Below are 57,671 nucleotides of genomic sequence, written 5' to 3' on the forward strand. Positions count from 1 at the left end.
GCCGCAATAATGGAAGTAATCAGGTTGAAAAGAATGGTTGGGCTAAGCATGGGAACCGTCACGCTGAAGAACTGCCGGATTTTCCCCGCACCGTCAAGCGAAGCGGATTCATAAAGATCCTTCGGAATCCCCTTCAGCCCCGCTAGAAAGACAAGCATCATGGAGCCTTGTCCCCATAGGCTGGCCACAACCATCGCAACCAAAGACCATTTGGTATCATTCAACCAGTCCGGACCCTGTACGCCAATGATCGACAGGAAATAATTCAGGATGCCGTAATCGCCGCTGTATACCCAGGACCAGATCATCGCCAGAGCAACGCCGGAAATGACAGACGGCAGATAAAAGGCGGTTCGGAAAATCGCCGTGCCGCGCGTGTTCTGATTGAGCAGAATAGCAAGCCCCAGCGCGACGATAATGTTGAATGGAACAAAAAGCGCGGCAAACTTAAGAGTTACGCCTAGCGACTTCCAGAATAACGGATCATCCGTAAACATGGATTTGTAGTTTCCAAGACCGATGAAATGCACCTGGCCTACGATAGGCCAATCAAAAAACGAAATAATAAGCGAGAACAACAACGGGCCTAGCGTGAAAACGAGGAATCCGAAGATCCACGGGAAGATGAAGAGGTAGGGCGCAGCCCCACCCCATCTGCGTTTTCTTCTAGGCGTGAAGCTGGCCGCGTTGTTCCCTGCTGTCTGCGAGTAGGTCTGAGCCATCTCCTAACCTTCTTTCCAAAGCTGTAATGTTATTTCAAATACCGCTCGCTGTCCTTCACGGCTTGATTAAGCGCATCCTGCGCATTGCTGCCGTGCACGACCGCTTCAACCGCAGCGGACAGCTGGCGGTTCACTTCATTCCACTTGTCGTTAAGAAGGAATGCAGGGGTATTATCAGAGCGCTCGAGCATCGTATAGTAAGGCTTGTACAGAGGATCCTGGTCCTTCTTCAGCTCGCTTACTACGCTTACCCGTACCGGCAGGTCGGCTACGCGCATCTTGATGGCTTCGCTCGATACGTAATATTTGATAAATTCCCAAGCCAGCTCCTTCTGCTTGGAGTCCTTGGCAATGGATAGGGCAGATTCGGCGACGACGCCTTTTACCGGCTTGCCAGGGAAGGCCGGCATCTCAACTGTGCCTACGTCAATGCCTGCCTGCTTGAAGGATTCCAGTGGCCAGATGCCGCTTTCCCACATGGCGATTTTTCCGCCTTTGAAAATATCCTCTCCGCTTTGCTGCCCTTTACCGCCCGTCAGCACAGCCGATCCGTTCTTCAGCATGTCGCCAAACATTTGAATGGCACCGGCCGTTTCCTTGCTGTTCATATAACCGTCGATTGTTTTGCCGTCCTCCGAAATATAAGAGCCGCCGTTGCTCCATACAAAGCCTTGCAGATCATACGTATCGTTCTCGGCGCGTACGCCAAAGCCGTATTGCTTCTTCGATTTATCCGTCAGCTTCTGGGCAGCGGACTGGAAATCATCCCATGTCCAGCCATCCTTCGGATACGGGATGCCCGCATCGTCAAACATCTTTTTGTTGTAGTAGACCACTCGAGTCGTAAAACCTGCCGGAATGCCATAGAGATTGTTATCTATAGTCGCATAGTTGAACAAACCGCTGTAGAAATCATCCTTATTCAGATCCTTGTCGCCGTCCGCGTAGCTATTAAGAGGCTCAAGCGACCGGTGATACGTTGGAAAGTCCCACATGTACATCACATCCGGAGGATTGGTAGCGCCAAAGCCCGCTGCGAGCTTCTGGTCAAAACCATCCGCGTATGCTTCTACCTGCACCTGCGTTCCGGGATGATCGGCTTCAAATTTCTTAGCGATATCCTGCTCGATTTTAAGCGCGTCCCCTGTATCCCATGTCGCGAAGCGAAGCTTCTTCACATTCGCGGAACCGTTGCCGCCCGCGGACTGCCCCGAGTTGCTCCCCGAGTTTACATTATTGCCGCCGCATGCCGTTAGCGCAGTCATCGCCACTACTGTTGTCAGAAGAATAAAGGTAAGTTTCTTGTTCATTTCTGGCAGCTCCCTTTTGATAAATGAGATATATAATAATTGAACCGCTTTCATCATAACGAAAATGAAAGCGGTTCAAAACCGATAAGTATTCGATTGTTGGCGTGTTTTTGTTCGATTATGAAGGGAGGTGATCTTCTGTTAGATGCCTGTTGTCTTTTTGTTCGGAACGGTAGCGGCTTGGCGTTTCCCCCGTGCATCGCTTGAACCATTTGCTGAAATATTTGCTGTCGCCAAGCCCCGTGCGCTCGGCAATTTCCTGCATCGTAAGATTGGTATCTCTTAATAATCGCGTAGCCAGCTTAAGCTTCCGCTTATATTGAAAAGCAACAAAGCTGTCCCCGACCGCTTTCTTGAACAGAATCGAGAAATGGCTCCGGCTCAGACCTACTTGCCTTGCCACGTCGCTGACGGACCATTCGGCGGACGGATTGTCATGAAGCAGCTTGACGGCACGCCAAATGGCTTCCGGCCAATCCGCCTTGGACACGTTGTAAGCCTTCTCCAACTCGGCTTCTTTATGGAGCGAAAGCAAGGCTTCAAGTCTTTCTTCGGTATCCGAGAGCGGCCCTCTTCTGGCCCACTGCAGCCTCGCAAGCTCGCTTTTTTGCTCCACCAGCATGCTTTCCATAGCATTTACCTTAGATTTCGGCAGCATACAGTAACAGCGTTCTTCCCCATAAGGAATAAGCATGCCAGTGCAAAGCTGCTGGTCTTCGTAGGTGCCTTGCCTCAGCACCTCCGCCCATGAGCAATCGCAGCCCAAGGTTTTAATCAAATAGATATAGACAGGCTCCCCGTTAAAGGACCATTCCTCGCGGGAACGCTTCTCCATTTCGCCAATAAACTTATCATGATGTCCATTGAGCCAAGCATATAGAAGAGTGCCAAGAAGCTCTCCTTGATCGCTATCCTTGTCTTTTACAGCCGCCGATTCTGAAGCTGCCGCAAACTCTCTTTGGAACTTCACCAGCATTTCCTCCAGCTCTTCATCCTCGAAAGCCGTTTTAAGCAAATAACCGGATGCGCCAAGCTTCATGCCCTGCTGCGCGTATTCGAAGTCCCGATGGCAGCTAAGCAAAATGATTTTAGTATCGGGAGCCGCTTCTTTCACCTTCCGCGATAATTCAATGCCATCCATCTCGGGCATGACGATATCCGTGATGACAACCTGAGGCCGATGTTCCAGAAAGGCTTCCCAGGCTTTACGTCCGTTGGGGGCATCGGAGACCACTTCCATTCCGTATTTCTCCCAAGGTACGGTCGAACGAAGTCCTTTGCGGACAATACTCTCGTCGTCTGCAATCAATACTTTAATGGCTGTTTCCGTTTCCATGCGGATTCTCCTCCTTCTTGGGCCATTCCATGATGATGGTTGTCCCTTCCCCATAAATCGATTGTACGTTTAACCCAAACTGCGGTCCAAAATGCAGCTTGAATTTCTGGTTTGCATTTTGCACGCCGAGCCCTCCCCTGCCCTTACGCTTCTCCGCATTCGGCAAGAGCAGGCGTTCCAGCTTCGCTGCGGGAATTCCCGCTCCATTATCGGAAAGGATAAGCCGCAAGTGATTGCCAACTTCACGGATGGATAACCCAATCTCGCCTTGACCGTCCTCGAATCCGTGGAAAAAAATATTTTCAAATAACGGCTGCAGCGTCATCCGGGGAATCAAATAGCGCTTAAGCTGCTCGTCGCATTCCAATTTATACGTAAACACGGGGCCATAACGTATTTCCTGGACCTTGAGATAATGCTCAATGATTCTCAGCTCACTCCCCAGCGGGATCAGCTCCTGAGAAATATCCAGATTGCCTTCAAGCACCTTGGTCAGATGGTACAGCATCTGGCGGATGTCCTCCGCTCCCTGGAGTCTTGCTTTCCATTGAATCGAGTTCAGCGTGTTGAACAGCAGATGGGGATTGATCTGATAATGAAACGCTTTGAGTTCCGCTTCCTTCTTCAGTCTTTCGCTTTGTTCAATCTCGCCGACTAACGTCTGTATGCCGCTTACCATATTATTAAAGCTGATATCGAGAACCCCCAGCTCGTCCTTTGCTTCAACCTGCGTTCTCGTATGCAGTTTGCCAAAGCTGACCTTCTGCATCGCGTCTTTGAGCCGGCGGATCCGCACGGTAAAACGGGATGAGAACAAATAAGCTAGTCCAAATGCCAAAAGACAGGAAGCCGTTGCCACGATTATCGTATTGGACCTGATAATGCCCGAGGAACGATAGAACGACGCGGCCGGCAGCCTCGATTCCATGTTCCACCCGTTTACGCCAATGGTCTTGTTCCAGACAATATCGCTCGATTGCGGAGCAAAAGCGCCTGAAGTTTCGTATATGACCCTTCCGCCAGAATCCTTGATGCGAAGATGAGCCTTCGTATCGTTCTCGAACAGCTTGAACATATGAAGCAGCTCTTCGGCATTCTCTTCGATGAGAATTTTGCTGCCTTTAAGAGCTCCGTACGGGTTATTAATCGACACGGCCAATCCCAGAACAGGCAGCCCCGCACCAGCCGTCTCGTTCATTCCGTGATTCTGAGGGTAGAACCCCAGCCAATATTTGCCCGATTGGGAATCCGGCATCGTGTGCCAAGCGGGAATCGCTTGCAGCTTGGATACGTCAAGATTATTTTCCCCATAATAATAGCCGGTACGAGTAATAATGTAGATTCCGGTTGTCCGGTCGGTTTTAAGCGCTTTCAAAAGCGCTTCCAAATCATTTTTATCCATAATATCGCTATAGGTTGAAGGCGGTTGATCCCCTAAATCAGCCCACGCGGGATCAAGCAAATACGTATAAATCGTCTCCGTCGTCTGATTCATCCGGTTCAAATAGGAACTCGTCTGCTGCTCCAGCTGCGCTACGGCGTTCTCGCCATATTTGCCGAATTGGGAATTAATGACCTTCGCGGATTGGTAGTAAGACATGGCGCCAAGCGAAAGCAGCGGAATAATCGTAACAATAAGAAAGCTAAAGAGAAACTTGGTACGAATGCTTCGGTAAGAGCTTGGCTGAAGGCGAATGCGAAGCCGTTTCAGTAAATCATTCATAAGGATGCCCTCCGTGCTTCTTGCAAAAATCATTTGAATTGTAGCATGGACCATTCTTACAGACAATGTCATATGTCCCCAAACGTCAAAAGCACTTCCTCACAAGTCCAATTAAGACGGTGAAGAAGTGCGGCCAAGCCATTAAGTTGTATATTCATTTCCCAATATCAGAAATACGCTGGATGTCCAGGTGAATGCTCGATCGCGCAAGCCTTCCCCCGTAACGGCGTCGAAATTCTCTGCCATCCCGCTCCGGTCAAGCATGGCGCAGAACCGCTGCGAGACGGTTTGCGCAAGCTCGCGGTCTCCTGCCGCCGCAGCTCCTTCAACCAATAGCATGGTCGATGGCGCCCAGATTGGCCCCCGCCAATAGCCATCGGAATGATAGAAGGGACTATTCAGACTTTCCGTCGCCCAGCCGTTAGCCGTCAAAAATCTTCCTTCTTCCCTCAGTCCCTGCAGCAGCGCAGCCCGGATCTGTTCAGGCAGACGGCTGCCCAATAGAATCGGTACGAACAGGAGCAGACTGTCTCCTTCCGATCTCTCGTGAGTACCGGAACGGCAGGAGATAAATCGGCCGTTGTCCCAGAAATGGGCAATCATCTTCTCTAGTGTGTCCTCCGCAAGCTTCCGCCATCCGACCGCCTCTTCGGCTTTTCCAAGCCGCTCCGCAATATCGGCCAGCACTTCCGATTGGAGAATAAGAAAAGCGGCCAAATCCGGGCTCTCAACGGGAATGCCGTTGTTAAACGCCGTACTGTTATCCCATCCTGAATCATTGCCGTGATTGTATTGCGGAATGCCGTCGCCATCGTTATCGCGGTACCGGAACCACCAATTTGTCCATTTGGATAAAGGTCCGTATACCTCGTTCAATTGCTCTTCCCCGATAAAATCCGTACGCGCCATCATCCAAGCAAGCGTCCATCCGTGAATAGGCGGTTTGTTGCAATTCCATAGCGCATACTTATCATTGATGAAATCCGGGATGAGCCCGCTCTCATCCTGACGGTCAAAGAAAATCATGAATTGATCCCATGCCAGCTTCGGATCATGGCGTACCAGTGCCATGGCATTAAAGCAATGATCCCAGCTCCAAATATTCGTCATCCAGTTCTTCGACATATACATGGCGGGACGCGTCAGGCATCCTTCCGCCGGAACTAGGCAGGACCAAGTAATATAGGAAGCAAGGGCACGGCTTTCTTCCCATCGCTCCAGCATCGATAAGCTGTTATTCAGCCACTGGTTAAACTCTTCCTTCACTCCATTTACGATATCGTCGAACGGCTCCCAAACAACCCGCGGCTCCAGTACCGTCCGAAATTCTTCGATAGCGAATTCGGAATGGCCCGTTATCGGGTCAGGCAGGAAATCGGCGATCACGTAAGAGCTTTTGATTTTATCCCAAGGCACTTCCATCCGCAGTTCTCCAACTAGCGCCGTAAGCCTGAACCTGCATTCATGGGTGAAGCTGTTGACCTCCCACCTGCCAGGCGATTCTTGAAACGCGTAATCATAGGCGGATGTACGGAAGGTTAAGCGGATTCCGCAGCCGCTTGTCCGGACCCGGAACGTACGGCTGTCGGAAATACAAATCTCGGCCGATAATCCGCATTCCGATGTTAGTCTCACCCGTTCGGGTGAGGCAACTGAGCGGAACGGTACTGTACGGCCGCCTTCATCCAGCATCGCGACATGAAAAGCCTCGCCGAACTTATCATCGCCGCCGCGAACGGTGCGCAGGTACAGGCCTTGTTCTCTATCTTGGGCTCCGGGCAGAATCGAGACTGCCAGGAACGAGTCTCTCCGACTGAACGGCACAATATTTAAGTCAAAGTTCATAGTATTCTTCCTCTCGACTTCGTCGTATACGCTTTCATTTTATCGAAAGGAAGGTTCAGAGGTAACCGACAGTTGTTTTTAGAGGGGAGGGTAATTGTTTCGCGTGAATGCTTTGTTCGACGAGGAGGTGGGAATTTGTTCGGGGAATTTAGGGATTTTGTTCGATGCGGGCTTGCGGATAAACAACCCGGACTCTGCAAATACTTTGCAAGAGGTGATGGACTGTGGAAGCATCCAGAGCGAAGGAAATCGCCGAGTCTTCGGATATGATCATCGTATCGTACTTCGGCGTCCCGGTTTTTATCGAGCATGTTAATGTAGGAGCAGGCACCGCAAGAATTCATCCTACGGCCACGCCGGAAGAGGAGCAGACGGTACCGGTTGAGGTGCTGGAGGAAGAATTCAACGACGAATCCGATGTATCATTTGTGTAATAAGAAAGGGATAAGGTTCCTGTCATCCGCTAATGACAGGAACCTTATCCCTTAAATTGGCCTTTGCTACAACAATCCCATTTCCATTGCCCTCGAGATGGCCTGCACCCGATTTTTCACCTGCAGCTTCTCGTAAATATTATAGGCGTACTTCTTAACCGTCCCCGTGGATAGAAACAGCTGTTTGCCGATTTCTTCATTCGAAAGACCCTCGCCGATTTTCCGCAATACTTCACGTTCCCGCTCAGTCAATTTGATGGTGAGGCTATGTTTCATCCGTGCATACGAAGCAGATAAACCGCCCTCCGAAACTCTAGCTCGCAACAGATTCGCATAAGCAGCCATTTCTTCATCCAGCGAAGCTTCGCTTAACCACCGTTCGAATATGGGGGTTAACGTCTGTCCCTCGTCCATAAAAATGCGAATATATCCTTCCGGGCGCGCTAATTCGCATGCTTGTGCCAATGCCGCGACCGCGCCGGCATAATCCGCAAGCTCCTTGTAGCAAATAGACTGAAGCAGCAGCGCTTCAATACGGCTTGCAATCCGGTCCGCCTGTTTCGCTTCCATGCTAATTCGCGACAGCCAGCCCAAAGCCTTTCGCAGCTCCCCTTGCGACATCAAGACGCGCGCCAAAGTGAAGTTCTCATATTCACGGCTGACATCCGCCCGCTCCATGACCCGAATATGTCGGGCATTAATCCATGCGGCAGCTGCCTCCGTTTCCCCTGTGGCGAGCTGCAGTCTCGCAAGTCTTGCTTCAACGATCATCTGCCAGCGGGGAGAACGGCAATCCATCATCTCTTCTGCCGCGCGCAGGATGATTTCCCTTGCCTCATCCATTCGTCCTTCCGCCTGTAAAATTTTGGACATCAAAATATACCCGGGCGCCAAAGCCGCGGGATTGCGCGGAAATGCCCCGCCGTACAACGCCTTTTCGAGTGCCAGCCTCGACTCAGTGATTCGATTCAGTTCGTATAACAGATCCGCAAGCAAAATTACGCCCAAGCCTTCCAGGCTCCGGTGCAGCACGAGCGACAGCTTCTCATCGGCTGATACGTTTGAAGACAAATAAGCGATTTTACGCAGTCTGCCGCCAAAGCCGACTGGGCCGCGGTACAGCAGAGCCTCTCCCATGTTCACGACATTCGCAATCGATCCATGCCGCACCAATAAATCCAGATTGCTCTTCAGCTGTCCGATGAACCCGTCGATATCTCCTTCATAATAAGATAGGGAGTTGCTGTACATCCGAATATGCAATTGCATTTCCTTTATCCGTTCGCTTTCAAGCAGTTCGGGCTCCGTATTCAGCAATGCTTCAACTTGGTCCAAGTACCGGCGGGCTTCAGCCGCTCGCCCTTTCGCCGCTTGTACGCTTTCCTGGAAAAAGAACAGATTCGTAAAACGAACGATGCTTCTAAGCGGCATTTCACTGAGCCAACGAAGCAAATCAGACTCTTCTCCGCTACCGATCATTTCTGGCAAATGCCGTTCCATATACAAGCCGGCGGAATCAAAATCTTCTGCGGCTAACGCATGCTTGATTGCTTCCCGGTACAAGCCCCGTTCTCCGAACCATCGATGAGCACCCTGGTGAAGCTCTCTTCTTGTTGCTAGGTCGTAAGTCTCGTTCAGGCGGTTCCGGAGCGCCTCCGCAAATAGATGATGATATTTATACCAGGTACGCGTATCATCAAGCGGACTGACGAACAGATTTGCTTTTTCTAAATAGGAAATCGCGGAGGCAGAATGCGTCGAACCGGTCACCGCGTCGCAAAGCGATACGGAAAAACGCTCCAGAATGCTTGTCCGCAGCAAAAAGTTCTGCACATTCTGCGGCTGGCGATGAATGACCTCGTCAATCAAATAATCAAATACGTATCGGTTGTGACCGTCGAAGGAACGAAGAAAACTTTCGTTGCCGCCGGTTGCCGCCAGCGAATGAAAGGCCAGAATGAGTCCAACCGCCCAACCTTCGGTTTTGGCGTCGAGCTCCGTGATTTCATCGGGCGTCAGTCTTGACTCCGACGTCTTATTTTGAAGCTCCATCGCTTCATCCGCCGTGAACCTCAAGTCGCGTCCATCCAGCTCCAGCACTTGTCTTCGCGCGCGCATCCGCGACAGCGGAAGTGGCGGAACCGTGCGGCTAACCATAACAAGATGAAAAGATGCGGGCAAATGGTCCAGCAAAAAAGCGAGACCGTCATGAATGGCCGAATTGTCGATAAAATGATAATCGTCCACGACAAGTGTCGTCTCTTCGGCGATCCTGCCAATTAACTCATTCAGGAAAAAGGACATCGCCGACTCCGCGGACGTCTCGCCGAATGACAGGAAGATCGGCATCGCCGCTTCGTAAAAGCCCGGACTCGCCCGGTCAATCGCCGCTGCCGCACAGCTCCAAAACCGTACGAACGTGTTGTCCGCCGGTTCGAGCGACAGCCAGGCTGCTCGAACCGCGCGGCGGCCGATCCAGTTGCTGACCAGCGTTGTTTTGCCAAAGCCGGCTGGTGCCGCGACTAGCGTCAGCCGGAAGCTGCTCGACCGGTCCAGAATATCCGACAGCCTTGGCCGGTCAACATAATTTAGTGCAGCATTCGGAACAAACAGCTTGGATAAGGCAATCGGTCCCCGTTCGGCCCCGGGTAGCGCATTAGATTTCATTCCTTTTTTCCCTCCCCAATAGCGCAATCATTCGACATAAACTAACAAGAATTATACACTTTTTGGCACCGCACTACTTAAAAATAATAGAAAGACCAGTACGTAATCCCGGTAGATGAATAGAAGACTATAAATCGTCAATAAGAATTCGCCATTTTGCCATCAGAGTCTGATTGCGGCGCAAGAAAACCGTCTATAATGAAGCCATTACCATGTGGTAGGAAAGGAGAGCTTCGGTTCACATGAACGAAAAACACCAGGCATCGCGGCAAGCTACTAACAAAAATTACACGGCTGCCATTGTCACCATTTCTTTGGTCGCAAATATCGTTATTTTACTCTTGTTCTTCACCCCCATTGGCTACAAGGGACAGATCGATTTCGACCTTACCATCTTCCCGAGAATCAATGGGTTGTTAAACAGCTTCACCTTTATCTTCCTGCTAGCCGCGTTAATCGCGATCCTGCGCAAGAACGTTAAGCTTCACAAAGGCTTCATTCTCGCCGCCTTCTCTTCTACGTTGTTATTCCTCGTCTCCTATTTAACCTTCCATTACATGTCTACGGAGACGGCAAAGTTCGGCGGAGAAGGCATTATCCGGCCGATTTATTTCTTCATTCTGATCTCTCACAGCATTCTGGCGGCCATCATCGTACCGCTCGCCTTGTTCACTCTCGTATGGGGATGGACTAACCAATTGCATAAACATCGTAGAATCGCCCGCTGGACGATGCCGATCTGGCTGTATGTCAGCTTAACCGGGGTTGTCGTGTTCCTGATGATGGAACCGTATTATTAAGAGGAATCGAGAAAAAGAAAGGCAACTCCGCAAGGGGTTGCCTTTCTCGCTTGTAACTTAAATTTTTGTCCACCGGTAATACTTTTCCCCATCATTGCTCAAAACCGCAATATATTTCTGGTATTGATGTCCCTTTATTTTATAAAAGATACTCCCTGGAGGTGGTGCACATTCTGGTACACGGCAAGCTACGGGTACTTGACCAATTTGTTCGCCGATTTGTTCCTTGGGCACTTCCTCACCAGTAAGACCGTATGTTTTTTCTTCTATCGTCACCGTATATACGTAACGTTCATTAGCATTGGATTTCGAATGAATGGAACAGCCTGAAATATTGAAAAAGGCTAATACGATCAAAAATGTTTTATTCATCATTTCCCCCTATTTGTGCTCAATTGCTCAAGCAAATCGCACACCCATACTCCCCGTGACTAAACCGAAAATAACGCCGATTACGCAAGCGGCCAGCCACAATTTTCTACTGCGGGCGTTTTGCAAGAAATGCCACCCTACAATGCCGAATAAAATTCCTTCTATTAAAAACCATGGTTCAAAGAGTATGAGATCCCATAAAACATAGGCATCTTCATGGATGCGAAATGGTGCCGATTCCAAACCAACTACTCCGGTGATTTGAAGTATCCGATAGACAATTCCAAAAATACCGTGAGAAGCGGATAACGAACATCCTGCCCATGTTATCAATAGCAACATAAAATTAAAAACTCTGCCCTTATTCCCATAAATAAATGCAAGGCCAATGAGCCCTGCAACGGTTAGAAATATGGAGGCAATGCCATTAATGAATTCAAAATGGAGCGATTGTGCGATATCAGGTTTTAGTATTGCCCCCACTTTCTTGCCGCCTAAAGCCCAATACAGATGTGGAATCATATAGGCGATTGACCAAATAAACACGGCGTAACCCGACCATACAAGTGATTTTGTTTTCGATTGTTGAGTTTGCGAATACTTACCTATCGAAAAAACCTCCCTTGAAATTGATCTTGCGCCCCTCTTTTCATCCTTATTTTACCACATCTAGTTGAACTTCCACCTTCGGTACAGTGTCCACTCAAAATAAAAAGGTTGTTCTGAAAATCAGAACAACCCGAATTCAATCCCACACCTTTGGCCGCTTTAATCCGGCTAATCTTAAATAATCTAATAGTTGACCTGAATGGACTGCTTCATGGTAGGCAATTCCCATAAGCATGTCGCCTAATAAGGGGATTCATAAGCGGTCAAGCTTCCTTCATTCAACAAGGCAAGATGGTAATACGCTGGCCGCCGAACTTATCGGCAGCCTAGATGTTTGATTTAATCATGCGGTTTATTTTTTACCGATCCGATCAGAATTTTAAAGTCCATTGTGACCTGTTTCAGATTTAACTGAAGAACTTTTTCAATGCGTTCCTTGGAAGTCCCCCATGATAATGGAGTCATGCCGAGCAATGGCCCGATTAATGGCTTACTCAAGTTCACTTGATAACGGATACTCTTAACATCCAATAGATTAAATTGATTGTTGAAGTGGCTAATCGTAAGTGAATTTGAATACGTCTGTTTATCCGATCCCTTATAAAAAATTTCTCTTAATTCCTTTAAATAGTCCTGGCCAGGGACGACTTTAATGACCAATCCGTCATCGCTTATTAATCTCTCGAACTCTGAATAATTGGCTGGTGATAGAATATTCAAAATGAATTTGAACGGTTGGCTTGTAAACGGGCAGTTCGCAATGTCCGCCACACACCAGATAACATTTGAATACGCTGCGGCAGCAAAACTTATTCCCTCTTTAGAAATATCGATTCCTACAGCCAGGAGAGCCTTTGGTTCTTTCCGGTTTATTTCGATTTGTATGTTATTTAAATGAGACCCTTCTCCACAACCAGCGTCTAGTATGCTTATAGGTTCATTGCTTGAGTGTGCCGTTATAATCTGGCTTAGTGCCACATATAAGGGATTAAATAAACCGCCTTTGCTGATTAATCTTCTGTACTCGAAGATTTTTTTATCATATTTCGTACCAATACCTCGGGACAATAGGTTTATATATCCATGCTTGGCTATATCAAAACAGTGCTGATTGCCGCAAACTACACTCTGTAAATGGATGACTTGCATCGGTGTTTTGCATAAAGGGCATCTAAATATCTCTTGATGCTTCTCCATTATCTCAGCACTAATTAATCTTTTACTTTTTTGGAACACAAAAAGCACCCTCTCATTCGTAATAGGTGAATGAAAAAAGGCACAGTCAAATAAACCCTAGCCATTTTGTTAAAAATGCCGGGCTATGTGATCTGCACCTTACATTACCTAAAGCGAATGAATTGGATGATCATCGTCTAACTCTCCTTCATGAATGGCACTAAAGCCTTTTTAGTTTAACATGTTTCGCAAAAAAAAAAACGCCAGCTGTCCAAAACTCCGAACAGCCGGCATTTGAATCGATTATTTTCCGGGCAATAGGATCAAAATGAATTAAATGAGCCCTTTAAGGTTTTAGACTTTTAAGAATAGACGCTAATTTCTTGGCGAATACAATCGGGTTCTCAACCGATTCCACATGCACGTACATCAGTCGAGGTTTATCGAACAGCCAATGATTGTGTACCGCTGTTACTTTTAGCCCCAGTCTAACTGCATTCCGAACGAAATGCTGGACTTCCCGCTGCAACAAAGTAATTTCGGCAGTGTTAAGGGATTTGCCATTCTTTAAAGACTGGATCGTAATCTCATGCTCCGTATCATATTTTTTGCCTAAGATCTTTGCATTGAGACTACGTTTTACCATGATCGTGCACTCATCTTTCTCGTGCTGTCCCTTTCCTCCAAGAATCCGGGCCAGACGAAGACAAAGCGATTCAGTAACGGCCATTTATGCCCCCTCCTTTCCTATCGAATAAACTATTATTATTCAATAGAATTCAGAGAGATTGGACGATTCGAAAAAAAACGCCAACTACGGCGTCAAGCCGCTACTACGTCAGATCGGTTACTCGATTTCTTTGGCTTAGCATACTCAATAAGAATACAAATGATGAGAATGGCCAATAAAATTCCGGAGGCAATCTGTGTGCCATGCTGCAGACCAAGTCCGCCTTTGTCATGTGGCTTAATTAGGAAATCTCCGAATGTTGCCCCGAAAGGACGAGTTAATATGAAGGCCAACCAGAATAGAACGACTCGATTCATCTTTGTAAACCGATAGGCTAATAGGATTAATACAATGAGTCCGCCGGTTAGCATTGCGCCTTGAGCAATCGTGAGCCCTAAGCCTTCTTCCATAAAGCTTCCGCCTCCAGCCAGCTTGCCAATCCCTTCCTGCTTATGGGACAGAAAATCTCCCGCGGCTGTCCCTAATGTGTTAGAAACGAGAATGGCAATCCAATATAGAACTTCAACTTTTTTGGTCGCAATTTTTTTAACATTCAGGTTCGGCTCTATAAAATACCAAACGATAAAAATCACAACCAATAAACTTACTAAGAGACCGGCGCCTTTCATGTATCCTAATCCCAATGAGCGGTCCATATAGTCGGAAAAGGCCGTACCCGCAAGACTTGTTGACAAAATCACAATCCAGTAAACAGGGGGTACATATTTCTTAACAAACAATTGGATGGTCAAGAATACAACAAAAATGCCTATAAAGAATAAAAAAGGCGTCAAATAATTATCTTCGGATCCTGGTACAGTAATCAAATCGCTTCCGGTCTCCCCCAACGTTGTTGCAGCAATTTTCATGATCCAGAACAGAATGGCTAATTGAGGGAGCTTGTTAATCGACGAGCTTACTATTTTTTTAGTCTTTTCCATCGAGATGGATTTCCCCTTTCCGTTTGAAAGAATACTTAAGGCGTTGGCAAATGCAATCTAGCCTCTCTCTCCTTTTTAAGATGAGTTATGTAATCAAGAATGAATGTAGCATTAAAAAATAAACATGCTATTAACTAACTCTTAAAAAAATCTGTTCTACGTTTCCTGAATAATTGACACTTTTAATCGGTATGTCGAGTAATCGACGAATCAACCGATATTAACGATTGAACGAAACGGAATTTCAACTATTATGTACATATGTCGATTAAACGACTAATATCGATTATTTATTCTAGAGCCATTGATACAATGACAAACAAGGTAGCACGATAAATAAGGAGGCCTATGCATGAACCGAGTGGAAAAGAGCAAAGAAACGTACATGCAGCTGTTTGGCGAAACCGTACCGGCTGCTTACTCAACGGATCCGGATTTTCAGGACATTTTAAGCCGCTTTATTTTCGGAGAAGTTTTTCACCAAGGTCATCTTGACCATAAAACACGTGAGCTTATTACATTGGTTGTACTTGCAACGAACCAAACCTTGCCGCAGCTTAAAGCGCATGTTCACGCCGCTCTTAACGTAGGTCTTACGCCAGTGGAAATCAAAGAAGCCGTTTATCAATGCGCGCCATACCTGGGTTTTCCCAAAACTTTGAATGCCGTTGCCGAAATCAACGAGGTTTTTCATGCCCGAGACATTGCGCTGCCGCTCGAAGGCCAGTCGCGGGTTACGGAAGAAACGCGATTTGACAAGGGCCTTGCCGCGCAAACCGAGCTATTTGGCGATGTCATCGCCAAAATGCGCGAAAGCGCGCCGGCGGGACAGCAACATATTCAGGATTATCTGTCCTCATTCTGTTTTGGCGACTTCTATACGCGCGGCGGACTCGATTTAAAAACGCGGGAATTGCTGACGTTCTGTATTCTAAGCGCGCTTGGCGGAGCGGAAAGTCAAGTGAAGGCGCATGTACGAGGGAATGTAAATGTAGGCAACGATAAGGAAACCTTAATCGCCGCCGTTACACACTGTCTGCCCTATATGGGTTTCCCAAGGACCCTTAACGCATTGGCATGCATTAATGAAATTGTTCCTGAAAATTAAGGATGCTTTTATGCCGAATAAATCAAAGCATGATGCAAAGGAGACAAAAACATGTTTAACGAAACTTACAAATTATCTAATGGCTCAGCAATTCCAAAACTGGGGCTTGGTACCTGGCTGATTGACAACGAACAGGCAGAGCAAGCCGTGCGTGATGCGGTAGCTATTGGATATCGCCACATTGATACTGCTCAGGCTTATGGGAATGAATTTGGCGTAGGAAAGGGAATCCGCTCGTGCGGTGTCGCAAGAGCGGAACTTTTTATTACAACAAAGGTTGCAGCGGAAGCGAAGAACTATAATGCGGTCAAGATATCCATTGATGAGTCTTTAGCGAAATTAGGGCTCGATTACATTGACCTTCTCATTATCCATAGCCCGCAGCCTTGGAATGAGTTCCGTGAAGCGAACCGTTACTTTGAGGAAAACAAAGAAGTATGGAAAGCCTTGGAGGATGCTTATAAGACAGGCAAAGTAAAAGCAATCGGTCTGTCCAACTTCCTTCAGGACGATGCCGAGAATATTCTTGCTAGCTGCGAGATCAAGCCAATGGTAAATCAGATATTGGCACATGTGAGCAACACTCCGCTCGAGTTAATTGAATTCTGCCAGAAGAATGACATCCTGGTAGAGGCCTATTCACCCATTGCGCACGGTGCAATCCTTGATCATGCCGAAGTTAAAGCAATAGCGGATAAGTATGGTGTATCTGTCGCTCAGCTTAGCTTACGGTATGACATCCAGCTTGGTCTTGTGGTCATTCCGAAAACGGCAAATCCGGACCACATGCTAATCAATTCAAAGCTTGATTTTGTGATCAGCGATGCAGATATGGAGACTTTGAAGAATGTTGACGCTATTCAACACTATGGCGAGCATAGCTTCTTCCCGGTCTTTGGCGGAAAAATGAACAAATAATGGGAGGAACCAAAATGGCAAAACATGAAGAAGTAAAAAATGGCGTGATTTTCCCCGTCGGAGAGAAGAATGAAGCGTTTGCTAACTATTTTGTGGGACAGAGTTATCTAAAAACGCTGGTTGCCGATCCTAACGTTAATGTTGGAGTTGGGAATGTGACCTTTGAACCGGGTTGCAGAAATAACTGGCATATCCATCGAAATGGGTTTCAGCTTTTATTAGTTACAGGCGGTGAAGGCTGGTACCAAGAAGACGGAAAAGCAGCCCAATTCCTGAAACCCGGCGATGTTATTGTTACCCATGACGGTGTAAAGCACTGGCATGGTGCAACTAAAGACAGCTGGTTTGAACATATTGCAATCACTGCGGGTACGCCGGAATGGCTGGAGCCCGTATCCGATGAGGAATATAACAAACTCTAAATATTAAAACACAAGTAACGGCAGCCGTGGGGCTGCCGTTACTTGTGTTCCCGGTCGGATAATATTCGAATACTATGCGGGTACCGTTTATTGGATATTTTTTACTTATACAATGCATACTTACTTAAACTAAAAAATGAAATGAGGCCATCCCTGAAGAAGCCGCTTCGAGGTCCTCCCGCCCCCATCGTTGCTAACCGTAGGATGAGCTCGGCTGCCCGTTTCGTAATCATATCCGATTCCCCGGTTTGCGCCTGTATCAAGCGCTACTCACTTATCTTGCATCTGCATAAGCCATGGATGACGAGATCTCGCGGTAAGCATCGATCTGCGTCTGGAGGTCTGCAATTTTCTGCTCCGCAATGCCTATCGCATCCGCGCCTGCAATAAAGCGCCGAGGCGGCTGTGATTCGTTAGCCATTTGGAGAAGCGCATGGGCAAGCTTATTCGGATCACCGGCTTGTTGTCCATTCTGTTTCTTAAAAAATGCCATATAGCTTGCTCTGCGTTCCGCATAGTCCTCCAAGGACAGCTTAGCGTAAGTCGACGATGTCTCCGTAAGAAGTTCCGTCCGGAAAAAGCCCGGATTCACAATAGTCGTGTGAATGCCAAAGTGTGCTACCTCGGGAGCCAAAGACTCCATCCACCCCTCAAGCGCGAATTTCGAGGCAGAATAAGCAGAATTAAATTCGAATCCGGAAATGCCTGCACCCGAGGAGATCGAGATAATGTGATCGGAGCGCTGCTTGCGCATAAAAGGCAAGACCGAGCGGGTAACGTTCATAGGGCCGATCAATGCTACTTGCAACTGACGTTCAATCTGCTCTGGTGTCAATTCCTCGAAGAAGCCTCCGTAGAAGTATGCGGCATTATTGACCAGTACATCGATGGTTCCGAACCGTTCGACCGCGCTCTTAATTGCAGATTCTGCATCCTCCGTCCGGGTAACGTCCAATGGAACGACGAACCCATTCTCGTCTTCACCAATTACTTTGGCTATAGCCTCCGGATTCCGGCCGGTAGCCACTACTCTGTGCCCGGCGCTTAAAGCAGCTCTTGCGATACTAGCGCCCATACCTCGACCGGCACCAGTTATAAACCACACCTTTTTCTGATCCATAGCGATCAATCCCTTTCTTTTCTTATAATCAAATTGCATGTATGTATTTATTTTAACGGACTTATTCTACATAACAAATACCTATATCTTATATCAGAATATGCTTTATAGGCATATCTAGAGCAGGTATAGTCATTCACAGGCTTACTGCTTCAGCTTTCAAAATGATGCGCGAGCAGCATAATATTGTTGAATAATGACATAGCGGCAGCAGGCGATAATAGGTTGCTTTTTCTTATGTCCGCAAAAAAATGGGAATATTAACTAACAATAGAATATTAATGTACCGATGAAGTAATTAGGCTTAAAACTCCCAAAGGATACAAAATACCTAAGTGATATTATGATAATAAACCCCAAATCGCGTACTGGTTATTCCCAAATTGATCATATTGTCGTATCGCCGTACGGATTATTCGTTATTGAAACTAAAAACTACAACGGAGAAATAAAAGGAGGCCGATCTGATCGGTATTGGAGAGTAGATAATAGATTCAACATGTTCAACCCTTTAAAACAAAACTTTGGACATATTAAAGCACTTGAGCGAGTACTATCCGAAATCCCTGACTTATTGTATTTCTCAGTGATCTCATTTACTATGCGATGTCGCTTTAGTGTTGATTCAGAACTGAGGAAGATTGACTCCCATGAGTTAATTGTCTATGATACTGAACTTTCAGAGTTCAATAATCGTAAGATGAATAGGATAAGGGCTACTTCAAATAAAGCGATGCGGACTGTAGCGGAAGTACAAAATATTTACGATATAATTCAGAGCTCCAATATTACTGATACAGCACTTAGATCAGAGCATGTAGCTAAAATAAAAAAATGATTGTTGAGCTATTGGGGAACTATAGAAAGGGGTTTGGACAATGCTGACTGTGATCGTATGTTTGGTTGTAATCACGATCTTTGCAGGAATAGCGGCTAAAGCTGGTTCTAAGTATTACAATGGTGATTGGGCGAGAACTGATGCCTTGGTTATCCTTAATTTCTCAGCTGTTGTGATTGTTGTGGCTGTTGTACTTCTTTTGCGTGAAGCATTGAAGTCAGACGGAACTGGATGGATTCCATGACCTGAAATTGAGCTTGTTTATAGCAGTCGAAGCTGACGAGAAAAAGCAATTTGTGAGCTCTAAGTATTTAATTGAAGTTCTTGTCATCGGCCAATTTCAGCCCGAGATATGTTATACCATATACTGTAATTAAACGTACATCCTACCATTCTGACATAGAGTAAAAAGTAGATGCACGAAAAATAGGGAAGAGCCCTGTTTATTGGGCCCTTCCCTATCGAGTTACAGTTGTTTGCATCCCGCGTCTGCAGGTTAGCTTGTTGCGCTTCGCACTCTCCTGCGCGCTACGCCGGAGGCATAAGCCGCTTGAATGACTGCCTCCTTCACCCGTTCCGCAACATGCGGATTAAATACGCCCGGGATGATGTAATGCTCGCCTAATTCTTCTTCGCTCACGACGTCTGCGATTGCCTGGGCCGCCGCCAGCTTCATCGCTTCCGTAACGTGGGAAGCCCGGCAATCCAGCACGCCCCGGAATAGACCCGGGAAGCACAGCACGTTGTTAATCTGGTTCGGATAATCCGAGCGCCCGGTTGCCATAACGCGGACAAGGCCCTCGGCTTCCTCCGGCAAAATCTCCGGGGTCGGATTCGCCATCGCGAACACAATCGGATCGGCAGCCATCCGTTCAATATCCGTGCGCTTTAGTACGCCCGGGCCCGAAACACCGATGAAAATATCCGCGCCTTCGATAACATCGGACAACGCTCCGCTCTCCATCTCCGGATTCGTATGCTCCGCATACCAGCGCCATGCTTCATGCGGATAGCTGTTACCGCGAACAAGCGCGCCTTCCCGGTCAACGCCTACAATTCGTGTCACTCCCGCTGCCTGCAATATTTTCGTGCATGCAATGCCTGCCGCGCCGATACCGCACAGTACGATCTTGCAATCCGTGAGCTGCTTGCCGACTAGCTTCACGGCATTATACAATCCAGCCAGCAGAACAACGGCAGTTCCGTGCTGATCGTCGTGAAAAACCGGAATATCCAGCTCCTCAATCAGCCGCTCTTCGATCTCGAAGCAGCGCGGGGACGAGATATCCTCCAAATTGATGCCCCCAAAGGCCGGAGCGATCCGTTTGATCGTAGCGATGATTTCTTCCGTATCCTGCGTATCCAGACAGATTGGGAAAGCGTCAACGCCAGCCAGCTGCTTAAACAGCATCGCCTTGCCTTCCATGACCGGCATCGCAGCTAGCGGTCCGATGTTGCCAAGGCCCAGAACCGCGCTTCCGTCCGATACGACCGCAACCGTATTGCGTTTAATGGTCAGCTTGTGGGCACTGTTCGGATTGTCGTGAATAGCCATGCAGATGTTGGCGACACCGGGGGTATAGACACGGGAAAGATCGTCCCTTGTTTTGATGGTCATTTTGGGCGTCACCTCGATCTTACCGCCCAAATGCATCAGGAAGGTCTGATCGGACACTTGCAGTACCGTTACTCCTGGCAAATGGTCAAGCATACGAACGATGACATCCTTGCTCGCCGCATCCACAATATTAATCGTCAAATCCCGAACGGTCGACGTTCTGCCGTTGCCGCTTACGTCGATGGCGACAATATCGCCGCCCGCTTTGCCAATTGCCGTAGCAATCAAGCCAAAAGTTGCCGCCTCCTTGTCCATCTCCAGCCGGATGACGATGTTGCTGCTCCCTGTTTTCGGCATAGCCATTTCTCTCAGCTTCCTTTCCAGTTCAACTTTGGTATCCGCTAACGGGTCAATGTAACCGGCAGGCCGTGCTTTTCAAACAACCGGGCCATAACCGCCCTCGCTTCCAGCTCGTCCGGACCGTGAATTTCCAGCTCGTATTGCGAATCGTGCAGCAGGGACAGGCTCAGTCCAAGAATGCTCTTCACATCGATCAACCGGTTGTCTACCTTCATCACAATGCTCGATTGAAACGTGTTAGCCGTTTGATTGATTTCGACAATCGTTCTAGTCCCTAAGCCATCCATAAGAGCGCCTCCATTTGTTTTCTAGGACTATACATCCTGCCTAATAACCGCGTGCTGTTTGCGCTGCATCAGCTTGCCAGCTGTGACGATGGCAACGGCAAGCAGCACCGGGAGCAAGCTGTGAACGATTGGCGGCAATGTATCCACTGTATACGCGACCCTCTCATCGCCAATGATCATTTCGCCAGCGGTATATCCAAGCAAGGCGACGCCCAGCACGATAATGATCGGGAATTTCTTCATTAATCGCATGATTAGCGTGCTTCCCCAAATAATGAGTGGAATGCTTATCGCAAGTGCCAGGCCAATGAGCGCATAGTTGCCATCCGCCGCGCCGGCAACGGCCAGCACATTATCCAGACTCATAACCAGGTCGGCGATTAGAATCGTTTTAATAGCCGCGCCGAGTTCACTGCTGGATGCCAGCTCCCCCTCTTCGTCGCCCCCCTTCATTAGCTTCAAAGCGATCCATACGAGCAGCAGCCCGCCGGCTAGCTGGACGAAAGGGATATGCAGCAGCCAAACAGCGGCAAACGTTAGCACGATTCGCAGCGCAATAGCGCCGAAGCTTCCGAGGAAGATCGCTTTCTTCTGCTGCTCCTCGGGTAAATTGCGGCAAGCCAGGGCAATAACGACAGCATTATCGCCGCTGAGCACGATATTGATCAGCATAATTTTGAGCAGGCCGAGAAGAAGCCACTGCAGATCCACCTTAAAAAACCTCCTATCCGTTTAGCCTTCTTCGTTAATGATGACCTTCTTGCCGCGCAGTTTCAGTAGAAGCGGAATGCTAATCCACAACACGCCGATTATAAGGAATGCGAGGGATACCGGCTTTTGCAGGAAAATCATGAAGTCGCCGTTCGAAATCGTCAAAGCCCGCCGCATATTGTTCTCCATCATCGGTCCAAGAATAAGGCCAAGGACGAGCGGAGCGAGCGGAAAATCATTCTTGGACAATACATAGCCGATGATCCCGCAAGCCATAATGAGCAGCAAATCGAAGGTTGAATACTGCACCGCGTATACCCCGAATACAGAAAAAACAATAATAAGCGGAATTAAATATTTGGCCGGCGTCTCGATGACCTTGGCGAACAGCTTGACGAGCGGCATGTTCAGAATCAGGAGCATCAGGTTGCCGACGAACATGCTTGCGATAACGCCCCACGCGAGCTGCGGGTGATCCTGGAATAGCAAAGGACCCGGCTGAACGTTGTACATAATGAACGCGCCCATAAGTATGGCCGTCGTGCCCGACGAAGGAATGCCCATTGTAAGAAGCGGAATCATTGCGCCGCCGGAAGCGGCGTTGTTCGCTGATTCCGGTGCGGCTACGCCAGCGATAGCGCCTTTACCGAACTTCTCCGGATTTTTGCTTATCTTCTTCTCCATAACGTAGGAAAAGAAGGAGGCCAGAATCGCGCCGGCGCCAGGAAGCAGGCCGATAAAGAAGCCAAGCACGGAGCCGCGGGCGATCGGCCCCGCGCTGTCTTTCATATCCTGCTTGGTCGGGAGGATACGATTGATCTTGGCAATTTCGCCATCGTTACTCTCACGCTCCAGAATCGTCTTGAACACTTCGCCAACGGCGAACATGCCGACGGCGATGGTCAAAAACTCAAGTCCTTGATAAAGCTCAGGCATGCCGAAAGTAAACCGCTCGACGCCCGATACGCTGTCGATGCCTATCGTCGCCAGCAGCAGGCCAAACGCCGTCATCATCAGCGCCTTCACCATCGATTTGCCCGCCAGGCCACTGATCGCCAACAAGCCGAGCACCATCAGGGAGAAATATTCGGCAGGACCGAACTTGATTGCGACAGCCGACAGCGGCTGCGCAAGAAAAATGAGGCCGATGAGCGAAATAATGCCTGCAGCGAACGAGCCGATTGCCGAAATCGCGAGCGCGGCGCCCGCCCTGCCCTGCTTCGCCATTTGATAACCGTCAAGCGTAGTGACGACCGACGAAGACTCGCCTGGCGTATTTAACAGGATCGAGGTGGTAGAGCCGCCATACATCGCCCCGTAATAAACCCCTGCAAGCAATATGATCGAACTGGTGGCTGCTTCCTCGGGTCCGAGCCCTCCGGTCATGGTAGCCGTAATGGGTATAAGGAGTGCAACACCGCTCATCGGGCCGATGCCGGGCAGCACGCCAACGACGGTGCCGATCAGCACGCCAAGGAAGACGAAAACAACGTTATGCCACTGCATGGCCGTAGCCAGTCCATGCGCCAAAAAATCGATTGTGCTCATCTAGTAGCCTCCTAGGAGATGCCAAGCCAAGCTGGGAAACCTGGCAGAGAGCCGTCCAGCACGTTGACAAAAAGATAATAAACGCCATACGAGAAGCAAGCGGCAATAAGAACCGATTTCCAAAGCTTGCCTCTTTCCATCGTCTGAAAGCCGATCACTAGGAACAGAAACGTCGAGATAACAAAGCCAATGTCCTCAAGGAAGAAGGCATATAAGACGGCTGCGGTGAAAATAATGCCGAACCGTTTGTAGTCAAGGTTGGATTTGCTTTTTTGCTGCTGCTGTTTGCGGAATGTCTCGTAGATCAATCTTGCGCTCATCAAGGACAGAAAACCGCCAAGAAACATGGGGAAAATGTTCGCGCCAACATTGCTGCCGTAGGAGCTTGCCGTAATGGATCTGCTGCCGATCATAAATGCGATTCCGATCGCACAGAAAACGATGCCTGCATAGCGGTCGAAAGAAAGGTTCATCCAGGTCACTCTCCTTTGTAAGCATTAGGGGAATTCTCCCCTAATGCTGCGTTATTTCTCTATTTTTGCATGCCAAGCGCCGTCAGCATTTCCTTAAGCTGCGCTTCCTGCTGTCCAAGGAATGCTTTGAAATCGTCCGCGTTTTTGTATTCGGTCTGCCAATTGTTGGCCGTCATTTCGGCTTTCCATTGCTCCGAATCAACCATCGCTTTCAGCTTTGTATCCCAGAAGGACTTAGCATCCGCACTCATCTCCTTTGGACCGAAGATGCCGCGCCAAATGAGAAACTCTGCGTCAATGCCCTGCTCCTTCAGCGTTGGCACATCCGCCAGACTGCCGCCGGTCAGTCGCTCCGGGGACTCAACCGCGAGAACCTTAATCTTGCCAGCCTTTAAGTACTGGTCGAGCGAGGACGCATCCGTGCCCAGCACATCGGCGTTGCCGCCAAGCAGGGCGGTAATCGCTTCGCCGCCGCCGTCATAGGAAACGTACTTGACGCTCTTCGGATCAATTCCGTATTTGAATGCAGGGAGGATCGAGACCAGATGATCCATCGAGCCCGGCGCGGAGCCGCCGGCTACCGTAAATTTAGACGGATCCGCCTTCATGTCGTCCAAGAGCGATTTCAGGTCGTTGTATTTGGAATCCGCAGCAACGGCGATGGCGCCGTAATCCTTCGTCAATTGCGCCAGCGGCGTCGTATCGTTATAGCCGTAAGGCGAGTTTCCTTCCTTCTTCAAATGGTTGATCAGAATCGGAGGAGAGCTGACGAACAGCTTATGGTTGTCCTTGACGTCTTTCGTAGCATACTCGGCCATGAACACCGAGCCGCCGCCGCCCGGCTTGTTCTCGACGGTGATGGCCTTATCGGTCGCTTTAGTTTCCGTGAGCACCTTCGTAATCGCGCGCGCCGTCATGTCCCAGCCGCCGCCTGCGCCCGATGGCGCTACGAGCGTCAGCGATTTGCTCGGATAGTTCGAGGAGCCGGAACCCGATTTGTTCGATGCGCTGCCGCATGCAGCAAGGCTGAGAGCAAGTACGACGATTGGAGCGGTTTTCCAGGATTTCATAAGTATTTTTTTCATGTATGAAGACCTCCCGCATGATTTTTTTGTATGCGCTTTCTTTGAAGCGCTTTCAGAATAACATCCGATTTATCAAATGAAAATGTTAAGGACATAAACGATAATAAAGCGATTGTGGTCATTTTGTTCATTTTGTTCACGGACGTCATTTAAGATAGCGGTTACAAGTTGTGCTACAATAGGAGGAAAAAATCGGAGGCGACCTGCATGCGGCTGCAAACGAAGCTCATTCTTATCATCTGTTCCCTGCTCGCTTTCGTCATTATTAGTTTGGGCGGCATTTTCTACGTTGTCATCACTACCCTGCTGGAGAAGCAAATCGGAGAGCAGGCGCTCAAGGTTGCGGAGACGCTTGCCGTCATGCCCGAAATCCGCAACGCCTTCGACGATGAGAACCCCGCGCTTGTCATTCAGCCTCTGGCCGAATCGGTTCGGCTCGAAACCGGCGCGCAATACATCGTCGTCGGGAATCGGGATGGCGTACGGTACTCCCATCCGATTCCGGAACGAATTGGCGGGCTCATGGTCGGCGGGGACAACGGTCCTGTACTTGAAGGAAAACCCATAATTTCTGAGGCTACCGGCTCAATGGGCCCTTCCCTGCGCGGCAAAGCTCCGATCTTTGACAAAAGCGGCCGCGTTATCGGCATCGTTTCCGTCGGATTTTTGACCGGCGATGTTAATTCCATCACCGATGCGTATCAAATTGAAGTGCTGCTCGTTTCCTTCGTCGTCCTTGTGGTAGGCACGATTGGCTCCATCCTCATTGCCCGCAGCGTAAGGCGGTCCATCCACGGCCTTGAACCGAAGGAGATAGGCGAACTTTATATGGAGAAACAGGCTATTCTGGAATCGATTCGCGAAGGCATCATTGCGATTAACCGAGCCGGACGCATAACACTGGCCAACCGCTATGCGCACCAGCTTCTTGCCATACCCGAGCACGAGAGCATTATCGGCAAGCAGGTGGAGGAGATCATTCCGAATACAGGTCTGATGGATGTTGTTCGCTCCGGACTTGGCCAATCGGATCGGGAGATGCTGATTGGCGAGGAAGAGGTCATTGTGAATCGCGTACCAATCAAAGATTTTCAGAATCGGGTGAGCGGCGCCGTATCCAGCTTCCGCAGCAAATCCGAGCTGTACCGGCTTGCCGAGGAGCTGTCGCAGGTCAAGAGGTTCGCCGATTCGCTCCGCGCCCAGACCCATGAGTTTTCCAACAAGCTTTACGTTATTTCGGGACTTATCCAGCTCGAATCCTATCAGGAAGCGATTGACCTTATTTCGAAAGAAGCGAGCGTTCATCAAAATCTCGTCCAATTCATCATGCGCGAAGTTCCAGACCCGGTAATCGCCGGGCTGCTCATTGGCAAATACAATCACGCCAAGGAGCTGAAGATCAACTTCCGCCTTGACGAGGAAAGCTCCTTCCGCGACATACCGCCTCATATGGACCGAAGTCTTCTCGTTACCATTATCGGCAATCTGGTTGATAATGCGATGGAAGCGGTGCTTGCCCGCAATGATTTGGACGGGGACAACAAGCTTACCTCGTTGTTTCTGACCGATCTAGGCGATGATTTAATTATTGAATGCGAGGATAACGGTGTTGGCATACCCGAGGATTTCAGCGAGGCCATATTCAAGAAGGGCTTCTCCACCAAGCAAGGTGAACATAGAGGCATCGGTCTGTCTCTAGTTGAGCATGCCATTCATAAACTGAACGGCTACTTGACCTTCAGCCGCAGCCCGCAGGGAGGTACGATTTTTACGGTAGCCATACCAAAACATGCGGATTTAAGCCGGAAGGAGCAATCGAAATGATGAGGGAGAAGCCAACTATAGAAGTGTTGATTGTGGAAGACGATGTAAAAATTGCCGAAATAAACAGACGCTTTGTGGAACAAATCGAAGGTTTTCATGTCGTCGGCATTGCTACCGACGAAACGCAAGCCCGGACGCAACTGGAAGTGTTAAATCCCCAGCTCGTGCTGCTCGACATCTACTTTCCCGATACGAACGGATTAAGCATGCTGCACTACATCCGTCAGCATTATAGGGATACGGACCTCATTATGATTACCGCCGCAAGAGAAAGCGAAGCGGTGCGTGAAGCGATCCGCGGCGGTGCGTTCGATTATATTATGAAACCGCTCGTCTTTAACCGCCTCAGGGAAACACTCCTTCGCTATGTTGCATTCCAGGCTGAGCTGCGCCGTTTAGCGCATTCGCATACCGTTAACCAGAACGATATCGACCGCGTGCTTGCCGGTTCGAGCAAGATCGAGATTGCGGCCGATTCAACGCTGCTGCCCAAAGGAATCGACAGGCTCACGCTGGAGAAGGTCGTGCAAGCGCTCGCCTCCGAGAGCAAGGGCTTGTCCGCTGAGCAGGTTGCGAAGCTGATCGGCACGAGCCGCTCGACGAGCAGGCGGTATTTGGAGCACCTGGTCGGATTAGGCAACGTTTATGCCGATCTGTCCTACGGTGTCGTCGGCAGGCCGGAGCGTGTCTACCGAACGAAGAAATAGAAGTGTTGCAATATAAAAAAGGAGACATCTCCTGAGTCATTGTCGCAATGACTCAGGAGATGTCTCCTTGAACCTGAGCACTCGAGAATTCTGATTACTTTGCAATAACAACTAGCTCTGTGGAAGCTCCACGATTTCGACCGCATATGGTTCCATTGTTAAGGTTTGGTCAATATCACTATCGTTAAAGATGCTTCTATACATCCCATCAAGCTGTACGGTCTGTGGCTTACGCGTAAGGTTCATTAGGAACAAATATCGTGATGACTCATTTGCACGCAATGAGATTTGAACACCTTCCGGTAATCCAGGGAATAAGCGCAGGCCTGATTCGTCTGCAGCCTCTTTAAAGAAATCCACATAAAAAGCTTCCTCAGGAAACGTTCCCAAGTAGTACACTTTGCCTTCACCCAAAGCGTGAACGGTTGCGGCGGTCTGGCCGGCGTAGAAATCATCTTCGTACCAAGCTACTGGTTCCGCACTTTGAGGCGATAAGATGTCGCACCATTGACTGCAGGAGTAAGACTTGTTTTGCCAACGAATAGTGTGAACATCTTTGCCGATTGGATCGTACTCCGCAACAGTGACTCCCGCAGCATCGGAAAGCGGTCCGGGCAAAGGTTGAATCCAACATATGTTATTTTGATTCTTCACGCCTGTTCGAGGCATCAATACAAGCGTCGCCCCATTCTTGACGCATTCCTCCAAACGTGACGCTAGCTCCGGGTCGAGCAAGAATAGCGAAGGAGCCACAATGAGCTTATATCTGCTCAGGTCTTCATTCTCGCTCAGCACATCTGTCATCATGCCTAGTTTAGTGAAGGCGCGATGAATCGTTTTTATATTATCGAAATAATCCATTCCTTCTACTTGCGGCTGCATCTGAAAGGCGTTAAATTGATCGTGCGAATGAAGGATAACCGCTTCGCTCTGTACTTTTGTCCTTTCTAAGAGAGGAGCAAGTTTCTGTACTTCTTGGCAGAGTCCACGGTATTCTTCAAACCTCCTGCCGGGTACATTACTATGGTCAATCAGCCCGTGCCAGAATTGTTCTGCTCCCGACGGAGCGCTGCGCCACCGGAAATGCACAAGCGCATCCGCTCCACGTGCAATGCATTGCCAAGCAAAGGCTCGTATAAATCCAGGATGCGGTGTACGCCACATCGGCATCCAGCAGCCTGGGGGACCGCTAATTGTCTCCATGATCCAGAAATTCTGCCGTTTGATTCCGCGCGTCAAATCCAAGGTCAATGCTCCGCTATATCCACTTGAAACATCCTTTTCCGGACTCGTGCTCGGATAATAATCAAGGGAGACAAAGTCCAGATTCTCACAAAGTTTGTAGTAATCCAGGCTCATCGGATAGCTCCAGATGTTGTGTGTAACGAAATGATTCGGACAATGCTTCTTCAAGATGTTCAATTGCAGTTGTTGGAACTCGACTACCGAATCGGTTTCAAAACGTTTGTAATCCAGTAAATACGATGGATTTTTATGCTTGGTGCCTCCTAGCGGGGTAGTGATTTGTGACCAATTGCTGTATTCCCCGCTCCAAACGACAGTCCCCCATTCTGAGTTGACGGCTTCGATAGAACCATACTTATTTTGCAACCAATCCCGGAACCGCGAATTGCAATGATCGCAGTTGCACTCATGCAGACCGAACTCATTATCAATCTGCCATCCTACGACAGCTGGGTTATCCGCATAGTGAAGCGCAAGTTTTTCCACTATTAAGGTCGAGTAGTGTCTCATTGAAAGGCTATTATAACATCGGTGTCCCCGAACTCCGGGATAGTGCGGATGCAACTGTGCATCACGCGGCAGTACATCTGGATACTCATGGACAAGCCAATTCGGAGGTGTACAGGTCGGTGTTCCGATGACAACCTGAATACCGTGTTTTGCAAATGTATCGATTGCATCATCAAGCCACGTAAAATCGTAACAGCCTTCCGTGGGCTCTAGTCTAGACCAAGCGAATTCAGCAACACGAATCAGGTTAACGCCTGTATCCTGCATGAGCTTCGCATCTTTTTCCCACATGGAACGATCCCAATGCTCCGGATAGTAATCCATCCCCATTCTCATCTGATAATTCTCCATTTCCAATATCATTATTTTGCTTGCATTTTATCCAATAGGCTAATTATATTATTTATAAAAAGAGCATTAAATCACATTTTTTTGATATGCATATCACAATTATGCTATTTGGAGTGAGATCTTTGCGCATTAATCACTTTGTTCCTGAGCCACGATTCGAACGCTTTCTCTGTTACCCGGAATCATTTGGCCACTACGCAAACGAGACAGAGCACTACGAGAACCGACCTAATGGACTCACCACTTACAACTGGCATATCGTTCGGTCTGGCAAGGGATATGTTCGGATTGGAGAGAAAACTATGGAACTGAACGGTGGTACCGGTTTTCTTTACGGTCCAGGTGTGCCACAGCAATACTACGCTGACAGCTTTGAGCCATGGGATATCAGGTGGGTTCATTTTACGGCTCGCGGTTTAGGCACACTACTGCAAGGACGGGGGGATCGAGAGCCTTGGCTCTTCTCGTGGGAAGGGGTAGAACGGCTGGACCTTTTGTGGTCAGAATTGTTAGATTTCCGCATGCCTCCAATGCAGGAAGGAGCAGCTAGATTATCTGCCATTACTTATGAAATGATCGCTTTAATTGTCCAGCATGCTGAGACTCTTGAAGGCATCCCTAAACCTGGAATGCGGGACAGGCTAACTGAGGCAGCGGAGTGGATACGCTCACACTGCCGTGAGCCGCTCACGCTCGAGCAAATGTCATCGCAAGCTTGCTGTAGTCCTTCGCATTTCAGCAGGCAGTTCCACAGCTTAATTGGGAAAACTCCGATTGAGTATTTAACGGAATGCCGTATTCTCCAATCCAAGAACCTGCTGGTATCGACGAGCATGACCATAAAGAATATTGCGGAGCTTGTCGGTTTTGCAAACAGTACATACTTCATTCAGCGGTTCCGAAAGTTAGAGGGGATGACCCCGGAACAATTCAACAACTAACAACTTTTTGAAGTGGGTAAGACCAGACCGCTTTAAAACCAATTTAGCAACTTAGTAAAAACAAAGAAAAACCCTTGATTCACAAGGGTTTTGAGTGATTTTGTTATAGTGGAGCCAAGGGGGATCGACACTTCAAATATGGTCTGGAAATGGACTCTACAACACTGTTACTGAGCTTAGACGACTGATTTCCAATTGCCCTTCAATTTGCTGAGGGTTGCGAAGCAGGTTAAAGATCGGGCAAACCTGTTCGATCGCTTGATGGAGCGCCTGCAATGTTTCCTCTGACTCTTCGGAACCTATTATCAATTTGTAGCGAATGTTATGAGGGTAAATCGGGATATGCTCGTAGCCCGGACGACCCGCTAGCGGGTGCATCTCCCCGGTTACTTCAACTTCAAGCGAGTGAAGGGACACTTGTCTTTCAGCAGCTTGAATTAATGCGATGTGCGTCAAGCAGCTTCCCAGCACCCCAAGCTGAAGCTCTGGCGAAGAGGGACCAAGATTATAGCCCGCGAAATCCGGTGGACTGTCGCTTATGACTTGGAAATCACGAATTCGGATTTCCCGAACACCGCTTCTTCCTGACGCTCTTACCTTAGCACTGATAGAATTAACTTGATCCGGCTGTTTTTCGGCTTGAACTCTACGCGCTAGAAGGGCTTCCCTTTTCTGTTTCAAGTATTCATTTAAGGTTCCCATGCTTCTACTAACCCCTTTCCTATATAACAAATTCAGTTTGAACTGAAGCTTAGAACGCAGGAACAACCGCTACTCCGTATTTATCTTCAATAAATTTCTTAACTTCCGGTGTTGTTAACGCGGCGTCTAACTTCTTAATCTCATCTCGGTTCTCGTCCCCTCTTCTTACAACGATGACATTCGCGTACGGCGAATTTGAGTCTTCCCTAAATAGTGCGCTCTGCGGATCGATTTTGGCCTCGAGAACCAAGTTTGTATTAATGATCGCTCCGTCCAGATCCGGGAGAGATCTTGGCAATGTAGCGGAATCAGCTTCTACGAATTTGAGTTTTTTCGGATTGTCGATGATATCCTTCGGAGTTGCCTCGTAAGTCGTCAGCCCGTCTTTGAGCTTGATCAGACCCTGCTGCTGCAGGAGAACGAGAGCACGATATTCATTGGATGGATTGTTCGGAATGCCGATTTTGGCTCCTTCTTTGATTTCGTCCTTGGATTTGAGCTTGCTCGAGTAGAAGCCGATCGGTTCCACATGCACTTTCGTCGTTACGACGAAGTCGTAGCCCTTCTCGTCTTTGACAGAATCCAGATAAGGAACGTGCTGGAAGTAGTTGGCATCGATCTGCTTTTCCTGCAAAGCCGGATTCAATTGCCCTTCATCGTCGAGGACTTCGATCTCCAGATTAATGCCTTCCTCTTTTAGCTTAGGCTTGATGAACTCCAAAATTTCGGCATGAGGCACGGCTGCCGCTCCGACTTTTAACGTGACTTCTTTAACCGGCTCGGAGGCGGACGGAGACGGGCTGTCGCTTGGACTTTGATTAGCGGAGGCTTGCGGAGAACTATTGCCGGAGGACCCGTTGTTATTCGAACCGCAAGCAGCGGCGATCAAGCTCACAACAAACAGGAAGGCAAATAGGACGACCAATCTTTTCTTAGACATTTTCTCTCCTACTTTCTATTTATAAATTTGTGATCTTATTGAAACTTCAAATCGCTCTTTCCAGGCAAACCAGGATTATTCGAGCTTATAACGCCTGTTGTGAATAGACTTTGCAATCCCGTCGCCGGTCCACTGAATCGCTTGAATCAGAAGGATGATGACCAAGACGGTGGCGAACATGATATCCTCCCGGAATCGTTGGTAGCCGAAGCGAATCGCTAGACTTCCGAGTCCGCCAGCCCCAATAGCTCCGGCAACCGCCGTTAATTCGGTGATCCCGATGATGGCAATCGTTACGCCTCGTACTAGCGCAGGCAGCGCTTCGGGAATGAGAACCCGGAAGATGATCGTAACCGGCGAAGCGCCAACTGCGATTGCAGCTTCAATCTTCCCTGCACCCACTTCCTTCAACGAATTTTCCACAATTCGTCCCAGGAAAGGAGCAGCACCGATCGATAACGCAACGATAGCCGCTGTTGGACCAAGCGACGTTCCTACGATCAAACGCGCTAAGGGAAGCAGCAGCACGATCAGGATAATAAACGGAATCGATCGGATGCCGTTTATTAGGAAGCTAATCACCTTGTTGATAGGTACGGACTGTAGGACATGTCCCTTGTCTGTTACAACAAGCAGAATACCAAGGGCCAACCCTAATAGAAGGCCGAAGAAGGATGACCAGACCACCATATAAAGTGTCTCTCGAAGAGCTTCCCATAGGAGTCCGAATAAATCGTTTTTCATATACCCTCTCCCAATCCTTCAATTAAGCCTCTTCTACTACGATAATGCTCCAGAACGCCTACGAATCTTCGCGCGGTATCGCTCTCCGGATTCAAGAACAATTTGGCGACCGGACCGGTCTCTACGATTCTCCCATTCTCGATGACGGCCATACTATCGCATATATGCTGGAGCACTTCCAATTCGTGAGTAATAAGCACGATCGTCAGCTTCAACTGGCGGTTAATGTCCTTTAGCAGTTCCAAAATGGAATAGGTCGTCTCTGGATCAAGAGCCGAAGTCGCCTCATCGCTTAGAAGTACATCTGGATCATTCGCGAGCGCGCGGGCAATACCAACCCTCTGCTTCTGACCCCCGCTAAGCTGAGCCGGATATGTATCTTCCTTGTCGGTCAGCTTAACCAAGTCAAGTATTTCCCGGACACGCTGCCGAATTCGCTCCCTTGGATGACCTGCTACTACGAGCGGAAACGCAACATTCTGATACACGGTTTTACCGTCTAGCAGATTGAAATGTTGAAAGATCATGCCGATCTTCTGCCGTGCCTTGCGTAGTTTACGACCTTTCAACTGCGTAATATCGTCGCCTCCGATCCAGATGCGCCCCGAATCCGGTTCCTCCAGTCGGTTCATACACCGGATCAACGTGGATTTGCCAGCTCCGCTAACTCCGATAACGCCGAAGATTTCCCCTGTGGCTATCTGTAAATCGATGCGGTCCAGCGCTGAGACACTTCCTTTTGTCGTCAGATAGGTCTTGCTCAGTTGCTCCACGAGAATCAAATCGTCACCTCCTCATACAAAATAAAAAAACTAAGCCCTTCCCCCTTCTTCGAAGGGAGAGTACTTAGTTTCCAGACATCTGGTCAACTTAATGATCCGTATTAAATTCACATTATTCCGATATGCTTTTATTAACTTAATCCATTTTTCATAAGGTGTCAATATCTTCCCAAAAAGGAAACTTATAATTATACTATTCACATAAAAATACTTATATTTGGGAGGCTTATCATGAGTACTGCAACACGCCAAATGAAACTGTCGGCTTATCTAGTCGGCACCGGAATGCATGTCGCCTCATGGAGATTACCGCAGGCTATCGCCGGTGCCAGCATTGACATCGATTACTACAAGAAGCTTGTAAGAACTGCCGAAAAGGGTAAATTCGATATCGCATTTCTAGCAGACAGCCTAGCGATCAACGAAGTTTCTCATCCCAACATTCTTAACCGTTACGAGCCGATTACCCTTATCGCCGCTTTGGCGGCCAGCACAGAGCAAATCGGCATTGTCGCCACAGCATCCACCTCCTACATCGAGCCTTTCAACCTTGCTCGTCTGTTGATGTCCGTCGATCATATTAGCAAGGGTCGTGCTGGCTGGAACATCGTCACGACCCGCGATTTATCAGGCAACACTGCGAGAAATTTCGGTGCCGAAGAACATCTTGAGCATGGATTCCGCTATCGAAGGGCCAGTGAGTTCCTGGAAGTGGTGCTGGGATTGTGGGATAGCTGGGAGGACGATGCTTTTATTTACGACAAGGAGAGAGGAGTGTTCTTTGATCGCAACAAGCTTCATCGGCTCCAGCACAAGGGAGAGTTCTTCTCTGTAGAAGGTCCTCTGAATATCAGCCGTTCCCCGCAAGCACGCCCCGTACTCGTTCAAGCCGGTGTCTCCAATTCCGGGCAAGAACTCTCTTCCCGGATAGGAGAAGTCATCTTCTCTATCAAGTACGATTTCGATGAAGCGAAGGCATATTATGATGCCTTCAAGAACAAAGTGGCTGCTGCCGGACGGAATCCAGATCAAGTTTATATTCTGCAAGGCATCTCTCCTATTATCGGCTCTACGGAAGAAGAAGCGAGAGAGAAGAGAAGCCGGCTAGAGTCCCTCATTCCCGAAGAGACAGGCATCGGTTTTCTATCCGATTATTTCCAAGGCTTCGTCGATTTCAACGGCTTTTCACTAGACGACCGTGCCAAAGATGCCGGACTAGATCGCTTACCGATGACCAAAACCGATTATTTGAAGCATCAGCCGATTATTTCCCGGATAAATCCGACACTTCGCGAGGTTTACTCCCTGCTCACCGGATCGTTCAGCAGCGACCATCTGGTCGGTACCCCGGAGAAGATTGCCGACACTTTAGAATATTGGTTCCGAAACCGCGCTGCTGACGGCTTTATGCTGATGGCGCCTTCGTTACCTGACGGATTGGAGGATTTCGTCGAGCAGGTCGTCCCCATTTTGCAGAAGCGAGGCTTGTTCCGATTGGAGTACACCGGCTCTACCTTGAGAGAGCATCTTGGCCTACCGTTTCCGGCAAACCGTTATGCTTGATTTCGCACTATCGTCGCTGACATTTAAGTTAACTGGTGGCTGAAAAATTAACATCAAAGACCAACAAAAAACAGCTCGTTCCTAATCGGAGAGTGAGCTGTTTTCGTTCTTTAAAATAGTCCGAAGTATATGCTTCTATGACAACTCAAGATCCAATACTTGACGAAGCCACTCAGCCACCTGATGCGGAGCTTCCAAAGGGTATTGATGACCATAGGGGATGAAGGTTGTATCGATGTGCTTGAATCGTTCCGGAATATGATGTGCTGCATCCCGGTCACCCCAATGGATTCGTACTTTTTGGGAGTTCCATAATTCAGGTTTTAGCTGGAAAGACTGGACTTGCGTTAACGCTGACATGACCATTGCGTTGGTAGAACGAATTCGGGCCGACTGCAGATCATGAATGACGTAGTCCGAGTAATGATCCAATCGTTCGCTATCCGCGATAAAATCATTGGCTTTCAGCAGTGTTTTTTTGAACGCGGAGCGAGATATAAGTTTCATAATCGACCTGGTAACACCAGCATATTTATATTTGGGATGAATGGGATGCAGTACGGGCTGCAATAGCAAGAGTTGCCTGATCTGCTGCTCAATTCTTTCCATGACCTTAGCAGCGATTAGTCCGCCGAAGGAATGACCAATCAAAATAACAGGGCGATTCAGCTCGTGAATCATTTCGATCACAGCCTCTACATAGCCGTCCATCAGAGAAGGATGATGATGACGCGGTGAATGACCGAATCCGGGAAGGTCCACCAGCCAAGTATTGACATCATTCAATTGTTTCGCTATTGGAACGAAACAATCGGCCCCGCTGAATGTTCCGTGCAGAAAAATAACCGGTGTACCGTGATTCTCTTTTTCCAACGAAATCAGTTTGGATCTTCTGCGTTGCACGAACCCTTCGTGGTGCTCGGATGAGGGGTGGCTTAACCGGAAATCAAGATCGGCGATTACGTAGGGAAGCGTGGTCGGAACAACGGATGTCCGTACCCCATTCTTGCGCTCAAGTTCAAACTTCGAGGTAACCGGGAATTCCGATTTCACGAGAAAATCCATCGATTCTTTGGGAATTCCCAATCGCTTGCCGATGCCAAGTCTTAATAAAGACTTCAACAAAGCAAGCGGAATTGTGCCGAAAGGCGGCGCCGCTCGCATCTCTATCGCAATTTGCCTGATCAATGAACGGATCGACGGACTATCCTGCTTGGGATCCAATAAAAAATACGTATTACTGGCAAGCTCCTTTGTTTGCACTAAGTTAACAATGAATGATGCGACATGATCAATATGTACCATCGGTAGCCAGTAGTCCTTGCCTCCTGGAACGAGTGGCATAAGATTCCTTCTCACAGAATCTACCAGTATACTAAGACCTCCAATCTGCTCCGTAATTCCCGAGTAAGAATGGCCGATGACGGTACTGGGATTAACCGTGGACAGCGGAATGCCTAACGGTTTTAGTGCTTTTCGTATATAGGAGTCCGCTTGAAATTTCATCTTCTCATACGGGGGAGATTTCTCAAGAACGGCATCCAGATTGTGAATAGCATTTTGCTCGTTATATGGACTCATATAGCCAACAACATGAATGAATTGCTTCAATCCTTTCTTCATATGGATTTTTTCGGAAAGTTCGGCCAATTCGATGGCAGGATTAAGAAAAGCTTGCTCTGCCTCAGTCTGGCTTAACTCAATATTCATGGGACCGCCCGCATGAATTATAATATCGGAATTTTGTATTCGTTTGTAATCGTTCGCGGATAGCCCTAATTTCGGTTTCGACAAATCTCCTATTACTGCAGTAACGTGTTGCGCCTCAAGCAAATGTAACCGCCCGAGGGTATGTTGAAAGCGATCAAGACTTCGCACGAGTACAATAATGTCGTGATGTTTGGATATTAACTCGGCAAGAATATGGCTGCCGATATAACCCGTCCCGCCAGTCAGGAATATTTTCAATTGAATCATCTGCCTTTCGATTCATTTAATAGTACTGAGTAGTGCTAGTTAGTGCAAAAAAAATGACTTAAGTAACTAATCACTTAAGCATCGAAGCAAAAGCTTGAATAAGATTCTGAGCTACCGATATAACCCGTCCCGCCAGTCAGAAATATTTTCAATTGAATCATCTGCCTTTCGATTCTTTAATAGTACTGATCAGTGCTAGTTAGTGCAAAAAAATGACTTAAGTAACTAATCACTTAAGTATCGAAGTAAAAGCTTGAATAAGATTCTGAGCTAGCATTGGATTGTTGGTGGCCTTGGTTAGGAATAGAGCTCCTTCGATGGAGGTGACAATCAATGCCGCTGTCTCATGGACGGGCAGATTCCGGCTCAATTCTTTCTTTTCTATGCCTTCTTCCAGCAGCTTCTCAACAACTTGTAGTTGTTTATCGAAGAATGCTTTTATTTTAGCTCTCGCTTCCGAAGAGGAATGGGAAGTCTGCGTATAAAGTGTCAGGAACGGACATCCACCAACATAATCGATTTGTTCATTATCCTCCGTGAGGATTCGAAATAATCGCTCCATTTTTGCAGGAATGGACATGTCTTGCGTCAAGGTACGGGATATTCGTTCTTCATATCGCGAGATCAATTGGTCGACAATTGCTAACAGTAGTTCCTCCTTACTTTTATAGTGGTAATAAATGTTGGTTTTTGAAACTTTGCTGAGGGCAACAATTTCGTCCATGCTTGTCACTTGAAAGCCTTTTGTTAGAAATAAGGTCGATGCGGTCTGCAGGACGATATCTTTGTTTGAAATGCTTGATCTTTTGTTTGTCATATTGCTACTATATAGTACTATAATATACATGTCAAACACTGGATGTTATTGGAAATGATGCTCGAACATTATGGGGTTCGCTCTTTCGCCAACAACATTGCCAAAACAAAAAACACGCCGGATTCGCGTGTTTGAAGTTTATGTATGGTGGAGCCAAGGGGGATTCCGACTGCGCAATACTTGTCTGCTCATCACGGGATGTCCGAATCTCTTACTGAATAGCTGACGATGCTTACTCAAACGAAGACTCTTAGCGGTAGATTCAGACACCGTGCTCCTGCATTGGATGTTTTAGCTCCGTAGTTAATCATTCATTCCGTCCGCGCGGACTGAACCCGGGTTCGCCCCCTTGGAAAGCACCACCGTAATAAACAGAAAACCACGTCCAATGACGTGGTTTGATTGTTTATTATGGTGGAGCCAAGGGGGATTCCGACTGCGCAATGCTTGTCTGCTCATCACGGGATGTCCGAATCTCTTATTGAATGGCTGACGATGCTTACTCAAACGAAGACTCTTAGCGGTAGATTCAAACGCCGTGCTCCTGCATTGGATGTTTTAGCTCCGTAGTTAATCATTCATTCCGTCCGCGCGGACTGAACCCGGGTTCGCCCCCTTGGAAAGCTCCACCATAATAAACAGAAAACCACGTCCAATGACGTGGTTTGATTGTTTATTATGGTGGAGCCAAGGGGGATCGAACCCCTGACCTCATCGCTGCCAGCGATGCGCTCTCCCAGCTGAGCTATGGCCCCGGACAAGCAAAATGATAGCACAGTCATTTCCACGCTGTCAATCATTTTGCTCGCCTTTTTTACAATCGCTTCATTTAGCCGAATCCCTGTATCGTAAATCTCTTGTTTTCGACAATGCGCTTTCTTGTCTCCTGCTCGTTTCGTTGTACAATAAACGCATTGCAATTCGTCCAATTTTTCGCATGAGGATCGGCAGTCTTCACAAGCTGATCGTGTACCCTGACGTCAGCGCTGCCGAATTCCTTACTGCCCAGATCCTTAAACTTAGTATGAGGCGCTTGCTGGCGATGATCATTCTGAAGCGGCTGTTACCCACATAGCCGTATGCAAGAAATTATGTATAATTCGATACTTCCACCAGATTATCATCCGGATCGCGAAAATACACCGAGACTATGGTTCCTGCAGCCCCTGTCCGGGGGACCGGCCCTTCTTCGATTGGCACATCGCAAGCAGCCAAATGGCGAATAACCTCATCCAGCGGCGTCTTCGTAATGAGGCAGAAATCCGCTGAGCCCGGACGCGGATTCCTTGCCTTCGGTTCAAATTCTTTGCCCGCTTCATGCAGGTTGAACTTCTGCCGGCCGAATAGCAACGCCTTTCGGTTATCGCCAAAGACGATGACCTCCATATTCAGCACCTTTTCGTAAAAAGCCGCCGTCTTCTCAATACTGGCCACGGTCAACACAAGATGATCCAAGGCTTCAATTTTTAACATGTTCCCACTCCTCACTTGTTATAGATGCAAAAATAGCCCTTCCCATAAAGGGAGGACTATTCGCGCACAAAATTAATTGTTCATTGGATGTTTGGATAACAAGCTGTTCAGTTCTTTCATGAACATGTCGATGTCCTTGAACTGTCTGTATACGGAGGCAAAGCGAACATACGCCACCTCGTCAACCGGATACAGCTGGCTCATCACGATCTCGCCGATCTCGCGGCTTTCGACTTCCGCGAGCGCTGTTGTCCGGAGCTCCTTCTCCACTTCGGAGACGATGACCTCGAGCCGTTCGACCGAGACAGGACGTTTCTCGCATGCACGGATTAAACCGCGCAAAATTTTATCGCGGCTGAACTCCTCCCGGCTGCCGTCTTTCTTAATCACAATAAGCGGAGTTTCCTCAATCATCTCGAAGGTCGTAAAACGGCGGCTGCATTTTTCGCATTCACGCCGTCTGCGGATGGACTTGTTCTCGTTAGCTGGCCTGGAATCAAGCACTTTCGTACCGGCAAAATCGCAGTAAGGGCATTTCATTTTTTTCACTCCTTCCGAATCCTGTTTTTATTTCAAAAGAAATTTCCAGTCGTTACCTGAATGAAGTTGCGAATTCCGCACATAATACATTTACCAACCGCAAGGAGGTGAACATCAATGAGCTCGAACAACAACAGCAACAGCAACCAACTGCTTGTACCACAAGCTAACGCAGCACTGGACCAAATGAAATATGAGGTCGCTCAAGAGCTGGGTATTACGTTGTCGCAAGACGGTTACTACGGCAACCTTCTTACTAAAGACGCAGGTTACATCGGTGGTAACATTACTCGCCGCCTGGTGCAAATTGCAGAACAATCCCTTGCTGGCCGCCAACAATAATTTCATTAGTCATGTATAACAAAGGCTTTGGTTGTTCGTCCTGAAGCGGCGGACAGCCAAAGCTTCTTCTTGTCCAAGTTAAATAACAGGATAAAGATCTTTGTACTTATTATAATAATAAATAACGCGTTGTACATAGTGGCGGGTTTCCCCATAAGGTATTTGATCCGTTGTCTCCAGTTTTCCATCCCATTTGCCCGAATCCAGCCATTTTCTGACATTGCCGGGACCAGCGTTGTAAGCTGCGATAACGGCTACCGTATTCTGCTTGAACTGTTTGTGCAACGACTGCAGATACCATGCCCCAACTTCAATACTGACATCCGGCCGGTTCTGCAGCATATCTCTTGTGACATTCTTGAAATCTGCCTGCTGCACGATCCAGTCAGCCGTATCTGGCATAATCTGCATGAGACCTAGCGCTCCTTTTTTGGAGACTTGTCCGGTTGAATAATTCGTCTCCGTCCGGATAATTGCCGCAATGAGATGCGGGTCAACACCATAATTCGATGCGCTTGCGCGTATGTCTTCCTTGTACTGAATCGGATACATCATCCGGGCAAGCCAAGTGGAATTAAGAAATAAGACGCCAATGAAGCCGATGAGCAGAAGAAGCAGCACTCTTTTTCGAATCAGCCACTTCATGGCAAACCCTTGATATTCCAAAAATCGTCCACCTGCCGCCTTGTTTCGTCAAGTGAACCGCTATTATCAATAATCCAGTCCGCACGGCTTCTCTTCTGCTCAATATCCATTTGAAGTCCAATGCGTCTTTCCGCTTCTTCCTCCGCAAGTCCATTTCGTTCCATCAGCCGTTTCAACTGAAGCTCCCGGGGAACATACGCGACCATAATCCCGTCATACAGCATTTCTTGGCCCGTCTCAAACAAAAGAGGGATATCCGCAACAACCAATTGCCGTGGATTCTGCTCTTCATATTGTCTGATCCTATGCTGCATGCGGTTTCGTATTGCCGGATGCAGGATATTCTCAAGCTTCGCCAGCAAATCGCGGTTGTTAAACACGATGCCGCCTAATGCCTTCCTATCCAAAGTTCCATCCGTATGTATAACAGCTTGTCCAAACGCAGAGGCGACCGCCTCTAAAGCCGGTTCGCCGGGCATAACAACTTCTCTCGCAACCTGATCAGCATCGACCAGCATCGCACCGCGTTCTACCAGCATGGCAGCAACGGTGGTTTTGCCGGTAGCGATTCCGCCGGTTAAACCGATCTTCATTAGCTTTCACCCCATTCAAGTAAATCCTGCGTATTGCCAGTGTAATTCTATAACAGCTTTAATATGCCGATTATGATTAATAAAATGCCCGGAAGCACCGACACCGCCTGCATGCCTTTCCAGTTCGAGAACCGGAAGCCGAACCGCATTCCGCCAAGCAGGAATAAAGCACTCGCCGCAGCAATCATAATGGGTGTCAATAAAGGAGATAATCCGATCATTGCCGCTCCGATTCCGGCGCCAAATGCGTCAAACGACAAGGCTACGCCAAGCATTAACGCTTCTGCCGCGGAGATCGTTCCCGACTTATCCACGTCGGCGGCTTGAGGAGTCCGCAATATTTGTATAACCAATCCCAAGCGCTTCAATTCAACGATCACGACAAGAACAGGATGTGTTCGGTCAACCTGCTCCTGATCGGCCACCGCCGGACGATCCGCATCACCTTCGGCCTGACCCTCGGCAGCTTCCGCTTCACGGCCGCTCCGCCTTAGCTGCAACAGCGCCCATGTACCAATGCCCACAAGCACAACCGCTCCAATCAGCTTAGCCACAAAAGGCGACAAATACCCCGTAATCCATGAACCAACCATCATCGATAAAAAAATGACCAAACCTGAGCAACAAGCGATAATGACAACCGACAAGAGCGGTATTCTTATTCGCCGCAATCCGTATGTCACGCCTACTCCGAAGCCGTCCACGCTGACGGCAAAAGCAAGCACCAGCAAAGAAGCAAAATGCGCGAACACCCCGCAGCCCTCCCCGCAAACCGGATGTCTCTAGCTGCGCCGACGCGCTTTTCTAGACATCCGCCTATTGTTCGTAACAACAATAGCATATGCGGGGAAATCGTTACGGTGCATTAAACCTGCGGGACAGCCTTTTTGCGTGCCTTCGGCAAAGGCTGACAGCTGGCGCAGGTATGCGTCCCTCTACCGCCTACAACCGATTTCTCGATTAATCTGCCGCAGCTTGTGCAAGGCTCGTCTTTTCTGCCGTACACGAGCAGCTGGTGCTGGAACATCCCCATTTCACCTTGCCCGTTCACGTAGGATTTGATGGATGAGCCTCCTGCCGCGACAGCCTTCGCGAGAGTCGATACGATCGCCTCATGGAGACGTATCCATTCCGCCTTTTTCAAGGAATCGGCCGTCCGTTCCGGATGAATGCCTGCAAGGAACAAAGCCTCATCCACATAAATATTGCCAAGCCCGACGACATATTCCTGATTTAGAAGAAGCGGCTTGATTAGGCCTGATTTTTTTCCAAGCAAACCTCTCAAGACATCCGCTGTAAAAGCTTCATTCTCCAGCGGCTCGAGACCAAGCTTGCTTAGCGGCTTCATCTCGAATTCCGTTCCCGGCTCGAACAGATGCATGGTGCCGAATTGGCGTACATCCTTATATCTCAGATCCGTTCCGTCATCGAAGTGGAACAGAACATGCGTATGAAGCTCGACTGGCTCGTCGCTTGGGAATACGCCATAGCGTCCTTCCATCCGAAGATGGGAGACAAGCACGAGACCGTCCATGACAATTCTCAAAAACTTCCCGCGACGCTCAACCGTTTGGATCGTCCGGCCGGCAAGCGCCATTTCGAACGCCTCCGGTTCCGCCGGGCGTTGTATGATACGAGGCAGCTTCACTTCTACCGAAGCAATTCGCTTGCCTGCGACTAATTCGATTAATGTTCTTCTGACCGTTTCAACCTCTGGCAATTCGGGCATCGTTATTCACCTCAAACCCATTATACCTGATTCGGCTGGGCTGCGGGACGGGATAGTTTTGTCAATCCCGTTGCTCAGGCGAAACTTTCGCGCCTCACTTGGCATGGCATTAGCCATCCCAAGCTTAATCATCGCGAAACTTCGCTTTGGACGGATAGTTGACAATCCCGTTGCTCAGGCGAAACTTTCGCGCCTCACTTGGGATAGCATTAGCCATCCCAAGCCCAATCATCGCGAAACTTCGCTTGGGACAGGATAGTTGACAATCCCGTTGCTTAGGCGAAACTTTCGCCAGCCTATTACTTCGCCTCGTACCAGTTGACCCCGTAGTTTACGTCAGCCTTCAGAGGCACGTCCAGCTTCAAGGCGCCAGCCATCACGCTTGGGACAAGCTCCTTCATGAGCTCAAGCTCCTCCTCCGGAACTTCGAATACCAATTCGTCATGTACCTGCAGAAGCATACGGCTTTTCAGCCCGCGCTCGCGAAGCGTCTCATCCATGCGCACCATAGCCAGCTTGATAATATCGGCTGCCGTGCCCTGAATCGGCGTATTCATCGCCGTACGCTCCGCGAACGAACGGAGATTGAAGTTGGAGGCCTTAATATCCGGCAGATAACGGCGGCGTTCCAGCAAGGTTGTCACAAATCCATCGCGGCGGGCTTGCATAACAATATCGTCCATGTACTTGCGAACGCCTTGGAACACCTCGAAATACTGTTCGATAAACCTAGCGGCTTCCTTACGCGTAATATTCAAGTTCTGGGATAAGCCAAAATCGCTTATGCCGTATACGATACCGAAGTTAACCGCCTTCGCCGAGCGGCGCATATTCGCATCCACTTGATCAGCCGATACGCCAAACACGTCCATCGCCGTCTTTGTATGAATATCCATGTCGTGGATAAAAGCTTCCTTTAACCGCTCATCGCCCGAAATATGGGCAAGAACGCGCAGCTCGATCTGCGAGTAGTCCGCCGCAAGAATGTACCAGCCGGGCTCGGACGGCACAAACGCCTTGCGGATCTGCCGGCCTTCCTCCAGCCGGATCGGAATGTTCTGCAGATTCGGGAATTGGCTGCTGAGACGCCCGGTTGCCGCGATTGTCTGACGGTAATACGTATGGATTTTGCCCGTTTCGGGACGAACCTCTTTCAGGAGACCTTCAATATACGTTGACTGCAGCTTGGACAAAGTACGGTAATGCAGAATCAACGGAACGATCTCATGATAAGGAGCCAGCTTCTCCAATACTTCCGCGTCTGTCGAATAGCCGGTTTTCGTCTTCTTCTGGACGGGAAGTCCCAGCTTCTCAAACAATACCTCGCCAAGCTGCTTAGGAGAGCCGATATTGAACTCCGTTTCGGCCAAGCGGTAAATTTCGCTAACGGCTGCCGACAGCTTGCTCTCAAGCTCGCTTCCGAGACGCTCCAGCTCTGCCTTTTCCACCTTAATGCCTTGGCGCTCCATTCCGGCCAGCACAACGGACAACGGCTGCTCCAGCTCGAAATACAGCTCGTTCATGCCTCGTTTCTCGAGATCCGCGCGCATCAGGGACGTAAGCTTGCGGACGGCATCCGCCTTGACGGACAGATGGCGGTATAACGTCTCGTTGTCCGGCACTTTGAATTTGGCGCCTTTACCGTACACAGCTTCGTCATGAGGCACCGAAGACTGACCATAACGGTCGCACAACGCGTTTAGCGTCAAGTTCGTATCGGTCGGATCGAGCAGATAAGCGGCTAACTGCACGTCAAAAGCAACGCCGCGCCATTCGATTCCTCTCCAGCCAAGCGCCAGCTCCGTCTTATGCGTATCGAAACCGTTTTTAGGCTTGTCCGCATCCTCCAGCCATTGCCGCAGCTCCGCCGCGAACGGTTGTTGAAGCGCCGTTACAGGCACCACATAAGCCGTATCCCCTACCGCTGCAGCAAGTCCCAGCACATCTGCCTGATGAGGATTCTCGCCGATGGCTTCCACATACAAGCCATGCTCCGCGCTTTGCAGCGCCGACAGCATGTCCTTCAATGCTTCACCGTTATTATCGGATTCAATAACGACGATGTTCAGCTCTACAGCGGGAGCTGCCGACTCGCCGCCTTCCGCGCCTGCGCCATTCAGATCGAGCCGCTCAATAAGCGATTTGAATTCCAGCTTGCGGAACGCATCGGCAAGCGTAGCCGGCTGGTAGCCTTCGTAACGGATATCTTCCGCGCTATGCTCAAGCGGTACCTCGCGGAAGATCGTCGCAAGCTTTTTGCTCATGACCGCATCGTCTTTATGCGTTTCCACCTTTTCCTTCATCTTGCCTTTGAGGCTGTCCGTATTCGCCAGTACTTCCTCTACCGAGCCGAACTCATGCAGCATCTTCAGCGCCGTTTTCTCGCCTACGCCTGGGATGCCCGGAATATTATCCGATGCGTCGCCCATCAGCCCCTTCAGGTCGATGATCTGCATGGGCTTCAGCCCGTATTTCTCTTCAATGGCAGCCGGGGAGAAGTGTTCAACTTCGCTGATCCCTTTGCGGGTAATCGCAATCGTAACGTTATCCGAAGCCAGCTGCAGCATATCCTTATCGCCCGTCACAACAAGCGTCTCAACGTTCTGCTCATCGGCGAGACGCGTCAGCGTGCCGATAATATCGTCGGCTTCGTAACCGGTCAGCTCGAATTGCGAAATGCCGAATGCCTTCAGCAAATCCTTCATAACCGGGAATTGCTCAGACAGCTCCGGCGGCGTTTTCGCGCGGCCGCCTTTATATTCTGTATAGCCTTCATGGCGGAACACCACTTTACCCGCGTCGAATGCAACCAGCACATGGGTCGGCTTCTCGTCTTCCAGCAATTTAAGCAGCATGGTCGTAAATCCAAACACCGCATTTGTATGTAAGCCTGCTGAATTCGTAAGCGGCGGCATCGCATAAAAGGCACGGTTTGCGATACTATTGCCATCAATTAATATCCACTTGTCCATTCCGGCACCTCACCTAATCGTTCTACCCTCTATCATACCATATTTATGAAGCAATCTCCTCGCCGGCGCCCGGCAAAAATAAAAAGCCTGTACCCGAGAAACTCGGATAACAGGCTTCTTCTAACTTCTTAAATACTGTGCTGAGTGTTCAAATCAGGACGCTTGTTCGTCACCAGGTATACGACGCTTTCGCCGATGTTGGTCGCATGGTCGCCGATCCGCTCGATATTGCGGGCAACAAAGTTCAGAACTGTCGCCTGCGAGATGTTGCGCGGGTTTTCCATCATAAGAGACAGCAGCTCCCGCGAGATTTGCGCGCAAAGCGCGTCAACCTGGTCGTCTTCCGCCGCCAGCTTGTAAGCCAGATCCACGTTTTCTTGTACAAAGGATTGAATGGACTCGTATGTCATCGTCTGCACGATTTCCGCCATCCGAGGCAGGTCAATCAAAGGCTTGATTAACGGCTGGCCCTCAAGACGGATAACAAACTTCGCAATGTTTACGCAAAGATCGCCCATTCTCTCCAGATCGGATGCGATCTTGAACGCGGCCAGAATCCGGCGCAGATCCTTTGCAACCGGCTGCTGCGTCGCAATCAATTTAGAGCCCAGATCTGTAATCTGATCCTCCAGATGGTTAAGGTGCTGGTCATTGTTAATGATCGCTCTTGCTTTCTCGATATCCGTACCGCTCAGCGCCTTCATCGAATCAACAAGCGCTTCCTCTACGAATGTTCCCATCTCAACGAGCAGGTTATGAAGCTGCTCCAAGCCATGGTCAAACTCTTTTCTTGTGGTCATCATTTATACATTTCCCCCTTGTGTTAGCCGAAACGTCCACTAATGTAATCTTCCGTGCGCTGGTCGCTAGGATTGGAGAACAGCTTCTCCGTTTCCGAGAACTCCACAACCTCGCCGTTTAAGAAAAATACCGTTTGATTCGAAACGCGAGCCGCTTGATGCATGTTATGCGTAACCATAACTATCGTATACCGGTCCTTCAGCTCTTGCGCCAGCTCTTCGATCTTCAGCGTGGAGATCGGGTCAAGCGCCGAAGTCGCTTCGTCCATGAGCAGAACGTCCGGGTTTACCGCAATAGCGCGTGCAATGCAAAGACGCTGCTGCTGGCCGCCCGAGAGACTGAGCGCGGAGCGCTTCAAATAATCCTTCACTTCATCCCACAGTACAGCCGCCTTCAGACTTGTCTCGACAATCTCGTCCAGCTGCTTCTTGTTTGTAATCCCATGGAGGCGCGGACCGTACGCTACATTGTCGTAGATCGATTTCGGGAAAGGATTGGGCTGCTGGAACACCATGCCAACCTTCTTGCGAAGAGTCTCGACATCTACGTCGCTTGAGTAGATTTCCGTTCCGCCAATAGCGATGCTGCCTTCAATTCTTGTGCCAGGGATCATGTCGTTCATCCGGTTAAGCGTCCGGAGAAGAGTCGATTTGCCGCAGCCGGAAGGTCCGATAAAAGCCGTGATCGCTTTCTCGGGAATCGTAAGGGATACATCCTTCAAGGCATGGAAAGCTCCGTAATACAAATTCAGTTTGTTAATGTTGATTAAGGGCTGCGTCTGCAATAAAGTCGTTTGCATGATCGTTCTCCTCCGTATATACATGGATAATGAACAGCAGCCCCAGATGAACGAGTTTCATACTGAGGCTTGGCCATCCATTTCGAATCATAACCGTAGTAAAAATGGGTAACCTATTGAATAACCATACATTGCGTTTTTAGCTCTGACGTATCTATCCTACTAGCCTTTTGTAAATCGGGTATTGCCGTTTTGTAAATTCCGTGTTAAAAATAGGACCCCAGAAGCTTATCGATCTCCTTGGAGACGTGCACCGTCTGCTGATAAGCCTGCTCTGACAGCTTGCCAATTTGCTCGGTACTATTCTTGCTGTTTGCCGATGCTTGGAACAGGTGACTGAACACGCTGCCTGCTTCTTGAACGCAGGATTCGCTGACAACAGCCTCTTCCCTGCCTTCACGCGCAAGCAAAGCCGTCTGCGCAATCGCTTCAACAATCGTCTTCGTCAGCGTCGTAATCGCCTCGGCGGAACGCTTCGTTTCGCTGGCCAGCTTCATAACCTCACCGGCTACTACCGCAAAACCTCTGCCATGCTCGCCTGCGCGCGCCGCTTCGATGGAAGCGTTAATGGCAAGCAGGTTGCTCTGATCCGCCAGCTCTTTGATCAGCTTGGAGACATGGCTGATGGAGCCCGCTTCGGCCTGCAGCTCATTCATCCGATGCTCCTGCTGCATCGAATTCGCGGCAAGCTTGCCAAAGGCCGCAGTCACCTTGTCCAACTGATTCTTGCCGCTTAACGTCAAGTCCACCATATCTGCGGAAATCTGTTTCCCTTGCAGCGCCGACTGACGCACCGAGCTTACGGCCTCATCGATTTCTTTCACCCGGCTTCCAACGCTGTTGATTGTTTTTACCTGTGCGTCCACCGCTTCCTGCTGAAGCTTTCTGGACATCCGGAGCAGATCCGAAACGGTCAGAATGCCGATAATCCGCTCGTCTTTGGTTACAATAACGCAGTTATACAGAACGCTGTCGTCGCGTTTTAAGGCATTATCGATTAATTGCTGCGGAGAATACGCCTGATCCACGATCAACGGCGATTGATCCATCAACTCCGATATCGGCTTTTCATAATACAGATCTACGCCAAACCTCTGGCTCAGCCGCATAAAAAATTGATTGCGCATCATCAGCCCTACCGGCTTGTCCTTGTCCATCTCCACACCGGCTATAACTACACATTCACTGTCCGGATATTGCTTGAACAACGCAATGGTGTCTTTGCAAGAACTGGAGGCTGCAATTATCGGCGCCTTGCGGATAAATTCCAACAGGCGGGTTGAGGTTGGAACAGCCGCTTCGACTTGCCTCTCTTGCGGTTGACGGTCCAATACAGCAATGGTCATTGTCTCTCACCTTTCTCTCTGAACTCCTTTAGCACTACTATAGGGCTTAAGCATCAATTCCATTTCATAGAAATGTTTTCGCAGCGTAAAAAATTGCCGGTTGGAATCGCAACAGATGTTTGTTTGTCGAGAAAAGCGGACATTCAAAACGGTGAGAGGGTGCGTGGATAAAGCACCTAAAGCCGGTTAAATAGCCGGTTGAGCATGGCAATAAGGTCCCCGAGGGACCTTAACATTACCAAAATATTCAAGAACGGGACGAAAAACAGCTGTTGGAGGACAAATAAGGCCCCCAAGGGACCTTATGACGGTTAACTTACTGGCTAAATGAGGCAATAAGGTCCCCGAGGGACCTTAACGTTACCAAAATGTGCAAGAACGGGACGAAAACAGCTGTTGAAAGACAAATAAGGTCCCCTTAGGGACCTTATGGAACTAAAGCAGGCTGTTGAGATAATTCAACAGCCTGCACGGCGCAACTCTCATCGTTTAGTTCCAGGCCGCTTCCACCAATACGCCTTCAGGCTTGCCGGAATGGCGGATGAGCAGAGTCCCCGAGGCTTCATCATAGACATAGTCCGCCTTAAGCCCATCCGCCGTTACGAGCTTCGGAGCCGAAGCGGCAAGCAAACGGGTGCTGACTGTCATATCCGATGGGCTCTCGGAGCGGAACGCAATCGCCTTCGCATCCGCCGTCTCGCCCTCAATACGCGAGGAGCTGACCAGAATCTTGGCCGCTTGGCCGTCGCCGGCAGTCCCCGCAGCATCCAAATCGTATAGCAAGCAATTATCGCCCGGCTTCAGCTCCACGTTGCGGACAATCGGGAGGTCATCTTCGAACAGGTCGATAAATCTACCTTCGAGCATACTTCCATCGGCAACCTCGCTCTCATCCAGAGCTTGAGCAATGACATAAGGTCCGCGCTTGATCCGAAGCATTCCGCTTTCCCGGTAAGAATCCGCTTCGCCCCTGAGCTTCAGCGCCAGCCGCACGCTGCCCCGGACGGAATCCGCGCCTTCGCTTGTACGCGATAGAGCAGCCGGATGTATGCGCCGCACAAGGACAAACCCATCCCCGCAGGCATATTCGCCATCCTCCTGATTCGCCGCCAACCCAAGCGTTTCGAACAGATGCTGGTCCGGACGCTCATAAGTGCGGCGGCTTCCATCGCGGTTCCACCATTCGCGCACGTCGTGGAAAGCATCCGATCCGTCCCCAACGTAGATAAGCACGCCGCCGTCTCTCACCCATCCCGCAATAGCTTGGTGCAGGCCTGCATGCTCAGGCTTCATGAACTCGTAGCTGAGCAGCAGCACTTTGTAATCATCCAAATACCCCGGGAAGGTCAGCGCATTATCCAGCTGTACCGGACGCAGCGGAATACCATGCTTCACAAGCGGCAGCGCCAGCCCGTAAAAGGCCGAGAAATCGAGCAGCTCACGCTGCTCTGGAGACAGCATATCCGACGTTGTCACGCCGCCTTGTTTTTTGCCTGCCAAGGTTTCCGGCTCCTCCGGCAGAACATCTCCTCGCTGATACATCGCCGAATTGGACAAAAGCAGCCCGATCCCGCTTGTATAGACGTCAGTCTGCTCTTCCTCATGATGATGAAGATCCCGGAGCACGTTCATCACCGTAAGAAGAACAGTTTTGTAACTCGCCGGTATTCCTTCCTTGCCTTTGCCGTCCTCCGTCGGATAGCCACGGGTGAATACCCGCCACGGCCAAGGACAGACTTCAAACTTCGATACGCCGGGATGAAGCAGGGAAGCGACAACGGTCGCCCGGTAGTTATAACGGTAATCGCTCCAGCTATAGCGGGGATTATCCTCGATCGGATCGTGAAGGAACCACATATCCCTTCCCGTACCGCGGGTCAGCTCCTGCATGACGCCGTATTCCAGGAATGCCGTCTCGAAGGTACGCTCCCGCCGGATGCCCCGGTATACGTTTGGCGTTCTTGCCGTCCCCGTCCAGATCTGCGCGATAAATCCATCGCAGGAAGGCATCGATACAAGCAGCGCCTCCGGGCTGATAATGCGCCATTGCGTGTAGTTAATCAAGCTATGAGTAGGAACATAGAACCGAACCTGGCGGTTATACGTAACAAGCGCGTATTCCTTCATCTGCGCGCAGAGCCGGTCAAGCGCGCGGTAATACAGATACGCCTTCAGCTTCGAAGCCCGGTATTGCGCGTCCGGCGAAAGGTGAGGAGCCGTCCACGGTTCCCCGTAATAGGTCAGCCACTCGCGCTTGAACGCCTCGGAATAACCCGATGCCGCCCAGTATTCCGGTTCCTCCAGATGGATTGCTTCGACGCCGCAGTCAATCGCCTTCTTGATATAGGTCGCCAAATATTCGGAGAAAGCGATTGTCGGATCCATATACGGCACGTCTTTGCCATGCTGAATATAGTTGCCGAACCGGTCCATTTGGGCTTCGTCCCAGTGATTTCTTCCGTCGAATTTCTCGTACAAATAATCCTGGTACTCGCCCCATGAGACGCCGGTCATGAGATGAATCGTATAGCCGGCTTTCCTCCATCCCTCGATTCGTTCCTCCAGCTTATCCGACAACCCGTACACCATGACAAAATCCGTTCTCAGATCATACTTCGGCCCATAGGGACGAGATTCCTGAAATCCCGTCCACTCAGCGCGTTCATGCTGTTTCCCCACTCGCATGATGCCTCCTTTTCAGCCGAACCGATAGTTCGGCCTGTCTTCTTCATTTGGCTTTAGAAGGTCATTAAGATGATTCGGAATATCCGAAAGTACAAGAAGTAGTTCTTGCCCCACATATTAATATAAATATTGAATATAATCAATATTTCATTAGTGCATTTAAAATGAACAGATTGACCATGAAAGTTACCTTTCTCATGATAAACTCGTTGAATTTCGATAAGAATCGTGGTATTTCGCCCATTTTCAACTTATTCAATATATTAAACATTACATAACCAAGTCTTGATTTTACGTTTTTTCTATTTACTAGCCGAAATATAGTGCGGAAGAATTATTTTCTGGCGGCAGCAACAAAAAACGGCAAGCCGAAACGCGTTATGCGTTTTGACTTGCCGCCTTGTTAGGAGAGAGCTGCTTTGAAAAAGCAGCCTGCACATTTTACACGAGAGTGTTAAAACGTTTCCAGAGGAATGCTTAACTCATTGATTCGCGACCCGTCCTTCGCGCTGTTCTCGAAAAGCTCGAGCGTCAGTGTCCCGTTCGCAGGCAGCTGCTCTGAAGGAATCGTGATCTCCAAGGAGAACGGTGCCCAGGCGGGCGCCCCCTCTTCCAGCTGTTGATGGCCTTCGAGCAAATAATCATGCCCGTCCTCCACCGCGTATTGCATAACCCCTTCGAACACTCTGCCTTTTCCGGTCACAGTGTAACGACCACCCGAGCCGGTAACCAACACATCGCAGAACGCGTTATTGCATGGGGCGATTGCAGCCCCCGAGGAAATGACAACTTTCCCCAGCTTCTCGTTCCATGCCACGGAAGCACCCAGCATATCCCCCATCGCCCGGAGCGGAACGTAAGTGTTGCCTTTGTAGGTGAGGACAGGCAGTCCCTGCCCGGTATAGACCGAACCGTTAACTTCGATTGGATAAGTTGCTTCCGACAATGTATATGCTGTCTTATTTGTAGCCGCCATGGACGGAATAGCCGTCATGAGCAAACCTCCCATTATTAAGCCAACCAAAAACCCTTTATATCCTTGAAGCATGTCCACACTCCTCATCTCCATAATACGCCCGCCTGTTGCTCTACTCCATTCTATGTGGACAAGCGTGCCGGACATGCCTGTTGCTGTAAAGATTTTGTCCGCAAACAGAAAAACACCCCTGTCTCCTCCCCAAACGGGATAGAAACAGGGGTTGTTATTTCAATCCATCTTAAGCCATCTTCACGAGACTGTATTTTTTCTTGCCCTTGCGGATAATAATGAACCGTCCTCCAATCGCGTGCTCCGAGGACACCTCCAGCGCTAGGTCGGTTACGCGTTCGCCATTCATGGAGATGGCGCCGTTCGTAATATCCTCTCTCGCTTGGCGTTTGGAAGGCTCAATGCCGAGATCAACCAGCCAGTCTACGATGTTCTTTGCTTCATTCGTCGACTCGAATGTCGGCATTTCCTTGAAGCCCTGCTCGATCTCTTCCGCGCTGAGCGACTTGATATCGCCGCTGAACAACGCAGCCGTAATGCGCAGCGCTTGCTGCAGCAGCTCTTCGCTATGGACAAAACGCGTCATCTCCTCGGCAAGCTTCTTCTGGGCTTCGCGTTTATGCGGCTCCGTAGCCACTTTCTCGGCTAATGCTTCAATCTCTTCCTTCGAGAGGAACGTGAAGTATTTCAAGTATTTAACGACGTCACGGTCGTCCGTGTTAGCCCAGAACTGGTAGAACTCGTACGGGGTTGTTTTCTCCGGATCCAGCCAGATTGCCCCGCCTGCCGTCTTGCCGAACTTCGTTCCGTCAGCCTTCAGCATAAGCGGAATCGTAAGGCCAAACGCCTTCGCTTCGCTGCCTTCCTTTTTGCGGATCAGATCTAAACCGCTGGTGATATTGCCCCATTGGTCGGAGCCCCCGATTTGAAGCTGTACGTCTTCTTCCCGGAACAAATGCAGGAAGTCGAGCGATTGCAAAATTTGGTACGAGAACTCCGTAAACGAAATGCCGCTCTCGAGCCGGCTCGACACGACATCCTTCGCGAGCATCGTGTTGATGCTGAAGTTTTTGCCGTAGTCGCGAAGGAACTCGATAACGTTGATCTTATGCGTCCAGTCATAGTTGTTGACCATGCGCATATTGTTATCGCCTTCGGTGAGGAACAACTTGCGAAGCTGCGCGCCAAGCGCTTCCACATTCGCCTGAATTTGTTCCAGCGTCTGCAAAGATCGCTCGGAAGTGCGGCCGCTTGGGTCGCCAATCGTACCGGTCGCTCCTCCGATCAGAATAACCGGACGGTGACCTGCCAGCTGGAACCGCTTAAGCACCATAAACGGGATCAGGTGGCCGATATGCATGCTGTCTCCCGTCGGATCCACTCCGCAATAGAGCGAAACAGCCTTCTCGTTTGTCAATTCCCGCAGTCCCTCTGCGTCGGTCTGTTGGTTAATGGCGTCGCGCCATTCCAGTTCATCAATAATGTTCATTGTTTAGCTCTCCTTTTTAGCCGTGTTAAAAACAAAAAAACGCCCCTATGTCTAAATAGACATAGGGACGATTCGTTTACCGTGGTACCACCCAACTTGCATGAAGCCGCCTTGTGCAAGGCTAACCTTCATACCGCTCTAGGCGAGATATCGTTCGCCGTAACCGCCCGGCATTACCCGGGATGCTCCAGAGTGTATTTCGCGGGACTTAATGTGTGCCGGGTTCCATCGCCCCCCGGCTTTCTAGGACAGGGATTAAGCCGCTACTGCGCTCTTTCGCCGCATAAGTTATATCAAGTTACAGAAATTATAGAGAATGGCGCAATAAATGTCAATCGCTATGCTTAAGAGTGGAAGCTTGCTTTTCTTTTCAGAATCCGTACTCCGTTAAGCGGAAGCTCAAGCTCGTTGCCCGCCTTGCCGCCGGCAAGAACATCCTCGTACGCCTGCTCGTCGAGCTTCACTTGCTGCGCCGATTCGCTAAAGTTCATTACGAATACATAATCAAACTCGCCATCGGAACGCAATTGAGCCGTAACGCCTTGCGGAAGCTCAGTCTCAACGACGCGCTTCAGTCCTTCCTGCTCGACCAGCTTCTTGAAGAAATCGGTGAAGAACGGCTCGGTATTGCGGGAAGCGACATAATACGCTTTGCCTTCGCCAAGCTGGTTCACCGTCAGTGCCGGACGGCCTGCGTAGAAGTCATCGCCGTATACGGCCAAAGCCTCCGCGCCTTCCAGGTGAATCAGATCGCAGAGCTCAATCGCATCATAGGAGCCGGTAAGACCCAGTTTGTTGCCGTCCGACATCACAACGCTGTTCCTTTCCCCGTCGTACAGGGAGTCAATCTCCTCGGACCAGATGCCAAGCGTCTTGCGGAGCGGTCCAGGGAAGCCATCCAGGAAGCAGAGATCGCTTTCGTTAACGATACCCGACCAGTACGTCGCAACAAACGTACCGCCATTCTTAACGAATTCCTCAATGCGCTCGCCAACGCCCGGACGAACCATGTACAGCATCGGTGCAATCAGAAGCTTGTAAGAATCAAAGGCGCATTCCGAATCGATGATATCGACAGGTACGCCCATATCCCAAAGCGGACGATAGTGGCGTTTCAGCGTTTCTTCATAATGAATGCCGCAGTTGCGGGGGCCTTGCGAATCCTTCACCGCCCAGCGGTTTTCCCAGTCGTTAATAAGCGCGACTTGCGGCTTCACCGATGTTCCGACAACCCCCTGCAGCTTCTCAAGCGCTTGGCCGACATCCGTAACATCCTTGAAGACGCGGGTATTCTCGTGGCCAACATGGTCTACGACAGCGCCGTGCAGCTTCTCGCTGGAGCCGCGGCTTTTGCGCCATTGGAAATATTGAACCGTATCCGAGCCGTGGGCAACCGCCTGCATGGAAGCCAGCAGATGCATACCCGGCTTCTTCAGCTTGCTGATCGGCTGCCAGTTCGTCATGCTTGGCGTGCTTTCCATCAGCATAAACGGCTTGCCGCCTTTAAGCGAACGGAACACGTCATGGTTGAAGCCGATCCACGCCGCAAGCTCGCTTTGGTCCTTCGCGTCATGCCAAGTCGGATAAGCATCCCAGGAAATAACGTCGAGAAGCTCGGTGAATTTCCAGTAATTCAGCGGCTCAAAATCCAGCATGAAATTGGTTGTAATCGGCAGCTCCGGATTAATCTCGCGAAGCGGCTCCATTTCGTTGCGGCAGAAATCCACCGTTTGATCGGTTACGAATCTTCTCCAGTCCACGTTCATGCCGTGTACCGCTTTTTCCCCGCGGTAAGTAGGCGTATCGATCTGGCTGAAGCTCGTATATTTATGAGCCCAGAAGGTTGTCCACCATGCGTGATTCAAAGCTTCGATCGTACCGTAGCGCTTTTCCAGCCAGTTCTGGAACGCCTCTCTGCAGTAATTGCAATGGCATTCTCCGCCGTATTCATTGGAAATGTGCCAGCCGATTACAGCTGGATGATCCGCATAACGTTCCGCCAGCTTGCGGTTCATTTCCTTCACCTTCGCGCGGTATACCGGCGAGGAGAAGCAATGATTATGGCGCGCGCCATGCATATTGCGGATTCCGTTCTCCTCTACGCGAAGAACCTCCGGATATTTTTCCGACATCCAAGCCGGTCTTGCGCCGCTTGGCGTGGCAAGCAAAGCATAAATGCCGTTCGCCGCAAAACGGTCCAGCAGCTGATCCATCCATTCAAACGTATATACGCCTTCTTCAGGCTCATAAGCCGCCCACGAGAAAATGCCGACAGACATCACATTGCTGCTCGACAGCTTCATCAGGCGGATATCTTCTTCCAGAACATGAGGATAATCAAGCCATTGGTCCGGGTTATAATCCGCTCCATGGAGCATTTGCGGGAATTTCGGGCTGATTGGCGGGAACTTCAAGGTCATTGGTGTTAACCTCCATACAATTAGTTTGTCTATTACGATATTAATATTGTAATACGCATCAAGATCCAATAAAATCACATTATATTCACATCACTTTAAATATATGAAACTGGAAGTGTCTCCATTATGGATAAATTAGTATTTCCGATTCTGGCCGATTCCGACCGCAAGCTCCCCCTCTACGTAGACATTATCGGACATTGGAACAACCAGGAGACGATTGACCGTCAGCAGGGCTTTCCGCATTACCAATGGCTTCAGTCAACCGGAGGAGAAGGCGAGCTATGGATCGGAGATGAGCGGTATACCGTAAAAGCAGGCCAGGGCTTTTGTTTGTTTCCCGGCGTTCCCCACCGCTATTATGCGGTCCGGGAACCGTGGGATGTCTATTTCATCAGCTTTGGCGGCAGCCTTGCGAAGGACCTGCTTGACCAGGCGGGCATCAAAGAACCCGGCCTTTATTCCGTTACCGACAGCGAAATGATTGTTGCCCATCTGCGCGGCATTTCCGCTATGGCGGAATCGGGGCTGCCTTTTCTCGGCCTTGAATGCTCGAAGTTGTTGTATTTGTTCCTGCTCGATTTGATGAAGGTCGTACAGGTCAGCACTCAATCCGCAGAGCAATATTACATGCGGCTCAACCCGGTTATCCG

51 protein-coding genes, 1 tRNA gene, 2 pseudogenes and 1 other annotated feature (2 of these 55 only partly in view) are annotated in these 57,671 nt (G+C 49.3%); of the genes and pseudogenes, 13 read left to right on the forward strand and 41 right to left on the reverse strand.

Going from position 1 to position 57,671, the window contains the following annotated elements:
* From WFK81_RS18955 to WFK81_RS18975, 5 genes are all read right to left on the reverse strand, one after another.
* Positions 1-722, reverse strand: the 5' portion of a protein-coding gene (locus tag WFK81_RS18955; protein ID WP_336787956.1) for a carbohydrate ABC transporter permease. Its footprint begins 268 nt before the window's first position; only the first 722 of its 990 coding nucleotides appear in the window; it begins with the start codon at positions 720-722; its stop codon lies off the left edge, out of view.
* Between the two features lie 29 nt (positions 723-751).
* Positions 752-2,032, reverse strand: coding sequence for an ABC transporter substrate-binding protein (locus WFK81_RS18960; RefSeq protein WP_336787957.1), 1,281 nt, complete (start codon positions 2,030-2,032; stop codon positions 752-754).
* Positions 2,033-2,150: 118 nt separating this feature from the next.
* Positions 2,151-3,368 carry a response regulator transcription factor gene (locus WFK81_RS18965; protein WP_336787958.1) on the reverse strand — a complete coding sequence of 406 codons (1,218 nt, stop codon included), beginning with the start codon at positions 3,366-3,368 and terminating at the stop codon, positions 2,151-2,153.
* Entirely contained in the window at positions 3,346-5,091 is a 1,746-nt protein-coding gene (locus tag WFK81_RS18970; RefSeq protein WP_336787959.1) for a sensor histidine kinase, read from the reverse strand. The genes WFK81_RS18965 and WFK81_RS18970 overlap by 23 nt, the downstream gene beginning before the upstream one ends.
* Positions 5,092-5,232: 141 nt before the next feature.
* On the reverse strand, positions 5,233-6,936 hold the full coding sequence (locus WFK81_RS18975) for an amylo-alpha-1,6-glucosidase (RefSeq protein WP_336787960.1): 1,704 nt from the start codon (positions 6,934-6,936) through the stop codon (positions 5,233-5,235).
* A gap of 224 nt (positions 6,937-7,160) precedes the next feature.
* Here WFK81_RS18975 and WFK81_RS18980 point away from each other — a divergent pair, with 224 nt between their 5' ends.
* Complete coding sequence (locus WFK81_RS18980) at positions 7,161-7,370, forward strand: H-type small acid-soluble spore protein (protein WP_336787961.1); 210 nt, start codon at positions 7,161-7,163, stop codon at positions 7,368-7,370.
* Positions 7,371-7,436: 66 nt separating this feature from the next.
* On the opposite strand, the gene WFK81_RS18985 is transcribed toward WFK81_RS18980, so the two are convergent.
* On the reverse strand, positions 7,437-10,037 hold the full coding sequence (locus WFK81_RS18985) for a LuxR C-terminal-related transcriptional regulator (RefSeq protein ID WP_336787962.1): 2,601 nt from the start codon (positions 10,035-10,037) through the stop codon (positions 7,437-7,439).
* 242 nt (positions 10,038-10,279) lie between these two features.
* On the opposite strand from WFK81_RS18985, the gene WFK81_RS18990 reads away from it, so the two are divergent.
* Complete coding sequence (locus WFK81_RS18990) at positions 10,280-10,837, forward strand: DUF420 domain-containing protein (RefSeq protein WP_336787963.1); 558 nt, start codon at positions 10,280-10,282, stop codon at positions 10,835-10,837.
* A 57-nt stretch (positions 10,838-10,894) separates the two neighbouring features.
* Here WFK81_RS18990 and WFK81_RS18995 read toward each other — a convergent pair whose 3' ends face one another.
* The 6 genes and pseudogenes from WFK81_RS18995 to WFK81_RS19020 all read right to left on the reverse strand — a co-directional run bounded on the left by WFK81_RS18995 (position 10,895) and on the right by WFK81_RS19020 (position 14,665).
* The gene (locus WFK81_RS18995) at positions 10,895-11,209 is read right to left on the reverse strand and encodes a hypothetical protein (protein ID WP_336787964.1); all 315 of its coding nucleotides are present in this window, start codon (positions 11,207-11,209) and stop codon (positions 10,895-10,897) included.
* 27 nt (positions 11,210-11,236) lie between these two features.
* The gene (locus WFK81_RS19000; protein ID WP_336787965.1) at positions 11,237-11,755 is read right to left on the reverse strand and encodes a DUF3995 domain-containing protein; all 519 of its coding nucleotides are present in this window, start codon (positions 11,753-11,755) and stop codon (positions 11,237-11,239) included.
* Between the two features lie 199 nt (positions 11,756-11,954).
* Positions 11,955-12,062, reverse strand: a pseudogene (locus WFK81_RS19005) (DinB family protein); the annotation flags it as partial.
* Positions 12,063-12,157: 95 nt separating this feature from the next.
* Positions 12,158-13,054, reverse strand: a complete 897-nt coding sequence (locus tag WFK81_RS19010; protein ID WP_336787966.1) for a putative RNA methyltransferase — start codon at positions 13,052-13,054, stop codon at positions 12,158-12,160.
* A 286-nt stretch (positions 13,055-13,340) separates the two neighbouring features.
* The gene (locus WFK81_RS19015) at positions 13,341-13,724 is read right to left on the reverse strand and encodes a DUF1259 domain-containing protein (protein WP_336787967.1); all 384 of its coding nucleotides are present in this window, start codon (positions 13,722-13,724) and stop codon (positions 13,341-13,343) included.
* Positions 13,725-13,816: 92 nt separating this feature from the next.
* A complete protein-coding gene (locus WFK81_RS19020; RefSeq protein ID WP_336787968.1) occupies positions 13,817-14,665 on the reverse strand; it encodes a COG4705 family protein in 849 nt (282 codons plus the stop codon).
* 352 nt (positions 14,666-15,017) lie between these two features.
* On the opposite strand from WFK81_RS19020, the gene WFK81_RS19025 reads away from it, so the two are divergent.
* From WFK81_RS19025 to WFK81_RS19035, 3 genes are read left to right on the forward strand one after another with little or no spacing between them, the layout of a single operon-like run.
* Entirely contained in the window at positions 15,018-15,773 is a 756-nt protein-coding gene (locus WFK81_RS19025; RefSeq protein WP_336787969.1) for a carboxymuconolactone decarboxylase family protein, read from the forward strand.
* A 51-nt stretch (positions 15,774-15,824) separates the two neighbouring features.
* Positions 15,825-16,691 (forward strand): aldo/keto reductase, encoded by an 867-nt coding sequence (locus WFK81_RS19030; protein WP_336787970.1) that lies wholly within the window; start codon positions 15,825-15,827, stop codon positions 16,689-16,691.
* 14 nt (positions 16,692-16,705) lie between these two features.
* Positions 16,706-17,113: a cupin domain-containing protein gene (locus WFK81_RS19035; RefSeq protein ID WP_336787971.1), complete on the forward strand. Its 408-nt coding sequence runs from the start codon at positions 16,706-16,708 to the stop codon at positions 17,111-17,113.
* A 274-nt stretch (positions 17,114-17,387) separates the two neighbouring features.
* Here WFK81_RS19035 and WFK81_RS19040 read toward each other — a convergent pair whose 3' ends face one another.
* Positions 17,388-18,233: an SDR family NAD(P)-dependent oxidoreductase gene (locus WFK81_RS19040; protein ID WP_336787972.1), complete on the reverse strand. Its 846-nt coding sequence runs from the start codon at positions 18,231-18,233 to the stop codon at positions 17,388-17,390.
* Between the two features lie 319 nt (positions 18,234-18,552).
* On the opposite strand from WFK81_RS19040, the pseudogene WFK81_RS19045 reads away from it, so the two are divergent.
* Together WFK81_RS19045 and WFK81_RS19050 are read left to right on the forward strand one after the other, a co-directional pair.
* Positions 18,553-19,071 (forward strand): annotated as a pseudogene (locus WFK81_RS19045) (nuclease-related domain-containing protein); the annotation flags it as partial.
* A 40-nt stretch (positions 19,072-19,111) separates the two neighbouring features.
* Entirely contained in the window at positions 19,112-19,315 is a 204-nt protein-coding gene (locus WFK81_RS19050; protein WP_336787973.1) for a hypothetical protein, read from the forward strand.
* A gap of 252 nt (positions 19,316-19,567) precedes the next feature.
* On the opposite strand, the gene WFK81_RS19055 is transcribed toward WFK81_RS19050, so the two are convergent.
* Genes WFK81_RS19055 through WFK81_RS19080 form a run of 6 tightly spaced genes read right to left on the reverse strand, consistent with a single transcriptional unit; the run spans position 19,568 to position 25,093 of the window.
* The gene (locus WFK81_RS19055) at positions 19,568-20,992 is read right to left on the reverse strand and encodes an NAD-dependent malic enzyme (RefSeq protein WP_336787974.1); all 1,425 of its coding nucleotides are present in this window, start codon (positions 20,990-20,992) and stop codon (positions 19,568-19,570) included.
* A 38-nt stretch (positions 20,993-21,030) separates the two neighbouring features.
* Positions 21,031-21,276 carry an HPr family phosphocarrier protein gene (locus tag WFK81_RS19060; protein ID WP_336787975.1) on the reverse strand — a complete coding sequence of 82 codons (246 nt, stop codon included), beginning with the start codon at positions 21,274-21,276 and terminating at the stop codon, positions 21,031-21,033.
* 27 nt (positions 21,277-21,303) lie between these two features.
* A complete protein-coding gene (locus WFK81_RS19065; RefSeq protein WP_442956080.1) occupies positions 21,304-21,948 on the reverse strand; it encodes a TerC family protein in 645 nt (214 codons plus the stop codon).
* A 60-nt stretch (positions 21,949-22,008) separates the two neighbouring features.
* Complete coding sequence (locus tag WFK81_RS19070) at positions 22,009-23,535, reverse strand: tripartite tricarboxylate transporter permease (protein ID WP_336787976.1); 1,527 nt, start codon at positions 23,533-23,535, stop codon at positions 22,009-22,011.
* Between the two features lie 11 nt (positions 23,536-23,546).
* On the reverse strand, positions 23,547-24,008 hold the full coding sequence (locus tag WFK81_RS19075; protein WP_336787977.1) for a tripartite tricarboxylate transporter TctB family protein: 462 nt from the start codon (positions 24,006-24,008) through the stop codon (positions 23,547-23,549).
* Positions 24,009-24,067: 59 nt separating this feature from the next.
* A complete protein-coding gene (locus WFK81_RS19080; RefSeq protein ID WP_442956076.1) occupies positions 24,068-25,093 on the reverse strand; it encodes a Bug family tripartite tricarboxylate transporter substrate binding protein in 1,026 nt (341 codons plus the stop codon).
* A 207-nt stretch (positions 25,094-25,300) separates the two neighbouring features.
* Between WFK81_RS19080 and WFK81_RS19085 the strand changes: the two genes are divergently transcribed.
* Both WFK81_RS19085 and WFK81_RS19090 read left to right on the forward strand, forming a co-directional pair.
* On the forward strand, positions 25,301-26,917 hold the full coding sequence (locus WFK81_RS19085) for a sensor histidine kinase (protein ID WP_336787978.1): 1,617 nt from the start codon (positions 25,301-25,303) through the stop codon (positions 26,915-26,917).
* Complete coding sequence (locus WFK81_RS19090; protein WP_336788268.1) at positions 26,917-27,624, forward strand: response regulator; 708 nt, start codon at positions 26,917-26,919, stop codon at positions 27,622-27,624. Before WFK81_RS19085 ends, WFK81_RS19090 begins: the two co-directional genes overlap by 1 nt.
* A gap of 111 nt (positions 27,625-27,735) precedes the next feature.
* Here the strand turns inward: WFK81_RS19090 and WFK81_RS19095 are convergent, their stop codons facing one another.
* Positions 27,736-29,730, reverse strand: a complete 1,995-nt coding sequence (locus WFK81_RS19095) for a beta-galactosidase (RefSeq protein ID WP_336787979.1) — start codon at positions 29,728-29,730, stop codon at positions 27,736-27,738.
* 101 nt (positions 29,731-29,831) lie between these two features.
* Here WFK81_RS19095 and WFK81_RS19100 point away from each other — a divergent pair, with 101 nt between their 5' ends.
* Complete coding sequence (locus WFK81_RS19100) at positions 29,832-30,671, forward strand: helix-turn-helix transcriptional regulator (RefSeq protein ID WP_336787980.1); 840 nt, start codon at positions 29,832-29,834, stop codon at positions 30,669-30,671.
* A gap of 156 nt (positions 30,672-30,827) precedes the next feature.
* Here the strand turns inward: WFK81_RS19100 and WFK81_RS19105 are convergent, their stop codons facing one another.
* The 4 genes from WFK81_RS19105 to WFK81_RS19120 form a co-directional block, all read right to left on the reverse strand.
* A complete protein-coding gene (locus WFK81_RS19105; protein ID WP_336787981.1) occupies positions 30,828-31,373 on the reverse strand; it encodes an OsmC family protein in 546 nt (181 codons plus the stop codon).
* A gap of 49 nt (positions 31,374-31,422) precedes the next feature.
* Entirely contained in the window at positions 31,423-32,313 is an 891-nt protein-coding gene (locus tag WFK81_RS19110; RefSeq protein ID WP_336787982.1) for a MetQ/NlpA family ABC transporter substrate-binding protein, read from the reverse strand.
* 75 nt (positions 32,314-32,388) lie between these two features.
* Positions 32,389-33,057 (reverse strand): methionine ABC transporter permease, encoded by a 669-nt coding sequence (locus tag WFK81_RS19115; protein WP_336787983.1) that lies wholly within the window; start codon positions 33,055-33,057, stop codon positions 32,389-32,391.
* Positions 33,054-33,839 (reverse strand): methionine ABC transporter ATP-binding protein, encoded by a 786-nt coding sequence (locus WFK81_RS19120; RefSeq protein ID WP_336787984.1) that lies wholly within the window; start codon positions 33,837-33,839, stop codon positions 33,054-33,056. Before WFK81_RS19120 ends, WFK81_RS19115 begins: the two co-directional genes overlap by 4 nt.
* Before the next feature lie 231 nt (positions 33,840-34,070).
* Between WFK81_RS19120 and WFK81_RS19125 the strand changes: the two genes are divergently transcribed.
* Positions 34,071-35,402, forward strand: a complete 1,332-nt coding sequence (locus tag WFK81_RS19125; RefSeq protein WP_336787985.1) for an LLM class flavin-dependent oxidoreductase — start codon at positions 34,071-34,073, stop codon at positions 35,400-35,402.
* A gap of 135 nt (positions 35,403-35,537) precedes the next feature.
* On the opposite strand, the gene WFK81_RS19130 is transcribed toward WFK81_RS19125, so the two are convergent.
* The 5 genes from WFK81_RS19130 to nrdR form a co-directional block, all read right to left on the reverse strand.
* On the reverse strand, positions 35,538-37,379 hold the full coding sequence (locus WFK81_RS19130; RefSeq protein ID WP_336787986.1) for an alpha/beta fold hydrolase: 1,842 nt from the start codon (positions 37,377-37,379) through the stop codon (positions 35,538-35,540).
* A gap of 229 nt (positions 37,380-37,608) precedes the next feature.
* Entirely contained in the window at positions 37,609-38,226 is a 618-nt protein-coding gene (locus WFK81_RS19135; RefSeq protein ID WP_336787987.1) for a TetR/AcrR family transcriptional regulator, read from the reverse strand.
* A 649-nt stretch (positions 38,227-38,875) separates the two neighbouring features.
* Positions 38,876-38,951, reverse strand: a tRNA-Ala gene (locus WFK81_RS19140).
* 334 nt (positions 38,952-39,285) lie between these two features.
* Positions 39,286-39,669: a VOC family protein gene (locus WFK81_RS19145; protein WP_336787988.1), complete on the reverse strand. Its 384-nt coding sequence runs from the start codon at positions 39,667-39,669 to the stop codon at positions 39,286-39,288.
* A gap of 72 nt (positions 39,670-39,741) precedes the next feature.
* On the reverse strand, positions 39,742-40,209 hold the full coding sequence (gene nrdR, locus WFK81_RS19150; RefSeq protein WP_015843146.1) for a transcriptional regulator NrdR: 468 nt from the start codon (positions 40,207-40,209) through the stop codon (positions 39,742-39,744).
* Positions 40,210-40,326: 117 nt separating this feature from the next.
* On the opposite strand from nrdR, the gene WFK81_RS19155 reads away from it, so the two are divergent.
* Positions 40,327-40,551: an alpha/beta-type small acid-soluble spore protein gene (locus WFK81_RS19155; RefSeq protein WP_336787989.1), complete on the forward strand. Its 225-nt coding sequence runs from the start codon at positions 40,327-40,329 to the stop codon at positions 40,549-40,551.
* 78 nt (positions 40,552-40,629) lie between these two features.
* On the opposite strand, the gene WFK81_RS19160 is transcribed toward WFK81_RS19155, so the two are convergent.
* The 12 genes from WFK81_RS19160 to WFK81_RS19215 all read right to left on the reverse strand — a co-directional run bounded on the left by WFK81_RS19160 (position 40,630) and on the right by WFK81_RS19215 (position 57,018).
* Positions 40,630-41,196 (reverse strand): lytic transglycosylase domain-containing protein, encoded by a 567-nt coding sequence (locus tag WFK81_RS19160; RefSeq protein WP_336788269.1) that lies wholly within the window; start codon positions 41,194-41,196, stop codon positions 40,630-40,632.
* The gene (gene coaE, locus WFK81_RS19165; RefSeq protein WP_336787990.1) at positions 41,193-41,789 is read right to left on the reverse strand and encodes a dephospho-CoA kinase; all 597 of its coding nucleotides are present in this window, start codon (positions 41,787-41,789) and stop codon (positions 41,193-41,195) included. The genes WFK81_RS19160 and coaE overlap by 4 nt, the downstream gene beginning before the upstream one ends.
* A 47-nt stretch (positions 41,790-41,836) precedes the next feature.
* Positions 41,837-42,541 carry a sporulation membrane protein YtaF gene (ytaF, locus tag WFK81_RS19170; protein ID WP_336787991.1) on the reverse strand — a complete coding sequence of 235 codons (705 nt, stop codon included), beginning with the start codon at positions 42,539-42,541 and terminating at the stop codon, positions 41,837-41,839.
* A 113-nt stretch (positions 42,542-42,654) separates the two neighbouring features.
* Positions 42,655-43,518 carry a DNA-formamidopyrimidine glycosylase gene (mutM, locus tag WFK81_RS19175; protein WP_336787992.1) on the reverse strand — a complete coding sequence of 288 codons (864 nt, stop codon included), beginning with the start codon at positions 43,516-43,518 and terminating at the stop codon, positions 42,655-42,657.
* A gap of 299 nt (positions 43,519-43,817) precedes the next feature.
* On the reverse strand, positions 43,818-46,490 hold the full coding sequence (gene polA / locus WFK81_RS19180; RefSeq protein WP_336787993.1) for a DNA polymerase I: 2,673 nt from the start codon (positions 46,488-46,490) through the stop codon (positions 43,818-43,820).
* 128 nt (positions 46,491-46,618) lie between these two features.
* Positions 46,619-47,290, reverse strand: coding sequence for a phosphate signaling complex protein PhoU (gene phoU, locus WFK81_RS19185; protein ID WP_336788270.1), 672 nt, complete (start codon positions 47,288-47,290; stop codon positions 46,619-46,621).
* A 23-nt stretch (positions 47,291-47,313) separates the two neighbouring features.
* Positions 47,314-48,090 (reverse strand): phosphate ABC transporter ATP-binding protein PstB, encoded by a 777-nt coding sequence (pstB, locus tag WFK81_RS19190; protein WP_336787994.1) that lies wholly within the window; start codon positions 48,088-48,090, stop codon positions 47,314-47,316.
* Positions 48,091-48,296: 206 nt separating this feature from the next.
* Positions 48,297-49,436: a methyl-accepting chemotaxis protein gene (locus tag WFK81_RS19195; protein WP_336787995.1), complete on the reverse strand. Its 1,140-nt coding sequence runs from the start codon at positions 49,434-49,436 to the stop codon at positions 48,297-48,299.
* A gap of 489 nt (positions 49,437-49,925) precedes the next feature.
* Positions 49,926-52,121 (reverse strand): hypothetical protein, encoded by a 2,196-nt coding sequence (locus WFK81_RS19200; RefSeq protein WP_336787996.1) that lies wholly within the window; start codon positions 52,119-52,121, stop codon positions 49,926-49,928.
* Between the two features lie 454 nt (positions 52,122-52,575).
* Entirely contained in the window at positions 52,576-53,115 is a 540-nt protein-coding gene (locus WFK81_RS19205) for a Gmad2 immunoglobulin-like domain-containing protein (RefSeq protein WP_336787997.1), read from the reverse strand.
* 223 nt (positions 53,116-53,338) lie between these two features.
* Positions 53,339-54,598, reverse strand: a complete 1,260-nt coding sequence (gene tyrS, locus WFK81_RS19210; protein ID WP_336787998.1) for a tyrosine--tRNA ligase — start codon at positions 54,596-54,598, stop codon at positions 53,339-53,341.
* Between the two features lie 60 nt (positions 54,599-54,658).
* Positions 54,659-54,887 (reverse strand) — a binding site (T-box leader).
* A gap of 55 nt (positions 54,888-54,942) precedes the next feature.
* Positions 54,943-57,018, reverse strand: a complete 2,076-nt coding sequence (locus WFK81_RS19215) for a beta-galactosidase (protein ID WP_336787999.1) — start codon at positions 57,016-57,018, stop codon at positions 54,943-54,945.
* Positions 57,019-57,144: 126 nt separating this feature from the next.
* Between WFK81_RS19215 and WFK81_RS19220 the strand changes: the two genes are divergently transcribed.
* Positions 57,145-57,671: the 5' portion of an AraC family transcriptional regulator gene (locus WFK81_RS19220; protein ID WP_336788000.1), read on the forward strand. 301 nt of this gene lie beyond the right edge of the window; the window shows 527 of its 828 coding nt (coding positions 1-527); the start codon lies at positions 57,145-57,147; its stop codon lies beyond the right edge, outside the window.

Origin of the sequence: Paenibacillus sp. MMO-177 (genome assembly GCF_037147795.1) — a bacterium.
Classification (GTDB): domain Bacteria; phylum Bacillota; class Bacilli; order Paenibacillales; family Paenibacillaceae; genus Pristimantibacillus.

What these genes read in the sequence shown, in the direction of transcription:
- WFK81_RS19215 (WP_336787999.1), bottom strand. Translation starts at nt 57,018, where the DNA reads ATGACCTTGAAGTTCCCGCCAATCAGCCCGAAATTCCCGCAAATGCTC.
- WFK81_RS19040 (WP_336787972.1), bottom strand. Translation starts at nt 18,233, where the DNA reads ATGGATCAGAAAAAGGTGTGGTTTATAACTGGTGCCGGTCGAGGTATG.
- WFK81_RS19050 (WP_336787973.1), top strand. Translation starts at nt 19,112, where the DNA reads ATGCTGACTGTGATCGTATGTTTGGTTGTAATCACGATCTTTGCAGGA.
- WFK81_RS19070 (WP_336787976.1), bottom strand. Translation starts at nt 23,535, where the DNA reads ATGAGCACAATCGATTTTTTGGCGCATGGACTGGCTACGGCCATGCAG.
- WFK81_RS19110 (WP_336787982.1), bottom strand. Translation starts at nt 32,313, where the DNA reads ATGTCTAAGAAAAGATTGGTCGTCCTATTTGCCTTCCTGTTTGTTGTG.
- WFK81_RS19025 (WP_336787969.1), top strand. Translation starts at nt 15,018, where the DNA reads ATGAACCGAGTGGAAAAGAGCAAAGAAACGTACATGCAGCTGTTTGGC.
- WFK81_RS19155 (WP_336787989.1), top strand. Translation starts at nt 40,327, where the DNA reads ATGAGCTCGAACAACAACAGCAACAGCAACCAACTGCTTGTACCACAA.
- WFK81_RS18965 (WP_336787958.1), bottom strand. Translation starts at nt 3,368, where the DNA reads ATGGAAACGGAAACAGCCATTAAAGTATTGATTGCAGACGACGAGAGT.
- polA (WP_336787993.1), bottom strand. Translation starts at nt 46,490, where the DNA reads ATGGACAAGTGGATATTAATTGATGGCAATAGTATCGCAAACCGTGCC.
- WFK81_RS19100 (WP_336787980.1), top strand. Translation starts at nt 29,832, where the DNA reads ATGCTATTTGGAGTGAGATCTTTGCGCATTAATCACTTTGTTCCTGAG.
- WFK81_RS19115 (WP_336787983.1), bottom strand. Translation starts at nt 33,057, where the DNA reads ATGAAAAACGATTTATTCGGACTCCTATGGGAAGCTCTTCGAGAGACA.
- tyrS (WP_336787998.1), bottom strand. Translation starts at nt 54,598, where the DNA reads ATGAACATTATTGATGAACTGGAATGGCGCGACGCCATTAACCAACAG.
- WFK81_RS18975 (WP_336787960.1), bottom strand. Translation starts at nt 6,936, where the DNA reads ATGAACTTTGACTTAAATATTGTGCCGTTCAGTCGGAGAGACTCGTTC.
- WFK81_RS19075 (WP_336787977.1), bottom strand. Translation starts at nt 24,008, where the DNA reads ATGAACCTTTCTTTCGACCGCTATGCAGGCATCGTTTTCTGTGCGATC.
- nrdR (WP_015843146.1), bottom strand. Translation starts at nt 40,209, where the DNA reads ATGAAATGCCCTTACTGCGATTTTGCCGGTACGAAAGTGCTTGATTCC.
- pstB (WP_336787994.1), bottom strand. Translation starts at nt 48,090, where the DNA reads ATGCAAACGACTTTATTGCAGACGCAGCCCTTAATCAACATTAACAAA.
- WFK81_RS19130 (WP_336787986.1), bottom strand. Translation starts at nt 37,379, where the DNA reads ATGATTCAATTGAAAATATTCCTGACTGGCGGGACGGGTTATATCGGC.
- WFK81_RS19080 (WP_442956076.1), bottom strand. Translation starts at nt 25,093, where the DNA reads ATGAAAAAAATACTTATGAAATCCTGGAAAACCGCTCCAATCGTCGTA.
- WFK81_RS19085 (WP_336787978.1), top strand. Translation starts at nt 25,301, where the DNA reads ATGCGGCTGCAAACGAAGCTCATTCTTATCATCTGTTCCCTGCTCGCT.
- coaE (WP_336787990.1), bottom strand. Translation starts at nt 41,789, where the DNA reads ATGAAGATCGGTTTAACCGGCGGAATCGCTACCGGCAAAACCACCGTT.
- WFK81_RS19200 (WP_336787996.1), bottom strand. Translation starts at nt 52,121, where the DNA reads ATGCGAGTGGGGAAACAGCATGAACGCGCTGAGTGGACGGGATTTCAG.
- WFK81_RS19205 (WP_336787997.1), bottom strand. Translation starts at nt 53,115, where the DNA reads ATGACGGCTATTCCGTCCATGGCGGCTACAAATAAGACAGCATATACA.
- WFK81_RS18990 (WP_336787963.1), top strand. Translation starts at nt 10,280, where the DNA reads ATGAACGAAAAACACCAGGCATCGCGGCAAGCTACTAACAAAAATTAC.
- mutM (WP_336787992.1), bottom strand. Translation starts at nt 43,518, where the DNA reads ATGCCCGAATTGCCAGAGGTTGAAACGGTCAGAAGAACATTAATCGAA.
- WFK81_RS18985 (WP_336787962.1), bottom strand. Translation starts at nt 10,037, where the DNA reads ATGAAATCTAATGCGCTACCCGGGGCCGAACGGGGACCGATTGCCTTA.
- phoU (WP_336788270.1), bottom strand. Translation starts at nt 47,290, where the DNA reads ATGACCACAAGAAAAGAGTTTGACCATGGCTTGGAGCAGCTTCATAAC.
- WFK81_RS19195 (WP_336787995.1), bottom strand. Translation starts at nt 49,436, where the DNA reads ATGACCATTGCTGTATTGGACCGTCAACCGCAAGAGAGGCAAGTCGAA.
- WFK81_RS18960 (WP_336787957.1), bottom strand. Translation starts at nt 2,032, where the DNA reads ATGAACAAGAAACTTACCTTTATTCTTCTGACAACAGTAGTGGCGATG.
- WFK81_RS19145 (WP_336787988.1), bottom strand. Translation starts at nt 39,669, where the DNA reads ATGTTAAAAATTGAAGCCTTGGATCATCTTGTGTTGACCGTGGCCAGT.
- WFK81_RS19035 (WP_336787971.1), top strand. Translation starts at nt 16,706, where the DNA reads ATGGCAAAACATGAAGAAGTAAAAAATGGCGTGATTTTCCCCGTCGGA.
- WFK81_RS19055 (WP_336787974.1), bottom strand. Translation starts at nt 20,992, where the DNA reads ATGGCTATGCCGAAAACAGGGAGCAGCAACATCGTCATCCGGCTGGAG.
- WFK81_RS19065 (WP_442956080.1), bottom strand. Translation starts at nt 21,948, where the DNA reads ATGCTGATCAATATCGTGCTCAGCGGCGATAATGCTGTCGTTATTGCC.
- WFK81_RS19095 (WP_336787979.1), bottom strand. Translation starts at nt 29,730, where the DNA reads ATGGAGAATTATCAGATGAGAATGGGGATGGATTACTATCCGGAGCAT.
- WFK81_RS19125 (WP_336787985.1), top strand. Translation starts at nt 34,071, where the DNA reads ATGAGTACTGCAACACGCCAAATGAAACTGTCGGCTTATCTAGTCGGC.
- WFK81_RS19020 (WP_336787968.1), bottom strand. Translation starts at nt 14,665, where the DNA reads ATGGAAAAGACTAAAAAAATAGTAAGCTCGTCGATTAACAAGCTCCCT.
- WFK81_RS19015 (WP_336787967.1), bottom strand. Translation starts at nt 13,724, where the DNA reads ATGGCCGTTACTGAATCGCTTTGTCTTCGTCTGGCCCGGATTCTTGGA.
- WFK81_RS19105 (WP_336787981.1), bottom strand. Translation starts at nt 31,373, where the DNA reads ATGGGAACCTTAAATGAATACTTGAAACAGAAAAGGGAAGCCCTTCTA.
- WFK81_RS19060 (WP_336787975.1), bottom strand. Translation starts at nt 21,276, where the DNA reads ATGGATGGCTTAGGGACTAGAACGATTGTCGAAATCAATCAAACGGCT.
- WFK81_RS19030 (WP_336787970.1), top strand. Translation starts at nt 15,825, where the DNA reads ATGTTTAACGAAACTTACAAATTATCTAATGGCTCAGCAATTCCAAAA.
- WFK81_RS18995 (WP_336787964.1), bottom strand. Translation starts at nt 11,209, where the DNA reads ATGAATAAAACATTTTTGATCGTATTAGCCTTTTTCAATATTTCAGGC.
- WFK81_RS19135 (WP_336787987.1), bottom strand. Translation starts at nt 38,226, where the DNA reads ATGTATATTATAGTACTATATAGTAGCAATATGACAAACAAAAGATCA.
- WFK81_RS18970 (WP_336787959.1), bottom strand. Translation starts at nt 5,091, where the DNA reads ATGAATGATTTACTGAAACGGCTTCGCATTCGCCTTCAGCCAAGCTCT.
- WFK81_RS19160 (WP_336788269.1), bottom strand. Translation starts at nt 41,196, where the DNA reads ATGAAGTGGCTGATTCGAAAAAGAGTGCTGCTTCTTCTGCTCATCGGC.
- WFK81_RS19090 (WP_336788268.1), top strand. Translation starts at nt 26,917, where the DNA reads ATGAGGGAGAAGCCAACTATAGAAGTGTTGATTGTGGAAGACGATGTA.